The 45,498-nt window shown below is 68.1% G+C and carries 49 protein-coding genes, 1 tRNA gene and 1 riboswitch; of the genes, 25 read left to right on the forward strand and 25 right to left on the reverse strand.

What is annotated here, in order from left to right; genetic code table 11:
• Positions 1-124: 124 nt before the first annotated feature.
• On the reverse strand, positions 125-949 hold the full coding sequence (locus Q8N10_RS18505; protein WP_304775457.1) for a sensor histidine kinase: 825 nt from the start codon (positions 947-949) through the stop codon (positions 125-127).
• Positions 950-1,198: 249 nt separating this feature from the next.
• Entirely contained in the window at positions 1,199-1,702 is a 504-nt protein-coding gene (locus tag Q8N10_RS18510) for an OmpA family protein (RefSeq protein WP_370690175.1), read from the reverse strand.
• Between the two features lie 265 nt (positions 1,703-1,967).
• Here Q8N10_RS18510 and Q8N10_RS18515 point away from each other — a divergent pair, with 265 nt between their 5' ends.
• Positions 1,968-2,774, forward strand: coding sequence for a hypothetical protein (locus tag Q8N10_RS18515; protein ID WP_304775461.1), 807 nt, complete (start codon positions 1,968-1,970; stop codon positions 2,772-2,774).
• 385 nt (positions 2,775-3,159) lie between these two features.
• On the opposite strand, the gene Q8N10_RS18520 is transcribed toward Q8N10_RS18515, so the two are convergent.
• Entirely contained in the window at positions 3,160-4,734 is a 1,575-nt protein-coding gene (locus Q8N10_RS18520; protein WP_304775462.1) for an ATP-binding protein, read from the reverse strand.
• A 159-nt stretch (positions 4,735-4,893) separates the two neighbouring features.
• Between Q8N10_RS18520 and bioF the strand changes: the two genes are divergently transcribed.
• Both bioF and bioD read left to right on the forward strand, forming a co-directional pair.
• The gene (gene bioF, locus Q8N10_RS18525; RefSeq protein WP_304775465.1) at positions 4,894-6,045 is read left to right on the forward strand and encodes an 8-amino-7-oxononanoate synthase; all 1,152 of its coding nucleotides are present in this window, start codon (positions 4,894-4,896) and stop codon (positions 6,043-6,045) included.
• On the forward strand, positions 6,042-6,704 hold the full coding sequence (gene bioD / locus Q8N10_RS18530; protein WP_304775467.1) for a dethiobiotin synthase: 663 nt from the start codon (positions 6,042-6,044) through the stop codon (positions 6,702-6,704). The genes bioF and bioD overlap by 4 nt, the downstream gene beginning before the upstream one ends.
• On the opposite strand, the gene nhaA is transcribed toward bioD, so the two are convergent.
• A complete protein-coding gene (gene nhaA, locus Q8N10_RS18535) occupies positions 6,690-7,877 on the reverse strand; it encodes a Na+/H+ antiporter NhaA (protein WP_304775468.1) in 1,188 nt (395 codons plus the stop codon). The genes bioD and nhaA overlap by 15 nt on opposite strands.
• 82 nt (positions 7,878-7,959) lie before the next feature.
• On the opposite strand from nhaA, the gene Q8N10_RS18540 reads away from it, so the two are divergent.
• Entirely contained in the window at positions 7,960-9,372 is a 1,413-nt protein-coding gene (locus Q8N10_RS18540; RefSeq protein ID WP_304775470.1) for a protein adenylyltransferase SelO, read from the forward strand.
• On the opposite strand, the gene Q8N10_RS18545 is transcribed toward Q8N10_RS18540, so the two are convergent.
• Genes Q8N10_RS18545 through Q8N10_RS18555 form a run of 3 tightly spaced genes read right to left on the reverse strand, consistent with a single transcriptional unit; the run spans position 9,369 to position 11,726 of the window.
• On the reverse strand, positions 9,369-10,247 hold the full coding sequence (locus tag Q8N10_RS18545) for a DMT family transporter (RefSeq protein ID WP_304775472.1): 879 nt from the start codon (positions 10,245-10,247) through the stop codon (positions 9,369-9,371). The two genes, Q8N10_RS18540 and Q8N10_RS18545, sit on opposite strands and share 4 nt — an antisense overlap.
• Entirely contained in the window at positions 10,244-11,086 is an 843-nt protein-coding gene (gene gluQRS, locus Q8N10_RS18550; RefSeq protein ID WP_304775475.1) for a tRNA glutamyl-Q(34) synthetase GluQRS, read from the reverse strand. The genes Q8N10_RS18545 and gluQRS overlap by 4 nt, the downstream gene beginning before the upstream one ends.
• 10 nt (positions 11,087-11,096) lie before the next feature.
• The gene (locus tag Q8N10_RS18555) at positions 11,097-11,726 is read right to left on the reverse strand and encodes a TetR/AcrR family transcriptional regulator (protein WP_304775476.1); all 630 of its coding nucleotides are present in this window, start codon (positions 11,724-11,726) and stop codon (positions 11,097-11,099) included.
• Between the two features lie 784 nt (positions 11,727-12,510).
• Between Q8N10_RS18555 and Q8N10_RS18560 the strand changes: the two genes are divergently transcribed.
• Positions 12,511-13,071, forward strand: coding sequence for an HNH endonuclease (locus Q8N10_RS18560; protein ID WP_304701741.1), 561 nt, complete (start codon positions 12,511-12,513; stop codon positions 13,069-13,071).
• Here Q8N10_RS18560 and Q8N10_RS18565 read toward each other — a convergent pair.
• Positions 13,068-13,718: a 2-hydroxychromene-2-carboxylate isomerase gene (locus Q8N10_RS18565; RefSeq protein WP_304775478.1), complete on the reverse strand. Its 651-nt coding sequence runs from the start codon at positions 13,716-13,718 to the stop codon at positions 13,068-13,070. The two genes, Q8N10_RS18560 and Q8N10_RS18565, sit on opposite strands and share 4 nt — an antisense overlap.
• Positions 13,719-13,802: 84 nt before the next feature.
• Between Q8N10_RS18565 and Q8N10_RS18570 the strand changes: the two genes are divergently transcribed.
• A complete protein-coding gene (locus Q8N10_RS18570) occupies positions 13,803-14,183 on the forward strand; it encodes a hypothetical protein (protein WP_304701739.1) in 381 nt (126 codons plus the stop codon).
• Here the strand turns inward: Q8N10_RS18570 and Q8N10_RS18575 are convergent.
• Genes Q8N10_RS18575 through Q8N10_RS18590 form a run of 4 tightly spaced genes read right to left on the reverse strand, consistent with a single transcriptional unit; the run spans position 14,180 to position 16,506 of the window.
• Complete coding sequence (locus Q8N10_RS18575; RefSeq protein WP_304775480.1) at positions 14,180-14,827, reverse strand: N-acetyltransferase; 648 nt, start codon at positions 14,825-14,827, stop codon at positions 14,180-14,182. The genes Q8N10_RS18570 and Q8N10_RS18575 overlap by 4 nt on opposite strands.
• Complete coding sequence (locus Q8N10_RS18580; protein WP_304701737.1) at positions 14,824-15,387, reverse strand: demethoxyubiquinone hydroxylase family protein; 564 nt, start codon at positions 15,385-15,387, stop codon at positions 14,824-14,826. The genes Q8N10_RS18575 and Q8N10_RS18580 overlap by 4 nt, the downstream gene beginning before the upstream one ends.
• Positions 15,384-15,899: a disulfide bond formation protein B gene (locus Q8N10_RS18585; RefSeq protein ID WP_304775482.1), complete on the reverse strand. Its 516-nt coding sequence runs from the start codon at positions 15,897-15,899 to the stop codon at positions 15,384-15,386. Before Q8N10_RS18585 ends, Q8N10_RS18580 begins: the two co-directional genes overlap by 4 nt.
• Before the next feature lie 28 nt (positions 15,900-15,927).
• Entirely contained in the window at positions 15,928-16,506 is a 579-nt protein-coding gene (locus Q8N10_RS18590; RefSeq protein WP_304775485.1) for a YqaA family protein, read from the reverse strand.
• Positions 16,507-16,623: 117 nt separating this feature from the next.
• On the opposite strand from Q8N10_RS18590, the gene hppD reads away from it, so the two are divergent.
• The 6 genes from hppD to Q8N10_RS18620 all read left to right on the forward strand — a co-directional run bounded on the left by hppD (position 16,624) and on the right by Q8N10_RS18620 (position 21,762).
• The gene (gene hppD / locus Q8N10_RS18595; protein ID WP_304775488.1) at positions 16,624-17,718 is read left to right on the forward strand and encodes a 4-hydroxyphenylpyruvate dioxygenase; all 1,095 of its coding nucleotides are present in this window, start codon (positions 16,624-16,626) and stop codon (positions 17,716-17,718) included.
• The gene (locus tag Q8N10_RS18600; protein ID WP_304775490.1) at positions 17,719-18,699 is read left to right on the forward strand and encodes an isoaspartyl peptidase/L-asparaginase family protein; all 981 of its coding nucleotides are present in this window, start codon (positions 17,719-17,721) and stop codon (positions 18,697-18,699) included. It begins immediately after the preceding gene.
• Complete coding sequence (locus tag Q8N10_RS18605) at positions 18,699-19,829, forward strand: homogentisate 1,2-dioxygenase (protein ID WP_304775492.1); 1,131 nt, start codon at positions 18,699-18,701, stop codon at positions 19,827-19,829. The genes Q8N10_RS18600 and Q8N10_RS18605 overlap by 1 nt, the downstream gene beginning before the upstream one ends.
• A gap of 66 nt (positions 19,830-19,895) precedes the next feature.
• Complete coding sequence (locus Q8N10_RS18610; protein ID WP_304775494.1) at positions 19,896-20,204, forward strand: hypothetical protein; 309 nt, start codon at positions 19,896-19,898, stop codon at positions 20,202-20,204.
• Complete coding sequence (locus tag Q8N10_RS18615; RefSeq protein WP_304775496.1) at positions 20,201-21,208, forward strand: fumarylacetoacetate hydrolase family protein; 1,008 nt, start codon at positions 20,201-20,203, stop codon at positions 21,206-21,208. The genes Q8N10_RS18610 and Q8N10_RS18615 overlap by 4 nt, the downstream gene beginning before the upstream one ends.
• Positions 21,205-21,762, forward strand: coding sequence for a MarR family winged helix-turn-helix transcriptional regulator (locus Q8N10_RS18620; protein ID WP_304775498.1), 558 nt, complete (start codon positions 21,205-21,207; stop codon positions 21,760-21,762). Before Q8N10_RS18615 ends, Q8N10_RS18620 begins: the two co-directional genes overlap by 4 nt.
• Here Q8N10_RS18620 and Q8N10_RS18625 read toward each other — a convergent pair.
• The 3 genes from Q8N10_RS18625 to Q8N10_RS18635 form a co-directional block, all read right to left on the reverse strand.
• Positions 21,698-22,009, reverse strand: a complete 312-nt coding sequence (locus tag Q8N10_RS18625) for a hypothetical protein (protein ID WP_304775499.1) — start codon at positions 22,007-22,009, stop codon at positions 21,698-21,700. The genes Q8N10_RS18620 and Q8N10_RS18625 overlap by 65 nt on opposite strands.
• A gap of 84 nt (positions 22,010-22,093) precedes the next feature.
• Positions 22,094-23,968 (reverse strand): ferrous iron transporter B, encoded by a 1,875-nt coding sequence (locus Q8N10_RS18630; protein ID WP_304775502.1) that lies wholly within the window; start codon positions 23,966-23,968, stop codon positions 22,094-22,096.
• On the reverse strand, positions 23,965-24,291 hold the full coding sequence (locus Q8N10_RS18635) for a FeoA family protein (protein WP_304775504.1): 327 nt from the start codon (positions 24,289-24,291) through the stop codon (positions 23,965-23,967). The genes Q8N10_RS18630 and Q8N10_RS18635 overlap by 4 nt, the downstream gene beginning before the upstream one ends.
• A gap of 141 nt (positions 24,292-24,432) precedes the next feature.
• Between Q8N10_RS18635 and Q8N10_RS18640 the strand changes: the two genes are divergently transcribed.
• Positions 24,433-24,813, forward strand: coding sequence for a hypothetical protein (locus Q8N10_RS18640; RefSeq protein ID WP_304775507.1), 381 nt, complete (start codon positions 24,433-24,435; stop codon positions 24,811-24,813).
• Between the two features lie 56 nt (positions 24,814-24,869).
• A tRNA-Leu gene (locus tag Q8N10_RS18645) sits at positions 24,870-24,953 on the forward strand.
• A 33-nt stretch (positions 24,954-24,986) separates the two neighbouring features.
• Here the strand turns inward: Q8N10_RS18645 and Q8N10_RS18650 are convergent.
• Together Q8N10_RS18650 and Q8N10_RS18655 are read right to left on the reverse strand one after the other, a co-directional pair.
• Positions 24,987-26,012, reverse strand: a complete 1,026-nt coding sequence (locus Q8N10_RS18650; RefSeq protein WP_304775509.1) for a sterol desaturase family protein — start codon at positions 26,010-26,012, stop codon at positions 24,987-24,989.
• 107 nt (positions 26,013-26,119) lie between these two features.
• Entirely contained in the window at positions 26,120-26,497 is a 378-nt protein-coding gene (locus Q8N10_RS18655) for a DUF3597 domain-containing protein (RefSeq protein ID WP_304775511.1), read from the reverse strand.
• 338 nt (positions 26,498-26,835) lie between these two features.
• On the opposite strand from Q8N10_RS18655, the gene Q8N10_RS18660 reads away from it, so the two are divergent.
• Together Q8N10_RS18660 and Q8N10_RS18665 are read left to right on the forward strand one after the other, a co-directional pair.
• Entirely contained in the window at positions 26,836-28,839 is a 2,004-nt protein-coding gene (locus Q8N10_RS18660) for an alpha-glucosidase (protein WP_304775512.1), read from the forward strand.
• A gap of 9 nt (positions 28,840-28,848) precedes the next feature.
• Positions 28,849-29,745, forward strand: a complete 897-nt coding sequence (locus Q8N10_RS18665) for an alpha/beta hydrolase (RefSeq protein WP_304775515.1) — start codon at positions 28,849-28,851, stop codon at positions 29,743-29,745.
• A gap of 3 nt (positions 29,746-29,748) precedes the next feature.
• On the opposite strand, the gene Q8N10_RS18670 is transcribed toward Q8N10_RS18665, so the two are convergent.
• Positions 29,749-31,521 (reverse strand): amidohydrolase family protein, encoded by a 1,773-nt coding sequence (locus Q8N10_RS18670; RefSeq protein WP_304775517.1) that lies wholly within the window; start codon positions 31,519-31,521, stop codon positions 29,749-29,751.
• A gap of 336 nt (positions 31,522-31,857) precedes the next feature.
• On the opposite strand from Q8N10_RS18670, the gene Q8N10_RS18675 reads away from it, so the two are divergent.
• Positions 31,858-32,220, forward strand: coding sequence for a hypothetical protein (locus tag Q8N10_RS18675; RefSeq protein WP_304775518.1), 363 nt, complete (start codon positions 31,858-31,860; stop codon positions 32,218-32,220).
• 4 nt (positions 32,221-32,224) lie between these two features.
• Here the strand turns inward: Q8N10_RS18675 and Q8N10_RS18680 are convergent, their stop codons facing one another.
• Complete coding sequence (locus Q8N10_RS18680; protein WP_304775519.1) at positions 32,225-32,875, reverse strand: hemolysin III family protein; 651 nt, start codon at positions 32,873-32,875, stop codon at positions 32,225-32,227.
• Between the two features lie 153 nt (positions 32,876-33,028).
• Here Q8N10_RS18680 and Q8N10_RS18685 point away from each other — a divergent pair, with 153 nt between their 5' ends.
• The 6 genes from Q8N10_RS18685 (at position 33,029) to Q8N10_RS18710 (ending at position 38,985) form a co-directional block, all read left to right on the forward strand.
• Positions 33,029-33,976 (forward strand): hypothetical protein, encoded by a 948-nt coding sequence (locus tag Q8N10_RS18685; protein ID WP_304775522.1) that lies wholly within the window; start codon positions 33,029-33,031, stop codon positions 33,974-33,976.
• 49 nt (positions 33,977-34,025) lie between these two features.
• The gene (locus Q8N10_RS18690) at positions 34,026-34,928 is read left to right on the forward strand and encodes a DMT family transporter (protein WP_304775525.1); all 903 of its coding nucleotides are present in this window, start codon (positions 34,026-34,028) and stop codon (positions 34,926-34,928) included.
• Positions 34,929-35,066: 138 nt separating this feature from the next.
• Positions 35,067-35,621, forward strand: a complete 555-nt coding sequence (locus tag Q8N10_RS18695; RefSeq protein WP_304775527.1) for a hypothetical protein — start codon at positions 35,067-35,069, stop codon at positions 35,619-35,621.
• Between the two features lie 37 nt (positions 35,622-35,658).
• Complete coding sequence (locus tag Q8N10_RS18700) at positions 35,659-36,009, forward strand: hypothetical protein (protein WP_304775529.1); 351 nt, start codon at positions 35,659-35,661, stop codon at positions 36,007-36,009.
• 102 nt (positions 36,010-36,111) lie between these two features.
• Positions 36,112-38,061 carry a S9 family peptidase gene (locus Q8N10_RS18705; RefSeq protein WP_304775532.1) on the forward strand — a complete coding sequence of 650 codons (1,950 nt, stop codon included), beginning with the start codon at positions 36,112-36,114 and terminating at the stop codon, positions 38,059-38,061.
• Positions 38,062-38,136: 75 nt separating this feature from the next.
• On the forward strand, positions 38,137-38,985 hold the full coding sequence (locus Q8N10_RS18710) for a neutral zinc metallopeptidase (RefSeq protein ID WP_304775534.1): 849 nt from the start codon (positions 38,137-38,139) through the stop codon (positions 38,983-38,985).
• Here the strand turns inward: Q8N10_RS18710 and Q8N10_RS18715 are convergent.
• Genes Q8N10_RS18715 through Q8N10_RS18725 form a run of 3 tightly spaced genes read right to left on the reverse strand, consistent with a single transcriptional unit; the run spans position 38,974 to position 41,110 of the window.
• Positions 38,974-39,669, reverse strand: a complete 696-nt coding sequence (locus Q8N10_RS18715; protein WP_304775536.1) for an aspartate/glutamate racemase family protein — start codon at positions 39,667-39,669, stop codon at positions 38,974-38,976. The genes Q8N10_RS18710 and Q8N10_RS18715 overlap by 12 nt on opposite strands.
• Positions 39,666-40,670, reverse strand: coding sequence for a D-cysteine desulfhydrase (locus Q8N10_RS18720; protein ID WP_304775538.1), 1,005 nt, complete (start codon positions 40,668-40,670; stop codon positions 39,666-39,668). Before Q8N10_RS18720 ends, Q8N10_RS18715 begins: the two co-directional genes overlap by 4 nt.
• 50 nt (positions 40,671-40,720) lie before the next feature.
• Complete coding sequence (locus tag Q8N10_RS18725; protein WP_304775540.1) at positions 40,721-41,110, reverse strand: DUF6491 family protein; 390 nt, start codon at positions 41,108-41,110, stop codon at positions 40,721-40,723.
• Positions 41,111-41,184: 74 nt separating this feature from the next.
• Positions 41,185-41,292: riboswitch (TPP riboswitch) on the forward strand.
• Between the two features lie 59 nt (positions 41,293-41,351).
• On the opposite strand from Q8N10_RS18725, the gene thiC reads away from it, so the two are divergent.
• Together thiC and Q8N10_RS18735 are read left to right on the forward strand one after the other, a co-directional pair.
• A complete protein-coding gene (gene thiC / locus Q8N10_RS18730) occupies positions 41,352-43,175 on the forward strand; it encodes a phosphomethylpyrimidine synthase ThiC (protein ID WP_304775543.1) in 1,824 nt (607 codons plus the stop codon).
• Between the two features lie 30 nt (positions 43,176-43,205).
• A complete protein-coding gene (locus Q8N10_RS18735; RefSeq protein ID WP_304775547.1) occupies positions 43,206-43,931 on the forward strand; it encodes a pentapeptide repeat-containing protein in 726 nt (241 codons plus the stop codon).
• Here Q8N10_RS18735 and Q8N10_RS18740 read toward each other — a convergent pair.
• The 3 genes from Q8N10_RS18740 to Q8N10_RS18750 all read right to left on the reverse strand — a co-directional run.
• Positions 43,928-44,149, reverse strand: a complete 222-nt coding sequence (locus Q8N10_RS18740) for a hypothetical protein (RefSeq protein WP_304775549.1) — start codon at positions 44,147-44,149, stop codon at positions 43,928-43,930. The two genes, Q8N10_RS18735 and Q8N10_RS18740, sit on opposite strands and share 4 nt — an antisense overlap.
• Before the next feature lie 130 nt (positions 44,150-44,279).
• Positions 44,280-44,495 (reverse strand): hypothetical protein, encoded by a 216-nt coding sequence (locus tag Q8N10_RS18745; protein ID WP_304775551.1) that lies wholly within the window; start codon positions 44,493-44,495, stop codon positions 44,280-44,282.
• A 546-nt stretch (positions 44,496-45,041) separates the two neighbouring features.
• Positions 45,042-45,498 (reverse strand): hypothetical protein (locus tag Q8N10_RS18750; RefSeq protein ID WP_305663973.1); only part of this gene is annotated, 457 nt, incomplete at its 5' end.

Below are 45,498 nucleotides of genomic sequence, written 5' to 3' on the forward strand. Positions count from 1 at the left end.
CGGAGACGTAGTCCTCAAGATATTCCGGGAGCAGCGTGCCCTGACGCCGGTCATCCCCCTCGACAAACCGTTTCATCCCGGCCCCCGAAGCTGATGGACAGAAATCTAAGCTGCTTCGGTGTTTTCACACAGCCTCCACCCACTCCAGCACCAGTTCCGGGGCTCGGCTGCTCTCGCGCAGACGCCAGCGCAACGAGACCTGGCCGTCGGGAACCGACAAGGCGCCGTGCTTCGCCGCGTTGGTCGCGAGTTCGTGCAAGGCCAGGACCAGCGGCACACAGGACTCCGCGGGAACCGAGCACTCCGGTCCCTGCAGCGTGATGTGGCCGTGCCCCATGAAGGGTTCGAGCGCCGCGGCTGGCAACTCCGGGAAGTCACACCGGTGCCACTCGCCTGTACTGAGCACGGTCTGGGCCTTGGACAGGGCCGTCAGTCGAGCTTGGAAGCTGGCGCTGAAGGCCGGCAAATCCGGGCTGGACCGGACTGTCTGCGCGGCGAGCGCCTGAACGACGGCCAGATTGTTGTTCACGCGATGTTGCAGCTCTCGATTCAGCGCCTCCTGGATGTCTGTCGACCGGTTGAGGCGGTGGATGGCCTGCCGCAGCAAGGTCGCCGTGATCAGGATGATGCCGCCGCTGAACAGGAAGACCAGCACAGCGGCGGCGTCGGTGGCCTGTAGGGACACGGTGTGGGGCGGCGGGATGAAGACATAGTCCGCCACCAGGGCCGACAGCAGAAGCGTCAGAAGCCCCAACCGCCATCCCAGGAAGACGGTCGCCGCAAGGATGGCCGGGTAGTAGGTCGCAAACCAGAGTGCGTCCCCGAGCACTGGATGCAGGGCCCAGCGGACGGCTGTCGGCAGGGCGACGCTGACAACAACCCCCACGATACTGACGACCGCATTGGGCTCGTGGCCTAGCAGGCGCTGCAATCGTGTAAGCGCTGGCATCCGTTTCTCCGCCCTGGACAAGTCGGCGAACGCCGCGTTTCGGGCCCGAATACCTAACGTACGTGGCCCCGGTTGGGGATTTCAACCTTACGTGACGAGGTCTTTGTACGTCTCAACAAGGTCCACGGAGAAGACTGGGGCGCGGCGCGGGCTCTCGGGTGGCGAAGCCTCTTCCAGCCCGACGTCAGAGGCCATATCCGGCGCCCCCCCACACGGCGGCCCGCACCCCGGCCGCCGCGCCGTCGCCCGCTAGCTCAGGACCACGATGGCCACGCGGCGGTTCTGCGCCCGGCCTTCGGGGGTGGCGTTATCGGCCACCGGGGTGGCTTCGCCGTAGGAGATGGTGGCCATGCGGTTGAGGGCGACGCCCTGCTGGCTCATATAGCGCCGCACCGCCTCGGCCCGGGCCTCGCCCAGCTTCTCATTGTACTCGGTGTCGCCGGTGGCGTCGGTGAAGCCCTGGATCTCCAGGTAGACGTTCTTGTTCTCGCCCTTCAGCCGTTCGGCCAGCTCGCTGAGCCGCGCCTCGGCTTCCGGCGACAGGGCGTGGCGGTCGGTGGGGAACTTCACCGAGTCGTCGGAGAGCACCACCTGATAGTGGAACTTGCCCTCGGCCAGCTTGTGGGCGGCCTTGGCGCGGCTCAGGGCTTCGCCCGCCGTGCCTTCCACCGTGGTCACGCGGCCGTCCACCACGGCCACTTGGTCGCGGACAAAGCCCTTGGTCGCACAGCCGCTGGTCGCCGCGCCGGCCATCACCAGGACGCCGGCCAGGGCGGTCGTTTTCAGGATCGATTTCTTCAAGGTCAGGTTCCTTCCCGTCGGGCGCGCGTGGCCCAAGATCTTGCGCTGATGAAATGAGGCGGGCCCAGCGTGGCGATGTGACGACGACAATCCGCCCGGAATCTGGCTCAGCTGCACCTTAGGCGGTCCCGCGAGCCCGCCCGGCGGGGTGCGGCGTCCACGGCCAAGGCGCCACGTTCCTGACGCCCCCCCGTGGCCCAATGGCGCCGTGACGGAGATGAGCAATCCCTTGTTCCAGCGGCCCCGGCGGGCCGGCTGGCGGAACGCCACCGGGTGGGCCGTCGCCCTCAGCGCGGCCGCGCACCTGCTGGTGGCGCTGGCCATGCTCACCGCCCGCGCGCCCCCGGAGCCGCCGCCGGAAAACCCGCCCATTCAGGTGACTCTTTTCGATCCGCCGCCGCCTCCACCCCCACCGCCGCCACCGGAACCGCAACCGGCGCCTGCCGCCCAGGCCCCCGCCGACGCCGTCCCCGCCCTGCCGTCTCCCCCCGCCAGGCCCGCGCCGAAGATCAGGGTCCACGTGCCCCGCTCGGTCGTGGCGCCCATCCCGCCGGTCCATGTGACCCCGGCGCCGGTCAGCCAGCCCTTCGCCACCCTCAGCGACGGCCAACTGGTGGGCGCTGTCACCGCCGGCTCCGGCGGCGGCGGATCGGGCGAGGGCGTCGGCGGCGGCTCCGGCGGCTCCGGCGAGGCCCGTTGCGACATGGTCGAACGTCTGCAGGCCGCCCTGCGCCGCGACGCCGACATCGCGGCCGTCGTCGAGGGCGCGCGGCGCGGAACCGGCGGTCGCGCCCTGCACGTCTGGAACGGCGACTGGGTTCAGAATCCCGGCCAGGCCGGCAAGGGCCTCGCGGGCCTGCGCCAGGCCATCGCCATGGAGGTCGCCTTCGCCCCGGCCGCCTGCCGCGCCCAGCCCATGCGCGGCCTGGTGCTGATCACCCTCGGCGACGGCGCGGGGGCCAGCCGCCTCGCGCTCGGAACCGGCGCCTGGCGCTGGACCGACCTGCTGGCCGCGCGTCGATGACAACCCGAGCCCCACTTGAGCAATAATCTGTCATCCCGGACGGCCGTCAGGCCGAGCCGGGACCCATGGGCCACGCACACGGCCCCTGGGTCCCGGCGCTCCGCTTCGCTGCGGCCGGGATGACGATGAACCCCAACCGTCATCCAGGCGACCGCGAAGCGGCGGCGCGAAGCAGTCAAGGCCGGGACCCAGATTCAACTCAGCTCTTCGATCAGGATCACCGTTCGTGTGGTTCGTGTGGTTCGTGGTTCCAACTCTTGAAGCCCCGCCGCCAGAGAGGCCCATCAGATTGTCCACGAACCACACGAACCTCACGAACGGTGGATCAGACCTGCACACTCGAGATGAATCTGGCTCCCCTGAGTGCGCCGGGATGAGCGCCCCGCTACCCCTCCGCCTCCGCCTCCGCCGCCACACCCACCCGCTCGAGCACCGTCTCGATGCCGTCCATCAGCAGGTGGGCGGTGATGGGCTTGGCGATGTGGTGGTCGGCGCCGGCGGCCATGGCGTCGCGGCGGTGCTGGATCATGGCGTTGGCGCTCAGCATGATGATTGGGGTCCGTGGCCCCCCGCGCCGCCGTTCCTCGTCGCGCAGGGCCATGGTGGCGGTCAGGCCGTCCATCACCGGCATCTGCATGTCCATCAGCACCAGGTCGAAGAGGCTCGTCTGGAACGCGGCCAGGGCCTGGGCCCCGTCCTCGGTGACCGTGATCTCCGCCCCGAGCGGCGCGAGGATCAGCTGCACGACCTTCTGGTTGATGGGGTGGTCCTCGGCCAGCAGCACCCGCAGGGCGTCGACGCGGACCAGCGGCGTCTCGGCGGCGTCGCTGGTGGACCGCGCGTCATAGGCGGCCAGGTCAAGGACCCGGGGCAGGGGGAAGGTGGCGCGGAACCGGCTGCCACGCCCCGGTTCGGAGCTGGCGGAAATCTCACCCCCCATCATCTCGACGATGGCCTTGCAGATCGACAGGCCCAGCCCCGTGCCGCCGAACCGCCGGGTGATGGTGGTGTCGGCCTGGCTGAACCGCTGGAAGAGGTTCGCGGCCGCTTGGGCGTCGAAGCCCACCCCGGTGTCGCGAACTTCAACGGTGAGAAGGGCCGGGCCGTCGCCGGCCTCGGTCAGGCTGAGCCGCAGCCGCACCCCGCCCTGCTCGGTGAACTTCACGGCGTTGGAGAGCAGGTTGCCCACCACCTGCTTAAGGCGCGTGGCGTCCCCCAGGAACGCCCCCCGCGCGTCCTCATCGAAGTCGGCTGCGAAGGCCAGGCCCTTCTCATCGGCTTTCAGCCGGTTGATGTGCAGCACGCCCTCCAGCGCTTCGGCGAGATCGAAGGGCGCGGTCTCGATCTCCAGGCGCCCGGCCTCGATCTTCGACAGGTCGAGAATGTCGGAGACCAACCGCTCCAGCGTCAGGCCCGAGGTCTCGATCAGGCCCACCATCTCCCGCTGCGCGGGCGAGAGTTCGGTCTGGGCGAGCGCCGCCACCACCCCGATCACCCCGTTCAGGGGCGTGCGGATCTCGTGGCTCATATTGGCCAGGAAGTCTGTCTTGGCCTGGTTGGCGGCTTGCGCCGCGGCATGGGCGGCCTTCATCTCGGCTTCGGCGGCCACCCGGTCGGTGACGTCGCGGGCCACGGCGAACACCTGGTCCCCCGAGAGGCGCGCCCGCCATTCCAGCTGCCGATAGCGGCCGTCGCGGTGGCGATAGCGGTTCACGAAGCCGACGATCTCGCCGTCGGACTGGATGGCCTGCATCAGGTCGGCGGTGGCCGGGACGTCGTCGGGGTGGATCAGCGGCAGCAATGGCTGGCCCACCAGCTCCTCGGCGGTCCAGCCCAGCACCGTGGTCCAGGAGGGGCTGACCCGCACGAACCGGCCCGCCATGTCGCGGATGCACAGCATGTCGAGCGACACGTCGAAGAAGGTCGACAGGTCATCGGACGGCCCGGGGACGGATGACATGGACGCGGTACTCCAGGCTCTTACGGAACCAGCCCCCAATATGGGGTCGCAGGGGTCAACCATGGGTAAATTTTGGCGCTTGCGGTGTCACTATCGAGAGTGGTGTGACCTGGGGTTCCGTCTTCCCCAAATCCCCGGCCAGGTGCATATCGGCGCCCGATGACCGACAGCCTCACCGCCTTCGCCGCCGAGAAGCTCGATCAGCTGGAGACCCGCAGCCTGCGGCGGCGGCTGGTCCCCACCGACCGGATTGACGGCCTGTGGGTCGAGCGGGGCGGGCGGCGCCTGCTGTCCTTTTCCTGCAACGACTATCTGAACCTGTCGCACCACCCCGCGGTGAAGGCCGCGGCCATGGCGGCGGTCGAGCGCTACGGCGCCGGCGCCGGCGCCTCGCGGCTGGTGACCGGCGACCATCCGGTGTTCGGAGAGCTGGAGGCGCGGCTGGCGGCGCTGAAGGGCAAGCAGGCCGCCTGTGTCTTCGGATCCGGCTACCTGGCCAACGCCGGCATCATTCCGACGGTCATGGGGCCCGGCGACCTGATCCTGGCCGACGAGTTGGCCCATGCCTGCATCTGGTCGGGTGCCCAGCTGTCGGGCGCGTCCGTGCTGGCCTTCCGCCACAACGACATGGCCGACCTGGCGCAGAAGCTGGCGGCCCAGCGGGGCGCGGCCGCCCGCTGCCTGATCGCCACCGACGGGGTCTTCTCCATGGACGGCGACCTGGCGCCGCTGGACGCCATCAGCGATCTCGCCCGCGCGCATGACGCCTGGCTGCTGGTGGACGACGCCCACGGCCTGGGCGTGGTGGGGCCGGCGGGCGCGGGCGCGGGCTCGGTCTATCCCACCGCCCACATCGACCTTTCCATGGGCACCTTCTCCAAGGCGCTCGGCGGCTACGGCGCCTATGTCTGCGCCAGCGCCCCGGTGATCGACCTGATCAAGACCCGGGCCCGGACCTTCGTCTATACGACCGGCCTGCCGCCGGCGAACGCCGCCGCGGCCCTGGCCGCCCTCGACGTGATCGCCGCCGACCCGGACCTGGTGGCCAGGCCGCTCGCCAACGCGCGGCGCTTCACCCGCGCGCTCAACCTGCCGGAAGCTAGATCCGCCGTCGTCCCCATCATGATCGGCGAGGCCGACCGCGCGCTGGCCGTGGCGCAAGCCCTTGAATCGGCGGGCTTCCTGGCCGTCGCCATCCGCCCGCCCACCGTGCCCGCCGGGACCGCCCGCCTGCGCCTGGCCTTCACCGCCGGCCACACCGCGCGGGACATCGACGGTCTGATGTCGGCCATAGTCGGCCTGGTCCCATGAGGGCCGTTTTCATCGCCGGCGCCCACACCGACGTCGGAAAAACCTGGGCCGCCAGCGCCTTGCTGAAGGCCGCCCGCGCCCGGGGCCTGACGGTGGCGGCCTTGAAGCCCGTCGTAACGGGTTATCTTCCATCCGTGGCCACCGACACGTCCGATCCCGGTCGGCTCCTCGCGGCCCTGGGCCGGGACCTGACGGCCGAAGCCCTGGAGGCCATGTCCCCCCTGCGCTTCGAGGCCGCGCTTTCGCCCCCCATGGCCGCCCGGCTGGAGGGGGTGACCCTGACCCTGGCCGACCTCCTGGCCGTCTGCCGCCCGGTGCTGGCCGCCCAGACCGCCGACCTGCTGCTGGTGGAGGGCGCCGGCGGGGTGATGAGCCCCCTGGCCGAGGACGCCACCGGCCTGGACCTGCAGCTGGCGCTCGGCCTGCCGACGGTTCTGGTGGGCGGCTCCTACCTCGGCGGGGTCAGCCACACCCTGAGCGCCCTGGAGGTCCTGCGCGCGCGGGGCCTTGCGGTGCTTGGGGTTGTCGTCAGCCAGAGCGCCGATCCGGGCGCCCCCGACTTCCCCCAGACCGTCGCCGCCATCGCCCGGTTCGCTGGCGACGTCCCGGTCCTGGCCGCCCCCCGCGACGACGAGTCCTGGGCTTCAGCCCTGCTCTAGGTTCCGCCGCGCCTGGGACCAGGCCAGCACCCCCATGCCGAGCGCGGTGGACATCAAGGTCCCCACGATCACCCCGATCCGCACCTCGGTCTGGCCGGCCACGTCACCCGGGCTGAAGGCCAGGGCCCCGATGAACAGGCTCATGGTGAAGCCCACCCCGCACAGCACCGCCACCCCATAGAGCTCGATCCACTTGGCCCCGGTCGGCCGCCGGGCCAGCTTCAGCCCCATGGCCAGGGCCGCGGCCCCGAACACCCCCAGCTGCTTGCCCAGGAACAGCCCCAGCGCGACCCCCAGGGCGACCGGACTGAACAACTCCTTCAGGGACAGGCCGCTGAACGAGAACCCCGCTGCGGTGAAGGCGAACAGCGGCAGGATCAGGAAGGCCACATAGCCGTGCAGGCTCTCCATGAAGTAGTGCAGCACCCCGGCCTGGCCGGCCCGCCGTGGCTCGATGGGCACGGCCATGGCGGCGGCGACCCCGGCCACCGAGGTGTTGACCCCGCTCTTGAGGGTGAAGGCCCAGATCAGGGCGAAGCAACAGGCATAGAAGAAGTAGGGCGCGGTCTTCCAGCGCCCCAGAAGGAACATCAAAGCCAGGGTGGAGGCCGCCCCGCCCAGGGCCAGCAGGTTGACCTTGGCGGTGAACAGCAGGGCGATCAGCACCACGGCCGCCAGGTCGTCGGCGATGGCCAGGGTCAGCAGGAACACCCGCAGCGACGGCGGCAACTTGCGGCCCACGATGGCCAGGGCCGCCAGCGCGAAGGCGATGTCGGTGGCCGTCGCCGTGGGCCAGCCCTGCGGCGCCCCGCCGGGGCCCATGTTCAGCAGCAGATAGACGGCCGCCGGCGCCGCCATCCCGCCAATGGCCGCCAGAACCGGCAGCGCCAGCCGCCGCGGATTGGACAGCTCGCCGCGCAGGATCTCGAACTTGATCTCCATGCCCACGACGAAAAAGAAGATGGCCATCAGACCTTGCTTCACCCAGTCGGTGACCGAGTGGGTCTCATTGAAGGCGCCCACCTGGATGGTGAGTTCGCGGGAGATGAAGCTGAAATAGTGCTGCGACCACGGGGAGTTGGCCAACAGGATGGCCGCCAGCGCGGCCGCCGCCAGGATCATGCCCGAGGCGGCTTCGGTCTTCAGGAAATCGAGGGTGATGCGACGCGCCATGGCCGACCGGTAGCATGGGTCGGGAGGTGCGAATATAATCGCCGCGCTTGCTCCGGAGGGTTTTCACCTCCATCTGGCGACCATGCCCGTCTCCCCCGCCTACCGCCCAGATCCGCGCCTGCCCGGCCTCGGCCCCGAGTTCGCCGATCCCGTCGCGGCGGCCGATTTCCCCCAGACCCTGCTGCGGTTCCGCAATGACCGGGCCGCCGCCACGGTGGGCCTGGACGCCCTGACCGACGCCGAGTGGGTCGCGCACTTCGGACGCTTCCAACCCTTGCCGGGCAACATCGAGACTCCGCTGGCGCAGCGCTATCACGGCCACCAGTTCCGGGTTTACAACCCCGACCTAGGCGACGGCCGCGGCTTCACCTTCGCGCAGTTGCGGGAGGTCGGGAGCGACCGCCTGCTGGACCTCGGGACCAAGGGGTCTGGGACCACGCCCTGGTCGCGCGGGGGCGACGGGCGCCTGACCCTGAAGGGCGGCATGCGCGAGGTGCTGGCCACCGCCATGCTGGAGGCCCTGGGCGTCCCGACCTCGAAGTCCTTCTCCCTGATCGAGACCGGCGAGGCCCTGGAGCGGGGTGACGAGCCCAGCCCGACCCGTTCGGCGGTGCTCACCCGGCTGTCCCACAGCCACATCCGCTTCGGAACCTTCCAGCGGCAGGCCTTCCTGGAGCAGCCCCAGGAGATCGTCCGCCTCGTCGACTACGTGATCGAGACCTACTACCCGGAACTGGACAATGCGCCGGACCGCCCCTCGGCCCTGCTGACGGCGGTGGTGGAGCGGGCCGGGACTCTGGCGGCCTCCTGGATGGCCGCGGGCTTCGTCCACGGGGTGCTCAACACCGACAACATGAACATCACCGGAGAGAGCTTCGACTACGGGCCCTACCGGTTCCTGCCGCACAACGACCCCAACTTCGTCGCCGCCTATTTCGACCAACAGGGACTCTACAGCTTCGGCCGCCAGCCGGAGGCGGTGTTCTGGAACCTGCAGAACCTCGGCGGCTGCCTCTCCATGGTGGCCGAACAACAGGCCCTGGTGGACGCCCTGAACGGCTTCGCCGACGCCTATCGCGGCGGCCTGGCGGGCGCGATGCTCAAGCGCCTGGGTCTGAAGAGCCGGGGCCGCGAACTGGACGCCGGCCTGGTCAACGCGGCCTTCACGGCCCTGGCGGCCGGGGGCGAGCGGCTGCGCTGGGAGCCCTTCTTCTTCGACTGGTTCTGCGGCGATGTGGGCCGCGCCATGGCCAGCCCCCGGGGGGACATCTACGGCGGCCAGCCCTTCGCCGACTTCCGACGCCGGGTCGCCGAGACCGAGCCGGATCGCCCCGGCCGCCTGCTGGATCCCTATTTCGCCAAGGCCGAACCCGAGGAACTGCTCATCGACGAGATCGAGGCCATCTGGGACCGGATCGCCGCCGAGGATGACTGGACCGACTTCCACGCCAAGCTGGCCCGGATCGAGGCCGCCCGAGGAGCCTGGGACCTCTAGGCGGGTTTCGGACGGCTGGCCCATTGCGCCAGCACCACGCCGGCCAGGGCGACAGCGGCCCCCACGGCGGGCCAGGTTCCCAGCAGCTCGTTGAACAGCATCCAGCCCAGGGCGGCGGCCACCACCGGCTGGATCAACACCACGACGGAGGCGGTCGCCGCCGGCAGCCGCCCCAAGGCCCAGGCGATGGAGCCTTGCCCCGCCACGTGCATGAGGCCCAGACCCGCGCAGGCCGCCCAGCCGCCCAACCCGGTGGGAATGATCTGCTCGCCCAGGCCCAAGGCGGCCAGCAGCAGCAGGGGCGCGCCGACCAGGGTGGACCAGAACATGATCCGTGTCGCCGACATCGACTGTCGGGCGCTGGAGACCACCAGGAAATAGATCGAGTACCAGACGGCGGTCGCCGCCGAGAGGGCGTCGCCCAGCGGTGGATTGACCCCCGTCGAACCCGCCCCCTTGGTCAGGGCCATCGTCCAGGCGCCCGCCACCGCGAAAGCCACGGCGAGCAGGAACAGGCGCCGCGGCCGCTGCTTCAGGAAAATCCAGGCGAAGGCCGTCACCAGGACCGGGGTGAGGTTGGAGAGCACGGTCGCCTTGGCCACGGAGGTATAGGCGATGCCGTAGTGCCAGAAGCCGAGATCAAGCGCGAAGGCGACGCCGGCCAGCACGGCGGCCATGGGCGCCTTGCCGATGCCGCCACCAGCCTTCTGGGCCATCACCGCCAACAGGGGCAGGGCGAAGACCAGCCGCCAGAAGCCCGCGGCCGCCGGCCCCGTCTCCGACAGCCGCACCAGCACCGGGCCAACCCCGATCACACAGGCGCCCAGCAGCAGCATGGCCAGGGCCTTGCCGCGATCTTCGGGGGCGTCGGTCACAGGCCCATCTCCGCGCGCAGCTGCACCGGCGTGACGCCGGCCGTCCTCAGCTCGGCCAGGGTCTGGGCGTGGTCGCGCTTGGCGTAGCGCTTGCCGTCAGGACCGGTCAGCAGGCGGTGGTGGCGATAGACCGAGGTTGGCAGGTCCAGCAAGGCCTGCAGGAGCCGCTGGACGTGGGTCGCCTCGAACAGGTCCTGACCTCGGATCACATGGGTCACGCCTTGCAGGGCGTCGTCCAGGGTGACGGCCAAATGGTAGGCGACGCCGACGTCTCGCCGCGCCAGCACCACATCGCCGCCCAGTTCAGGCCGCGCGGGGATGAGGCCGGTTTCCCCATTCGGGCCGGAGCCCTCCTCGGTGAAGGTGAGGGGACCGGCCTGCGCCAGGGCCGCGTCCAGGGACAGCCGCCAGGCGAACGCTTCCCCGGCGCCCAGCCTGCGCGCCTCCTGGTCGGAGGGCAGGGGCGAGCCGCGCCAGGTGTCCATGGCCCCATGGGGCGCCGAGGCGATGGCCTCGGCGATCTCCTTGCGGGTGCGGAAACAGCGATAGAGCAGGCCTCGCTCGGCGAGTCGCTCGATGGCGGCCTGGTATTCGGTGAGGTGTTCCGACTGTCGGCGCACCGGCTGCTCCCATTCGAGCCCCAGCCAGGCCAGGTCCTCGTAGATCGCAGTTTCGAAGGCGGGCCGGCACCGAGTGGCGTCGATGTCCTCGATGCGCAGCAGGAAGCGGCCGCCCGCGGCGCGGGCCGCGTCATGGGCGGTGAGCGCCGAGAAGGCGTGTCCGCGGTGCAGAAGACCGGTGGGGGAGGGGGCGAAACGGGTGGTGAAGGGCGCGGTCACGCGCCTACGTCTACTTCCCGTGGTCGTCGGCGAAAATCCTCATGTGGTCGAAGACGCCGCGCAGGAAGGCTTCCTCGCTGCCGAGGGCGGACTTCAGGGTGTCGAACTGCTTGAAGGAGGCCATCTCGGCCAGGCCGTGGGCGGCGCACCAGGCCGCGGTGGTGGCGAGTTCCAGGGCGATCTCATCGGTGGGATCGGCGCCGGCCTCCACTAGGGTGTCACGCACTTGGCAGTAGGCGCTGTCGTCCTCCAGGTGAACGTGGGAGGGCAACTCCTCCTTGTTGCGCGAGCCGTCGTACATGATGCGATAAAGGCTGGGGTTTTCGCGCGCGAAGACCACATAGGCGACGCCCAGCGCGGTCAGCTTGTCCTTCACCGAATTGGCCGACTTCCGCGCCGCCGCCAGCGACTCGTTCAGCAGGTCCCAGCCCTCTGCGGCCACAGCCTCCAGCAACTCGCCCTTGTCCTTGAAGTGGTGATAGGGCGCGGCCGGGCTCACACCCGCCTCTCGCGCCACAGCGCGGAGCGACAGGGCCGAAGGGCCCTCGGATTCCAGCAGGCGGCGGGCCGCGTCGATCAGGGCGCGGCTGAGATCGCCGTGGTGATAGGGCCGGGACTCGGCGGCTGCAGTTTCTCTCATCGGGCTCACTGTAAAAGTATATCTGGACGCCGTAAAGATCATCTTGACGGCGTTCAGATCGCTGCTATCTTAGCATTGTTCAAATAACAAACGCCCCGCCTCCCCGCGGGTTCAAACTTACAAGGTGTGTGTCATGTCTCTCGCAAACTTCGAACGCTTCTTCGACCGCGTCGCCCCCGCCATCCTTCTGGTCCTGGGCCTCACCGTCGCCGCCGCCACCGCAGTGGCCGGCGCCTAGAAGTCAAAGTCGATCCCTGATCGCAAGGGCCCCTTCGGGGGCCCTTTTTTCTTGCGCCTTATTCGCCCGCAAAGGTCATGCATAAACGCATAGCGTACAGTGTAAAATGTATCTGTACATTGTTCAGATGGAGGGTATCTTAGCGTTGTTCACATGAACAACCCGACCGGGGGCCTCCGGCAGACCAGGGACCATCCTCATGTTCATCCACGCCGATCACGCCTTCGCCCGCTTTGTAGACACCACCGTCGTCGTCGCCTTCGCCGCCCTCAGCTTCCTGCTGGCCGGCGCCACCGCCATCGTCGGCGCCTGAGTGCTCTCCCGCGCCGCCCCGCTCGCTTGAACCCTGGGGTCGCGAGCGGGGTCCAGCCGGCCGCTTCGCCGTCATGGCGATGTCTCAGAATCTCTCCTATAATTCTCCTGCGTCGGGAATCTGGGGCCTGAGGGCCCCAACCGGTTCGCCGATAGAGCGGTTGAGAGTGAGGGCTTCGTCTTCAGTTTCCACGCGTACCCATCTGGCGCTGTAGCGCACCGGGATGACCGGCGATGAAGGTGCTCACCCACCCGCCGTCCGGTTGGCCCTGCCTCGTGCTGAACGCGGATTTCAGGCCGCTCAGCTACTATCCCCTGTCGCTCTGGCCCTGGCAGGATGTGATCAAGGCGGTCTTCCTCGATCGGGTCGACGTGGTCTCCACCTACGACCAGGAAATCCATTCCCCGTCCTTCGCGATGAAGCTGCCCAGCGTGGTGTCGCTGAAGCAGTACGTCACCCAGGACCGTCCGCCGGCCTTCACGCGGTTCAACCTGTTCCTGCGCGACGCCTTCACCTGCCAGTACTGCCACTCGGGCGCGGACCTGACCTTTGACCATGTCGTGCCCCGCTCCCGCGGCGGCCGCACGACCTGGGAAAACATCGTCACCGCCTGCGCCCGCTGCAATCTCACAAAGGGCGGCCGCACCCCGCAGGAGGCGCACATGTTCCCGCGTCACAAGGCGCGGCGTCCCAGCGCCCACGAACTGCAGGAACGCGGCCGTAAGTTCCCGCCGCACCACCTGCACCAGAGCTGGCTCGACTACCTCTACTGGGACATTGAACTGGAGGCCTAGCGGGCCTTCAGCCCCTGCTGCTCCAGCCGCCATTTGAACTGGTCGAAGCGGTCCTGGCCGAAGAAGGGTTCGCCGTTGAAGGCGATCATTGGCACCCCGTTGTGGCCCGCCGCGCGCTGGGCGACCTGAGACTCTTCAATCACCGCGTTGAGACGCTCGGACTCGGCGTCCACCGTGGCGGCGAAGGTGGCGGGATCCAGGCCGGCCCGCGCCGTGGCCTGGGCGATGTGGTCGCCAAGGTGCCAGTCGTCGACTGTCCCGCTCCAGATCGTCTTGCTGACCTCGTCAAGGCAGGCGAGGCCTCGACCCTGCTCAGCGGCCAGCGCCCCCATCTGGGTCAGGCGGTGGATGTGCGGCTGATCCTTGGGATAGGTCCGGGTCGCCATGTCCATGTAGACCGGGTCGGGCCGGGGCCAGCGGAAGGGCAGGCCCAGGAACTGGGCCTCCCGGTGGATGTCAGCGAAGAAGTAGCTGAACCAGAGCGGGTCGCGGGTGTCGAAGAACTCCGGGGTGCGCACCGCCAGCGGATAGACCGGGCGCACGTTGCAGGCGACATCGTAATCCCGCTCCAGCGCCGTCAGCCGGTGCATGATCATGTAGGAGTAGGGCGAGCGGAAGGACCAGTAGAGGTCGTAGGTCAGGGTCATGAGGTTCTGTCGCCCGCGTGGTTTCGCTCTGTCTTGAAATAGTGGCATGTATCGCGCCACAATCAAACCGCCTGGACAACACTCATGCTTCGTCTCCTGCCCCGTCTGCTGATCGGCGCGCTCGGCGCCTTTGCGATCTTCGGCGCCCTGCGGATCTGGATCGATCCAACCCTGCCGGCCGTGACCCTCGGCCTGTCCCCCGTCGGCGGCCTTGGTCTGGCGAGCCTGAGGGCCGATGTCGGCGGATTCTTCGGGGGCATGGGGGTCTTCGCCCTAGCCGCGGCGATCCGCGATGACCGCCGTTTGGTCACCGTGCCCCTGGTCTTGGTCGGCCTCGCCCTCGCCGGCCGTCTGATCACGGCGGGCCTGGAGGGGCTTGCGCCGGACATGCTGCTGCCCATCGTGGTGGAGGCGGCGCTGGCGACCCTGTTCGCCTTCGGACGCCGGACGCTGGGGGCTCGTTAGACGGCCGCCCGGGGCTCGCGCCACATGGCCCAGGCGGGCGGGGCGTCGGCCCGCGCGCGGAACTCCTGCATCACCTCGAAGCCGTGGCGGCGATAGAGCGGCACGTTGGCCTCGCTTGAGGATTCCAGATAGGCGGGCAGCCCCTGAGCGTCGACCTTTGCCAGGCCCGCCTTCAGCATCCGGGATCCGACCCCCAGGCCCTGCGCCTCGGGCCGAACCCCGAGGAACCACAGATAGGCGTGAGGCCGGTCCATGGGGTGCAACGCGTCCATCGCCTTTCGCATGGCGGCGAGGCGATCGATCCGCCCAAGGCCCGTCGCGCCCAGGATGGTGGGGAACATGCGCAGCTCCTGCATCAGGCTGTTGGGGCCCAGCGCCTGAGAGGAAATCCAGATGGAGACCGCGCCGCCGCCGGGGGGGCGGCTCACCTCGCCGGTGGGGAGGGCGACCTCCTTCACCAGCATCTTCATGAAGCGCAGGCGGGCGGCCTCGCGGCCCGCGTCGTCGCGAAGGAACCAGCAGAACTGCGGGTCCGTCCGGAAGGCCTCGTTCAGATCGTCGGCGACGGCGTCGAGGTCGGCCGAGCCCGCCAGGACGGGGGCCTCGGCGCCTCGGCGCAGGGCTTCGATCTGCGCGTCGGTCATAGCTTCTCGCTGATCTTGATGGCGGCCTTGCAACCAGCGCGTATCACCGCCGCCAGGATCGGATAGCCCAGTGCGTCGCGGGCGCCTTCCTGCACGGCGTGATCACGATGGGCCAGCTCCTCGTCGCGGAACTTCGAGAGTTCGGCGGCCAGGGCCGGTTCACGATCGCTGAGCTCGGCCACCTGGCCGGCATAGTGCTGCTCGATCACGTCCTCCACCGCCTCGGTGCAGGCATGAGCCGCCTTCTCACCCAGCAGCGCGGTGCCGGCGCCGAGCGCGAAGGCGGCCAGCCGCCAGACCGGGGTCATGGCGGTCGGGCGCACCCCGTGGTCGGTGAGCAGGGTGTCGAAGCGGGCCAGGTGAACGGCCTCGTGACCCTCCATCTCGGCCAGCTGGCCAGCGATCCGCTCATGGCCTTTGGAGCCGCCGAGCACGGCGCGTTGGCCGCGATAGATCTGCACCGCCGCCATTTCGCCGGCCTGATCGACCCGGAGGATTTCGGCGAGCCGCGCGGCGGTGGCGCCCTGGCCCGGGCGGGGCGGAATGGGTTTGTCGCTCATGACCGGGGCCTATCGCGGAGCGCCGCCCAGGCGCTGTAAAGGGTCAGCTTCAGTGAGATCAGGGCGTTCCAGCCGGCCATGGACAGGCCCAGGAACCGCCAGGCCGCCTCGTCACAGGTCGGGGGTTGGATCTTCGCGCCGCCCAGGAGGTCACTCATGGCCTGGGTGCTGACGCCGCCGCCGGTGGACGCGCAGGTCGTGGGGCCAGGCCACCACTTCCACTCCGCGCCGCTGTGATAGACCGCGATCGCCACTCCGACGGCGAAGACCAGGGCCAGGGCGGCGTAGAACAGCCAGCGCCAACGCAGGATCCGGGGCAGCTTGACCGCCAGGATGCAGGCCAGGGCGATCGTCCCGGCCACCCAGTAGACCTCTCGGGCCCGCAGGCAGAGCGTGCAGGGCGCGTAGCCGCCGAAGGTTTCGAAGGCATGGGCGATCGCCAGCATCAGGGCGGCGGAGCCCAGGGCGAAGAAGGCCCAGCGGTCGAGGACGGCGCGGATGAGCTGCATCATGGCGCGCGATATGAGCGCAAAACCCGGCTCAGCCCAAGACTTTCAGCGCAACAATGCCGCCGACCAGAACGGTCACGCCGATCACGGTGTACAGGGTCAGGCGCTTTTCGACCTCTTCGCGCACCGCCGGGCCGAAGTACTTCAGCAGGGTGGCGGTGAGGAAGAAGCGCGCTCCGCGGGTCACGACCGAAGCCCAGACGAAGGTGAAGAAGGAGAATTCAGCCAGGCCAGAGGCGATGGTCACCAGCTTGTAGGGAATGGGCGTCAGGCCCTTGATCAGGATCACCCACAGGCCCCACTGGTCAAACCAGGCCTTGAAGGCGGCGTCGCCCTCGGGGTGGCCCATCAGGGCCAGCAGCCAGTGGCCCAGGTCTCCCAGGTGGTAGCCGATGAAGTAGCCCAGGCACCCGCCCAGGACCGACGACAGGGTGCAGAGCCCGGCATAGACAAAGGCGCGCTCGGGCCGCGCCAGGACCATGGGCGCCAGCATCACGTCGGGAGGGATCGGAAAGAACGAACTCTCCGCGAACGAGACGCCGCACAGCATGACGGGCGCGTGGCGCGACCCGGCCAGGTTCATGACCCAGTCGTACGTTTTGCGAAGCATGGTGATCCGAGGAGGCTGTTCACTCGTTTGCTATCAGCGCCAGACGCCCTTGTCTCCTGGGCGCGGTTCAGGCAAGTGGTTTCATATGATACTATCTCTCCGGGAAGGAGTGCGCAGATGAACGCCCAGGCCACCAGTCGTGACCTCTTCGACAATCCGCTCGGCACCGACGGCTTCGAGTTTGTCGAATTCACCGCCCCCGAACCGGATCTGCTGAAGGGCCTGTTCGAGAAGATGGGCTTCACGGCGGTCTCCAGGCACCGCTCCAAGAGCGTCATCCGGATGCGCCAGGGGGACATCAACTTCCTGCTGAACATGGAGCCCAGCGGCCAGCCCGCGGACTTCCGCCAGATTCATGGACCCTCAGCGAACGCCATGGCCTTCCGGGTCAAGGACGCCGGCAAGGCGATGGCGCTCGCCCTTGAGCGCGGCGCCAAGCCGGTGCTGGGACCGGTCGGTCCCATGGAGCTGAACATCCCGGCCATCGAGGGGATCGGCGGATCGAACCTCTATCTGGTGGACCGGTACGGGGCCCAGGAGATCTACGACGTCGACTTCGTGCCGATCCCGGGCGCTGCGGAGGCGGAGGCGGCCAACAGTGTCGGCCTGACCTACCTCGACCACCTGACCCACAACGTGTTCCGCGGCAACATGGGCAAGTGGGCCGACTTTTACGAGCGCATCTTCAACTTCCGGGAGATCCGCTATTTCGACATCGAGGGCGCCCAGACCGGGCTGATCTCCAAGGCCATGACCAGCCCCTGCGGCAAGATCCGCATCCCGCTGAACGAGAGCCAGGACGACCACTCGCAGATCGAGGAGTTCCTCAAGGACTATCACGGCGAGGGCATCCAGCACGTGGCGCTCGGGACCGGCGACATCTACCACTCGGTGGAGACCATGCGGGACCGGGAGGTCCGTTTCCAATCGGTGCCGGAGACCTACTACGAGCAACTCCCCGACCGCGTGAAGGGCCATGACGAGAACCTGCAGCGTCTGCGCGCCGATCAGATCCTGATGGACGGCGCCCCCACCGAGGGTCAGGGTCTGCTGCTGCAGATCTTCACCGAGAACATGATCGGGCCGATCTTCTTCGAGCTGATCCAGCGCAAGGGCAACGAGGGGTTCGGCGAGGGCAACTTCAAGGCGCTGTTTGAGTCCATTGAACTCGACCAGGTGCGCCGCGGCGTCCTGCCGGCCAAGGAGGGCTGATTGCCGCCGAAGTGGGCCATTGTCGTGCACGGCGGGGCAGGCGTGATCGAGCGCGCCCACCTCAAGCCTGAGCAGGAGGCGGCCTATCGCGCCGCCCTGACCAAGGTGACCGAGGCCGGCGCCCAGGTCTTGAAGGCGGGCGGCCTTGCCCTGGACGCCTGCGAGACCGCCGTCCGCCTGCTGGAGGACGATCCTCTGTTCAACGCTGGCCGGGGCGCGGTCTTCACCGCGGAGGGCCGCAACGAACTGGACGCCGCCATCATGGAGGGGCGCACGCTGAGGGCCGGCGCCGTGGCCGGCGTTACCAGAGCCCGGCACCCGATCACGCTGGCCCGCGCGGTCATGGAGCGCTCGCCCCATGTCATGCTGATCGGCAAGGGCGCCGACGACTTCGCCGCCGACCAGGGCGAGGAGTTGGTGGAGCCGTTCCATTTCCATACCGCGCGCCGCTGGCGCAGCCTGACCAATTTCCTGAAGGCCGAGAAGCTGCCGATCCCGGAGGAGCCGGTCGGCGCGGACCGGCCTGATCCCGCCCAGGGATTGGCGCACGACGAGGGCAAGCATGGCACCGTGGGCGTTGTCGCCCTCGACATCCACGGCGACGTGGCCGCCGCCACCTCCACCGGCGGCACCACCGGCAAGCGCTGGGGGCGGGTGGGGGACAGCCCCCTGATCGGGGCGGGGACCTATGCGTCGAACGCCGGTTGCGCGGTGTCGGCCACCGGGACCGGCGAGTACTTCATCCGCCTGACCGTGGCGCGCGACATCTCGGCCCTTGTGGAGCTGAAGGGGCTGAGCCTGCAGGCCGCCGCCGATGAGGTGGTGCAGAACAGGCTGACCGCTCTGGGCGGCGACGGCGGCGTCATCGCTGTCGCGCCGGATGGTCAGATCGCCTGGAGCTTCAACACCTCGGGCATGTACCGCGCCCAGGCGTCGGAGGGGCGTCCGATGGCGGTGGGCATCTACAAGGACGAATTCTGATGGCTCGAAACTGGATCCCGGTGCGCGGCGCCCAAGGTGTCCATTCCCGCCAGGCCCACGCCGATATGCCAGACGGCACCTATGAGCGGGAGATCTCCAAGGAGGGCTTCTTCGGCCCCGCCGCCTTCCTGCACCATCCGCGCCCCCCCACCGGCTGGACCAATTTCGAAGGGCCGCTGCGCCCCCGCGCCTTCGACCTCTCCCGCCTGAACGAGGCGCCGGGTTCGCCCTGGAGCGCGCCCGTCGTGCTGCACAACGCCGCCGTGGAGATGCGCTTCTGGAAGCTGGCCTCGCCCATGCCGGCGCTCGCCCGCAACGCCGATGGCGATCAGTTGCTGTTCGTGCACGAGGGCGCCGGCGACCTGTTCTGCGACTACGGCCGTATCGGCTACGCGGCCGGCGACTACCTCTATCTGCCGCGCGGGACCATGTGGCGGCTTGCGCCCAGCACGCCCACGGCGGTGCTGATGATCCAGGCGACCAACACCCATTTCTCGTTGCCGGACAAGGGTATGCTGGGCGGGCACGCCCTGTTTGATCCCGCCATGCTGGACACGCCCGCCATGGACGAGGCCTTCCGCGCTCATCAGGCGGAACCCGGTGAATACCGCGTGGAGATCAAGAAACGCGGCCAGGTCTCGGTGGTGACCTACCCTTACAATCCCATCGACGCAGTGGGCTGGCATGGGGATCTGGCGCCGGTGCGCCTCAACGTGAAGGACCTGCGGCCGGTGGTCAGCCACCGCTACCACCTGCCTCCCAGCGTCCACACCACCTTCGTCTCTGACCGCTTCGTGGTCTGCACCTTCGCGCCGCGGCCGTTCGAGACCGATCCGGGGGCCTTGAAGGTCCCGTTCTTCCACAACAACGACGATTTCGAGGAGGTGCTCTTCTACCACGCGGGCGACTTCTTCAGCCGCGACGGCATCGACGCCGGGATGATGACCTTTCATCCGTCGGGCTTCACCCATGGCCCGCACCCCAAGGCGCTGAAGAACATGCTCAGCCAGCCCAAGCCCGCCACCGATGAATATGCCGTGATGATCGACACCCGCGACCCGTTGGAGGTTGGCGAGGCCGCCGCGACGGTTGAGAATGCCGCCTATGTCGACAGTTGGAAGACCGCCTAGGTGAAAGTCCCCCTCGACCGCAACAAGCGCAGCCTCGCCGCCGTCCCCATGGACGTGCGTATCTGAATGCCCAGCGTCGACCGCCAGCAGGATTTGGCGGACGCCGCCGAGGAAGAACTGGCAAGGGCCTGCGATCTGGGCTGGCGGGAGCTCTCCCAGGTCACCCCCTGGGGCGACACCTACGAAGGCTTTACCCCGGCCGGCCGTTCCGCCGAGTTTGAGCGCAACTACCTTTGGGTCGCTGAGCCCAAGGGCGACATCTGCGTCGAGGTCGTCGTCTATCAGCCGCAAGCCTATGAGCGCGGGGTGCGCCTGACCCGCGTCATCCCGCGCCGCGATTCAACGAAAACAGAAATGATGGGAGACCAGGAATGAAGCTCGCTTCACTGAAGTGGGGACGCGACGGGCGTCTCGTGGTGGTGTCCAGCGATCTCGCCTGGTGCGTGGAGGCGACCAATATCGCCCCCACCCTACAGGCGGCCCTCGACGACTGGGAGCGGTGCGAGCCGCTGCTGAGGGGGCTGGGCGAGAGCCTGGACCATGGCTCGATACCCCGGGTGCGCTTCCACGAGCACGACGCCGAGAGCCCCTTGCCGCGCGCCTACCAGTGGGCGGACGGCTCGGCCTATGTGAACCACGTGGAACTGGTGCGCAAAGCGCGCGGCGCCGAGATGCCCGCCAGCTTCTGGACCGAGCCCCTGATGTATCAGGGCGGCTCCGATGGCTTCCTTGCGCCGCGCGACCCCATCCCCTTGGCCGACGAGGCCTGGGGCTGCGACATGGAAGGCGAGATCGCGGTCATCACGGGCGACGTGCCTCAGGGCGCGAGCCGGGAGGAGGCGCTTGCCGCCGTCCGGCTGGTGATGCTGGCCAACGACGTCTCGCTACGAAACCTGATCCCGGACGAGCTGGCCAAGAACTTCGGTTTCTTCCAGTCCAAGCCGGCGTCGTCCTTCTCCCCCGTGGCGGTGACCCCCGACAGCCTGGGCGACGCCTGGGTCGATGGCCGCCTGACGGGCGCCCTGGAGGTGGAGCTGAACGGCAAGCCCCTGGGTGAGGCCGACGCCGGCGTCGACATGACCTTCGATTTCGGGACCCTGATCGCCCACGCCGCCAAGACCCGGGCGCTGGGCGCCGGGACGATCATCGGCTCCGGCACCGTCTCGAATCGTGGTCCCGACGGCGGTCCAGGGAAATCGGTGTCCGAGGGCGGCGTCGGCTATTCCTGCCTCGCGGAGCTGCGGACCGTCGAAACCCTGGCGGGCGGCGCGCCAAAGACCCCGTTCCTGAAGGCCGGAGACTGCGTTCGGATTGAAATGCGCGACGCCCGCCGTCACTCCATCTTCGGCGCCATCGAACAGGAGGTCGCTGCCGGATGACCGTTCAGTCCCAGCCCACGGAAGCCGCGGCCGTCCCGGGGCTGAAGCTGGACGCCTATCTGCCCTACCGGTTGTCGGTGGCCTCCAACGCGGTCTCGGGCCTGATCGCCCGGGCCTACGAGGATCGCTTTGGCCTGACCATCCCGCAGTGGCGGCTGATCTGCGTGCTGGCGGAGGATGGCGGCCTGACCCAGGGCGCCATCGTCTCACGCACGGGCATGGACAAGGTGACGGTGAGCCGCGCGGCCCAGGGCTTGTTCAAGCGCCGCCTGCTGGAACGGTCGGATCACCATGCCGACGGGCGCTCGCATGTCCTGGCCCTGACCCAGGAGGGCTCGCGTCTCCATGCGGAGATCGCCCCCCTGGCCCTGGCCTATGAGGCGGCCCTCATATCCGGGCTCGCGCCTGACGAAGTGTCGCTGCTCAAGCGGCTCTTGAACCGCCTGCAGATGGCGGCCAACGCCTTGGCCGGCGACACGGGGGAGGCGCTTAGTGCGCCGTCTCCGGCATCCGGACGCCCCAACGGTGGGAGCCCTCGCCGAACCGCAGGGTGAAGCCGAAGCTCTCGCGCTTCTCGGTGTCGTTCCAGGCCGCCTCGAAGCTGGTGATGACCGTGGTCTCCAGCTCCTCGGGGATGTTGCGGACATCGACCCCTGAGTCGCGGGCCATCTGCATGATGACCTCCCGCCGGTGCGCCTCGCCGCCGAACTGCATCAGGGTCTGCCGGATGCGCTCGGCCACGGCCTCCGCGCTGGTCTTGGGGCGCGGCTTCCGCCGCCGTTCGGTTTGGATCTTTTCCATGATCACGCCTCCCACCTGAGGAAGGTGCGCTCGGGTCGTTTATCGCGTCGTTAAGGCTCACGCTTAACTTGTGTTTGCGACGTTCTACCCGCCGCCCAGCGCCACGGTGAGCTGGTAGACGATCAGGGCGGCGATATAGGCCAGGGTGATCATGTAGACGAACATGACCGTCGGCCAGAGCCAGCTGTTGGTCTCGCGCTTCACCACCCCCAGCGTCGCCACGCACTGCGGAGCGAACACATACCAGGCGAGGAACGACAGGCCCGAGGCGAGGGACCATTGCTCCGCCAGCCGGGCCGAGAGCCCGCCGGTGTTGGTCTCGGCGTCGCCCACCGCATAGACGGTGCCCAGGGCCGCGACAGCGACTTCCCGGGCCGCCATGCCGGGGACCAGGGCCACCGACATCTGCCAGTTGAACCCGATGGGGGCCAGGAGGGGCTGGATGAAGTGGCCGATCGTACCGGCGAAGCTGTAGTCGATGGCCGGGCCCGTCGCGCCCGCCGGCGGATAGGGGAAGGTCGACAGGAACCAGACGAGCACCATCAGGGGCAGGATGATGCGGCCCGCTCGGCTCATGAAGATCTGACCTCGCTGCAGCAGACTGCGCGCGACATTGGTGGGGTCGGGCTTCTTGTAGGTGGGCAGCTCCATCATGAAGGGCTCGCTCATGCCCCGCCACAGGAAACGCCGGATGACGAAGGAGACGCCCAGGGCCGACAGGATGCCTGCCGCATACAGGCCGAACATCACCAGGCCCTGGAGGCTGAAGACCCCGCCCACCACCTTGGCCGGGATCACCGCGCCGATGATCAGGGTGTAGACCGGAATGCGCGCTGAGCAGGTCATCAGCGGCGCCACCAGGATCGTGGTCAGCCGGTCGCGCTTGGAGTCGATCACCCGCGTCGACATGACCCCGGGGATCGCGCAGGCGAAGGAAGACAGAAGGGGGATGAAGGCCCGGCCGTGCAGCCCCGCCCCGCCCATGATCTTGTCCATCAGGAAGGCGGCCCGGGCCATGTAGCCGGAGTCCTCCAGCATGATGATGAACAGGAACAGGATCAGGATCTGCGGCAGGAAGACCAGGACGCTGCCAACGCCGGCGATGATGCCGTCGACGATCAGGCTGCGGACCAGACCCTCGGGGATCGCCAGGGCCACGAGCCCGCCGAGTCCCGTCATACCGGCGTCGATCAGGTCCATCAGGGGCGTGGCCCAGGTGAACACCGCCTGGAACATCAGCAGCAGTATGGCCAGCAGGATAGCCAGGCCCCAGACGGGATGCAGCAGCACGCCGTCAACCTTGCCGGTCAGGGTGTCGGGACGCTCAGGTGGCCGGACGTGAGCCTTCATCAGGCGCTGGGCCTCGCGGTGGGCGTCGCGGATCTCGCCGGCGTCGGGCGCGCGCCATTCTCGGGCGACGGTCGCCGCGGCCTCCAGGGTGGTGGCGTCGATCTGGGCCACCAGTTCCTCGATGCCGCGCTTGCGGGTGGCCACCGTGGTGACGATCGGCGCGCCGATGTCGCGGGCCAACCCCTCGAGGTCGATCCGCAGGCCCTGACGCTGGGCGATGTCGAACATGTTGAGGGCGAGAACCAGCGGCCGGCCCACCTGCTTCAGCTCCAGGATCAGGCGCAGCACCAGGCGCAGGTTGGTGGCGTCGGCCACGCAGACAATGGCGTCGGGAGGGGTCTCGCCGGCCAGCTGGCCGAGGACCGCATCACGGGTGACCGCCTCGTCCGGGCTGCGGGCCCGCAGGGAATAGGTGCCGGGCAGGTCCAGCACGTGGATCGTGCGGCCCGAGGCGGCGGTGACCGTCCCTTCCTTCCGCTCCACGGTGACGCCGGCATAGTTGGCCACCTTCTGGCGGCTGCCGGTCAGGGCGTTGAAGAGGGCGGTCTTGCCGGAATTGGGATTGCCGACCAGGGCGACCCGGGCTGGCGACAGGGCGACGTCGCTCATGGACGGTCCAGCAGGATGATGACGTCACCGGCGTCCCGGCGGCGCAGGGCGACGCGCATATCGTCCAGGCGCACGGCGATGGGGTCGTGGCCGATCGCGCCCTCGTGGATCACCTCGACGCGGGCCCCTTCCACGAAACCGAACTCCAGCAGGCGGCGCTGCAGCTCCTCGATATCGACGCCATGATCCTTGCCGTCGTCATCGGCGCGTACATCGATGATCACGCCCCGATCGCCGACGGAGGCGTCGCTCAGCCGAAGGGTGATCCCCACCTCGGGGATGGACTCGGCGATCTCCACACGGTCGATCGACAGATTGTTCATGCTGACGCCCTCACTCGTTGCGAGTGATTATCATTCGGACGACGGCGCGTCGAGAGCGCGACGCTGCTTGCGGCGAAGCGTCTCGCCGGAACCTGGCGACCGGTCAGGAATTGGCTGCTCCAGCAGCGGGAGGAAACCGACTTGGACCTGGTCATCGTCAAGCGCGCCCTGGGCGTCGTCAGTCTCGGCCTGGGCCTGGTGGCCGTCGCCGCGCCACGGCAGTTCGCCAAATTCGTGGGTCTGGCCTCCGACGAGGAGAAGGTCGCCGCCTTCGGCGCCCGCGAGATCGCCGCCGGCGCCGGACTGCTGTCGCCCGTTCGACCGGGTCCCTGGCTGTGGCTCCGGGTCGGCGGCGACGCCATGGACCTGCTTACGCTCGGCAAGGCCACCGGTCGCGAGAACCCCCGCCGCCACGCCGCCATGGCCGCGGCCGCCGTGGTGGGCGCCATCGTGGTGCTGGACATCGTGCTGGCCGCCCACGCCGCCCTGCATCGCGACGAGGACGAGGCCGCGGCCAAGTAGGTCAATCGCCGCTTGCGGCGGCGAGTCCCGCCGCTACATTGCCGGCCGCTCCTGGGGCCCCAGTGGCGAAATGGTAGACGCGGCAGACTCAAAATCTGTTGCCGAGAGGCGTGTTGGTTCGAGTCCGACCTGGGGCACCAAACTAGAAGTCAGGGACAGGCCTACGGCCGTCCTCAGTCGGCGCGTTTCACCACGAAGCCCGACCAGAAATGCCAGTAGTCGCGCAGCAGGTCAGGGACGATCCAGAAGCCGTGCCGGTAGGGCTGCGCCACGCCGATCACCAGGGCGGGATCGGCGGTCCCGCGCCAGGTGCCGAACAGCCGGTCCCAGATAGGGGCCATGGCGAAGTGGCCCGTGGGCTCGGTCATGTCCAGCTTGTGGTGCAGGCGGTGGTGCAGGGGCGACTGGAGCACCCAGCGGCCGACCCAGCCCCAGTCGGAGGTGAGCTGGGAATGGATCAGGAATCCGACCGTGGTCACCAGGACACTGACGAAGATCATCACACTGGGGGTGGCGCCCAGGATGGCGAGCGGCAGGTTGATCACGAAGAAAGCGCTGAACGCGGCCGGATGCTGGCGCGCCGAGGTCACCACACAGAAGTCTTTGGCCGAGTGGTGGAAGCGGTGCAGGGGCCAGAAGAACCGGCTGTGGTCCAGCCTGTGCGTCCAGTAGTCGAAGAAGGTGTAGATGTAGAAATAGACCACCAGCTGGGCCGCGAAGGGCAGGCTGGTCAGGTCCGCCGCAAAGCCCGTCTGAGCCTGGATCCAGTCGCGGATCGCCATGCCGGAGATCATCGAGAGGCCCAGCATCATGGCCTTGCCCACCACCTCCAGCACAAAGGCCTGACCCAGGACCAGGACGGCTAGGTCGGTGCGCATGGACAGGGTGGGACCGAAGATCAGCGCGCGCGCGGAGCTCTTCTCCCACCCGACCACCAGGCATTCGATCCACAGCGCCGTCGGCAGGATGGCGGCCACCATGCCGACGCCGGCGAGGCGGTCATGCACCCCCGATACGGTCTTGGATTTGCCGAAGGCCTGTAGGGTGATCTGATCGGGCAGCAGGCTGGCCACCGCCCACCAGGCCGCGCCGAGCAGGGCCGCGTAGACAACCAGCCCAAGCACGATAGCCGCGCGACCCACTGCGGCCCGGGGGCGGGTGTCGCCCTCGAGCGTCATCGAGGTGTCGGCAAGCGCCATCGGCTATGTCTCCAGTTGGGCGGGCGACCCAATTAGAGCAAGTCGTCGTTGAATGGCCGTTAACAGGGCGGCGAAAGGCGTCCGCCGCCCTTCGCCGCCTTGTGCTGTCAGTCCTTGAGACTGGCCGGGACCTTGCCGCCGTTCTCGGCGAGCTTCTTCCAGACGGCCTTCTGCAGGGCGATGTTCTGCTCGGCGCTGCCGTGGGCGCCCGCGTTGACGCCGAGTTCCCCGGCCAGCTCGGTGCGGGCGTCCAGGCTGGAATCCAGGTCGAGCATCTTCAGCAGGTCGACGATGGAGGTGCGCCAGTTGCCGCCGCCACCCTTCTGTGCGGCGAGCTCAGTGAGCACAGCCTCGACATCCACGGGCGCAGGGGCCGGAGCCGCGGCCGGCGCGGCGGCGGGGGCGGCCGGCTTGGGTGCGGGAGCCGGAGCGGCCACCTTCTTGTGATTGAAAATCTTGTCGAAGATCTTGCCGAAAATACTCATGAGCGCCTCGCTGGAATGTGAGGACAGAAAGCTCCGGAGTCCGGCTGGGTTCCGCCGCGAGCGGAATGAGAAGCGCCTGGGCCGCCCGCATTTCGCACGCCCAGGGCTGGATCGTCTTAGCTGCCGAAGTTGGAGCGGATCGTGACGCCGTAATGACGCCTGACGGTTTCCCGATCAGGGGCGGCATCCCCGCACCATGAGTTGGGAAGCCCCACAGTTATATGGGTATATGACATATTCCTTGATGGGGCTGTCTCGCGAACGCAGCCCGCGCAGATCGGCCGACCGCATGAGAACTGTACGCGCGGACCCCAGGGATTCTGGGCAGAGGAGTTTGTATGCAGCTGATCGAGCGGCCCACCGGCTTTGACATTGTCGAGGCCGGGCGGGTGATCCTGCGTCACACCGCCGAGGCGCCCTGCGTCTTCGTCGGTCGCGGCGAGTCCGAGGTCGAGATGCTGCGGGGCAATTTCAAGATCGCTGATTATGTGATCGAGCGCGTGCCGCTGCGCGCCGCCACCGTCATCCGGGAGGGCGAGGCGGTCTCCGTCACCTTGGCCCCATCGGCCGCCGAGACGCCCCTCCTGGTCGTGACGATCGCCGCAGGCGCCATCGCCATGCAAGCGACCGATCCGACCCTAAACCGTATGTGGATCCGTACGGTGGCCGAGGTCGGCGAGCATGTCTGGGGCGGTGGCGAGCAGATGTCCTATTTCGACATGCGCGGCCGACGCTTCCCCCTCTGGACCTCCGAGCCCGGTGTAGGGCGCGACAAGAGCAAGATGATCACCCTGCAGGCCGACCTGGCCGGCGCGGGCGGGGACTATTTCAACACCAACTATCCGCAGCCGACCTATGTCTCGTCGCGACTCTACGCCCTGCACGTGGACACCACGGCCTACAGCGTCTTCGATTTTCGTCATGACGGCTTCCACGAGATCGAGGTCTGGGAGATTCCGGCCAAGATCGAGGTCTGGGCGCGCGACACCTTCGTCGAGATCGTCGGGGTTCTATCGGAGCGTTTCGGCCGCCAGCCGCAGCTTCCGACCTGGGTGCTGGAGGGCGCCGTCGTCGGCCTGAAGCAGGGTGCCGAAAGCTTCGACCGTCTGCAGAACTTCCTCGACGCCGACGTGAAGGTCGCAGGCCTGTGGTGCGAGGACTGGGTGGGCCTGCGCATCACCTCCTTCGGCAAGCGGCTGTTCTGGGACTGGAAGTGGAATCCCAAGCGCTATCCCGACCTGGACACCCAGATCGGCGAGCTGCGAGCCAAGGGCATCCGTTTCCTGGGCTACGTGAACCCCTATCTAGCGGTGGACGGCAGCTTCTATGAGGTGGCCGAGGCCAAGGGCTATCTGGCCCTGACCCTCGACGGCGCCGGCCCGTACATCGTCGACTTCGGCGAGTTCGACTGCGGCGTGGTGGACTTCACGATCCCGGAGGCCTGCGAGTGGTTCGAGGAGGAGATCATCGGACGCCAGATGCTGGACTTCGGCCTGTCGGGCTGGATGGCCGATTTCGGCGAATACCTGCCCACCGACGTGAGGCTCGCCAACGGCGTCGACGGCATGCTGATGCACAACGCCTGGCCGCCCCTGTGGGCGGAGGTCAATGCGCGCGCCGTGGCCAAGCGCGGCATGACCGGCGAGGCGCTGTTCTTCCTGCGGGCCGGCTATACCGGGGTCCAGGCCCATTGCCCCCTGCTGTGGGCCGGTGACCAGTCGGTGGATTTCAGCCGCCATGACGGCCTCGGCACTGTGATCTGCGGAGCCCTGTCCTCGGGCCTGCTGGGCAACGCCTACCATCACAGCGACATCGGCGGGTACACCAGCCTGTTCGGCAATGTCCGCACCGCCGAGCTGCTGATGCGCTGGTCGGAGATGGCCGCCTTCACGCCGGTGATGCGCTCCCATGAGGGCAACCGGCCCGACGAAAACCTGCAGCTGGACGGCGATCCCCAGGTGCTTGCCCACTTCGCTCGGATGACGCGAATCTATCGCCACCTCGCCCCCTATGTGGCGGGGCTATCGGCGGAGGCGGCGGCCACCGGCCTGCCGCTGCAGCGGCCGATGTTCCTGCACTTCCAGGAGGATCGCGCGACCTATGTCGACCAGACCCAGTACCTCTACGGCGCTGACCTGCTGGTGGCGCCGGTGATCCGTGAAGGAAAACTCGAGCGAGAGGTCTACCTGCCGGCCGGCGTTGACTGGGTGAATGCGTGGACCGGCGACACGCACAGCGGCGGCGGCGCGATCACGGTTGTCGCAGAGCTGGGCTATCCGCCGGTCTTCTACCGTGAGGGCTCGCGGGATACGGTGTTGTTCGCCGGCCTTGGCCAGATCTAGGATTACTCCATGACCGACACTGATCTTCGCGGCCTGCTGGCCGCCGGGCTGTTGACCCCCGCCCTGATGGGCGCGACCTCGGCCAAGGCCGCCGCCAAGCCGAGCGAGGGCCAGATGATAGAGCTGTGGCCCAACGGCGCGCCGGGCGGGTCCAAGGTGACGGTGACCGAGACGGCGACCGACGTGGTCGACAAGGGGCACACCGGCCGCGACATCTCCGGGATCACGAGGCCGCGCTTCAGCCTGCATCGGCCAAAGATGAAGACGGACACCGCCATGCTGGTGATCGCCGGCGGCGCCTTCAACCGCGTGGTGTTCGACAAGGAGGGCGAGGAGGTCTGCCGCTGGCTGGCCGACAAGGGTGTCGCCGCCGGCGCCCTGTTGTACCGCCTGCCCGGCGACGGCTGGGACGCCGGCCAGGACGCGCCGGTTCAGGACGCTCAGCGCGCCCTGCGCCTGCTGATCGGGGAAACCGGCGCCAAGCGCGTGGGGATCATGGGCTTCTCGGCCGGCGGAACCATCGCCGGCGCCCTGGTGGCGCGCGCCGCGGAGACCCTCTACCCGCCGGTGGACGCCGCCGACAAGTTGAGCGCCATGCCCAGCTTCATGTGCCTGGGATACCCCTATCTGAACGTGCCGAAGGGGCCGCGCGAGAACATGTTCCCAGGCTTCACCAAGGCCACGCCGCCGACCTTCTTCTTCCACGCCGCTGATGACGCCCGCGTCCCGGTGGCCAACTCGATCCAGCCCTTCCAGGAACTGCGCGCCTTCGGCGTGCCCGCGGCTCTGCACGTCTATGAGAGCGGCGCCCATGGTTTCGGCCTGCGGGCGGCCGAGGGCTCGTCCGCCTCGCACTGGCCCGAGCACTTCCTGACCTGGGCCAGGGCCGGCGGGCACATCGGCTAGGCGCTACTCTGCCGCCTGGGCCATCGGTGCGGCTTGCGGCCCACGGATCAGCCTGCCGGGCATCTCGCCGGTGGCCTCGCCGTTCTCGAAGGTGACCACGCCCTCGACGATGGTGGCGACATAGCCCTGGGCGCGCTGGATCAGGCGGCGGCCCTGGGCGGGCAGGTCGAAAGCCATCTCCGGGGCCAGGATGGCCAGCTTCTCGAAGTCGATCAGGTTGAGGTCGGCCTTCATGCCGGGCGCGAGCGTCCCGCGGTCGTGCAGCCCGTAGAGCCGCGCGGTGTCGCGCGTCTGCATGGAGACCACCTTCTCCAGGCTCAGGCGCGCGCCGCGCGAGCGGTCGCGGACCCAGTGGGTCAGCATGTAGGTGGGGAAGCTGGCGTCGCAGATCACCCCGCAATGGGCCCCGCCGTCCGACAGGCTGAGCACCGTGTTGGAGTGGGTCATCATCTCGTGGATATGGTCGAAGTTGAACTCCGCGTAGTTGAGCAGCGGCAGGTAGATGTAGCCTTGGCCGTCCTTCTCCATGAGCATGTCGTAGACGATGGCGTCGGGCGCCTGGCCGGTGGTCTTGGCCAGGGCCGCGATGGAGTCCTCGGCGCGGGGTTCGTAGTCCAGGCCGCCCGCGTGCTCCAGCCGGAACATGCGATCGAATCCTTGCGTCAGGATCATGCCGATGGCGCCCATGGGCCGTGACGGCTCGGCCAGGATCCTGGCCCGGACCTCGGCGTCACGCAGCTGCACGATGCGCTCGGCGAAGGGCAGGGCGGCCAGCTTGCGATAGGTGTCTCGGCCGATGAAGGGATGCACCGTGCTCTGCCAGCCAAGCACCATGCCGGTCGGACGGCAGGCGATCTGGGCGGTGATCTGGGCGCCCTGCGCCCGCGCCTCCTCGGTCAGCTGCAGCAGCCGACGCCAGCCGTCGGCCTTCACTGGGGACTGCAGCAGCCCAAAGGTGACCGGCACGCCCGTCTCGACCGACAGCGACCGCATCCAGTTGAACTCGTCCTCGGCGGGCGCCATGTCGGACGCCATCTCGAAGACCCCGTGGCCGGCTTGGCCCATGGCCCGGCCGATACCCAGCAGTTCGTCCTCGGCCGCGAAGGTGCCCGGCACCGGCTCGCCGTCCTTGGCCAGGTGCAGCATGGTGCGCGAGGTGGAGAAGCCCAGGGCGCCGGCCGCCACGCCCTCGCCGACGATGCGCGACATCTCGGCGATGTCTTCAGCCGTCGCGGGTTCGTTGCGCGCGCCGCGCTCGCCCATGACATAGGCCCGCACCGCGCCGTGCGGCACCTGGGTGGCCACGTCGATCACCCGGGGCTGGCCCTCCAGGCTGTCGAGATATTGCGGGAAGGTCTCCCAGGTCCACTGGATGCCTTCCGACAGCGCCGCGCCGGGAATGTCCTCGACGCCTTCCATCAGTTCGATCAGCCAGGCATGGCGGTCGGGACGCACCGGCGCGAAGCCGACGCCGCAATTACCCATCACCGCGGTGGTCACCCCGTGCCAGCTCGACGGCGCCAGATAGGGGTCCCAGGTCACCTGACCATCGTAGTGGGTATGGATATCCACCCAGCCGGGGGTGACGATCAGGCCGCCAGCGTCGATCTCTCGGCGTCCGGCCTGTGGGATCCTGCCCACCGCGGTGATCTTGCCGTTGTCGATCGCGATGTCGGCCAGGAAGGCCGGGGTCTCGGCGCCGTCCACCACGCGCCCGTTTCGGATCACCAGATCGTGCATCGTCCGCCCTCGGTCGAGGTTCCACGCAGACGTCATTCCGGCCGCGCCTGCGGACCCAACTTGGGGCAGCATGAACCCAAGTTGCGCGGCCGAAAAGTGTGACCCAACGTCAGGCCGCCTGGGGTCCTTGAGCAGCGTGGGCGCCGACGTCGGCGATGGCGGCCCAGACCTTGTCGGCCAGGTCGTCAATGAAAACTTCCTTGTGGATGGTGGCCATCGGGGACTCTTCAATCAGGTTGAAGCAGGACCCGACGATGGGGGAGGGTAGGCCATCTGGCCGATTCCGGACACGGTCACTTCGCCTTGGAACCGACACGTGTTTGCGAAATTGTCAGCAAGCCGCGTCATTTCCGCCGGCGGATTTGGCGCGACATGACCCCTTTCACCCTGCTCCTGACCTTTGGCCTCGCGGCGGCGCCCATGGCGGTTCTTGCAGCCGAACCCTTGCCGCTGGCCCGCGCCTTCGGCAACACGGTGGTCTCCACCTATCCCGATGGCCGCACCGCCCTGGTGTGGCTGAAGAAGGACGGAACCTATACGGGGAAGACCCGCCGCCGCACGCCCTCCAGCGGGACGTGGAGCCTGAAGGGCGAAAAGGTCTGCCTCAAGCAGTCCAAGCCCGTGGCCGTGCCGTTCAACTTCTGCACCGAACTGCCCGCCAGCGAGAGTTGGAAGGCCAGGGCGGTCACCGGCGAGCCGGTCACCATGAAGGTCGTGAAGGGTGTGGCGCCTTAGGCCCTCAGTGCTGGGCCAGAACGACGCCGGTCAGCACGGCGACATACTGCAGAGCCGCGCCGCCCACTACGTGGCCGTGCCAGATGGCGCGGCGGAACCGCAGCTTGTCCAGCAAGTAGAAGACCGCGCCGGTGGAATAGATCGCGCCGCCCAGGGCGAGCATCAGCAGCGAGATCCACGAGAGGCCGTCGATCATCGGCTTGATGGCCACCAGCACTAGCCAACCCAGGGCGAGATATAGTCCCACCCAGAAACGCCGCCCCAGGCCGGGGAGGAACAGCTTGCCGAGAATGCCCATGGCCGCCAGCGACCAGACCGCCGTGGTCATGGCGACAGACCAGGCGCCGGTGAGGTTCTGGGTCGTGAACGGCGTGTAGGAGCCCGCGATCATCAGGAAGATGCCCGCGTGGTCCAAACGGCGCAGCAGCGGCCGCCAGCTCGGCTTGGCGAAATTGTAAGCCAGTGACAGCGCCAGCATCGCCACCATCGCCACGCTGTAAACGGCCACCGCGGCCACCTGGCCGAGGGTTCCGATCTTGACCGACAATCCCAGCAGGATACCGCCGCCGACCAGGGCCAGGGTCAAGCCGGTGATATGCACCACCAGGTCGGCGCATTTGGCGGCGGGCGTGGGATAGTGGCGCGGCGGAAACATGGCCTCAGCATATCCGCCGCCTGTGTCGCGTCCATGACCAATCTTGGGCCGTATCATCTGCGACAACTTCGACCGTGTGGGCCGCGGCCCGTCTTGGCTTCGAGAATCTCAATAACTTGGGTTCGCGAACCCGCCATGCCCATCAGGATGTAGATGTCAGACCTGGACGCCCCGACACTTCCCCCTGATGTCCGCCGTCAGGTCGTTCGCCTCGCCGGAGACTTCTTCCTGAACACCTCCCAGGTCATCACCACGGCCATCGATACCGACCTGGTGACCGGGATGATCTTCCTGGCCATCGTCCGCGCCAATGTGCGGCATATGCTGGACGATCCGGAACTGGCTCTAGCCTATTTCGAGCCCGGCGACCGGCCGCCCGAGGTCTTCCGCAAGCCTGTAAGCGTCTACGCCATCGCCCGTGAACTGCGTTTGCCCTACGAAACCGCGCGGCGCCATATCCGCAAGCTGCTGGCGAAGGGTCTATGCGAGCGCCAGGGCGATGGCGGGGTGGTGTTCCCGCCTGAGGTCAACGACCGGCCCGAGGTTCGCCAAGCCGTGGCCACCAACTTCCACACAACCATCCGTTACGCTCGGGCGCTGGCCGACGCAGGGATCGTAGCCACCTGTGGCCGGGCGCCCGAGACCCCAGGCGGGGGCCCCTACATGCCCCGTGAGGTGGTGCGGCTTTCGAGCGACTACTTCCTCAACACCATCGCACTGCTCACGACCAACCTGGGCCTCGATCTGGTGGAGGGCCTGATGTTCCTTGCGATCGTCCGGGCCAACACCTTGCACGTGACCCTAGACCCCACCCTGGCGGCCACCTTCAGCGGCCTGGACGAGATTCCGCCTGACGCCCTGCGGCGCAGCGTCAGCGTCTACGCTCTCGCGCGCGACCTCCGGCTGCCCTACGAGACCGCCCGCCGCCATGGCGGCAAGCTGCTCGAGATGGGCTTCTGTGAACGGGCGAGCGATCGGGGCCTGGTGGTGCCGAGCCACGTTCACGCGCGCGACGACTTCAAGGCGAGCGTCGAGAACTACGGGCGGATCACCCAGGCCTTCGTAAATTCCCTGGCCCAGGCGGGACTGGTTCTGACCTAGGCACCGTCCGGGGATGGCGCCCGCCCTCCGAACGCCCTAAGGCCGTGGCATGACCCGCAAGCCCGCGCCCGCCCACATGACCGTGCAGAACAACGGCATGGGCATCGCCCTGCGGGTGGCGGCGATGGTCTGCATGGCGGGGCTGGCCGCCTTGGTGAAGTGGTGCTCCAGCCGGGGCGTCCCGGTGCTGGAAATCATCTTCTTCCGCAACGCCTTCGCCTTTGTACCGGTGTTGATCTACATCGCCCGGACCACCGGTTTCTCGGTGCTGAAAACCAAACGGCCCCTGGGCCACCTGATGCGTTCGACGGTCGGCCTGACCGGCATGGTCTGCGGCTTCACCGCGGTCAGCCTGCTGCCGCTGACAGAATCCACGGCGCTGTCCTTCTCCGCCCCCTTGTTCATGACCGCCCTGTCGGCGCTGATCCTCAAGGAGACGGTCGGTCTGCATCGTTGGGGTGCGGTCGTGGTGGGCCTAGTCGGGGTCCTGATCATGATCAACCCCGACCCCTCCCATATGGCGGTGAAGGGCACCGTCTTCGCCTTGGTGGCCGCCGTCGGCTCGGCCGGCGCCATGATCGCCATCCGCGAGATCGGCCGCACCGAGCCCGGGGCCACCATCGTCTTCTATTTCACCCTCGCCGGCATGGTGCTTGGCTTGGCCAGCCTTCCCTTCGGCTGGGTCATCCCCGACATGACGACCCTGGCCCTGCTGATCCTCGCCGGCCTGATCGGCGGGGTGGGGCAGCTCTTCCTGACCGAGGCCATCCGCCGAGCGCCGGTCGCCGTGGTGGCGCCCTTCGACTACACCCAGCTGATCTGGGCCAGCATCATCGGCTTCCTCGTGTGGGAGGAAACACCGCGCCTGGCCACCCTGGCGGGCGCCCTCGTCGTGGCCGGAAGCAGTATCTACATCCTCCTTCGCGAGACCCGCCGCTTCCGCGCATCCTGAAGGGCCTCATCGCGCGAAGGGCTTTAGAAACCCTGCGTTGACAGCCCGGCGGTACGGGAAGATTCTGATGGCCAAGTCAGGTTCCTTTCAGGGCCTTCGGCGCTCGGAACCCGGCTCCAGGTCAGATGGAGGCCAGGCATGATCAGGACAGTATCGGCGGCAGGCGCCTTGGCGGTGGCTCTTTTCGCAGGCTCGGCCCAGGCCGCGGTGACAGTGATCGGCGGCGGGATGGCTGAGGCCTGTTCCGATGCGGCGATCAGTGGCGAAAGCGACATCAGGTTCCAGCAGCTGTGCACCGACGCGCTGGATTCCGAATTCCTGAACGCCCGCGACCGCGCCGGCACCCTGGTCAATCGCGGCGTCCTGAAGCTGCGGCGGGGCACCTATCCCGAGGCGACCCGAGACTTCGACCAGGCGGTGAAGCTCCAGCCTGGCATGGGCGAGGCCTATGTGAACCGCGGCGCCGCATCGATCGGCCAGCGCCGCTACGCCGACAGCCTGCCCGATATCAACAAGGGGCTGGAACTGGGCCTGCTCGAACCCGCCAAGGCCTACTACAACCGGGCGCTGGCTTACGAAGGCCTGGAGGACGCTAAGTCCGCCTATTTCGACTACCAAAAGGCGTTGGAGATGCAGCCGGAGTGGGCCGCGCCCCGCGAGCAACTGGCCCGGTTCAGCGTGTCGCGGCGCTAGGGACCCAAGCAGAGGTCTCGCGCGTTCTGCATCCGAGATGCGCGCCCTGTTTACAGCCCTGATCCTCGCCGTAATCGGCGCGGGCCCTGCCTTGGCGCAGGACGCGAACCTCAGCGCCTATTATGAGGCGATGTGGCACGAGCAGCAGGCCGCCAACCGGATGGCCCAGCAGCGCTCTGTCGCCCTGGAGAACCAGGTCGGCGCTCTTGAAGCCCAGATGCAGACGGAGACCCGGCTGCGTGATCTTGAGGGTCGGCTAGTGGCCTCGCGCCTCCCCGCCACGGACGCCACACAGGCCGCGCCGCCTGCCGTCTTGCCGGCCAACATCGACGCCTGGATGGCCGAGTCCAACGCGCGGGTCCGGGCCGCGGCCACGAACAGGCGCTAGCAAGCTTCGCAGTTGTGGCTTGCACGCGCGGCGTGCGCCAGGAATAACGTCAGGGCTACCCATGGTGGTGGCTTTACTGCGCTCAGCGCCCGGGGGGGCTTCATGTTTCGAATCTTGGTGGTCGCGCTGTGCGCGGCGCTCTTTGCCTGGCCCGCCGCTGCCGCCCCGCCACCGATTGAGACCTACGGGCGCCTTCCGACCCTGGAACAGGTGCTGGTCTCTCCGGACGGAACCAAGCTGGCCTATGTCCGCCCCGAGGGTGAGAGCCGCAAGATCATGGTGCAGAACCTGGCGGATGGGAAAATGCTCGCCGGGGTGGCCGTGGGCAACGAGAAGCTGCGCGACATCTTCTGGGTCGGAAATGGACGGATCGCCTTCTCGACATCCACAACGGCCCGCGTCCGAAGCAACAGCTCGTCCGTCGAGTTCACCGGCCGCAATGAGATTTGGCAGACTCGAGTCTACGACATCGAGAGGCGCACCTTCCAGCTCGTGCTCGACAAGACGCCTGGCGTCGGCAACTTCACCAATGGCGGCGTCAACGTGGGGATCGTTGATGGCGTTCCCAGCATCTACGCCGTCGCGATGAGGATCAGCGGTGTCGACAGCCTGCAAAGCCTCTATCGCGTCGACGTCGCCGGCGGCCCCACGCGGCTGCTGGATTCCGGCCCAAGCATAGGGGACATCAGCACGAACTGGGTGCTGGATGGGACCGGCGCGACGATCGCCAAGACCGAATATGACCGCAAGGACGGCGACTGGAGATTACTCGTTCGGGTCGGCCCGAAATGGTATCCGGTGCTTTCCGAGAACGCGCCGCTGGATGAGCCGTCCGTCATTGGCCTCGGCCCGGCGCCCGACACCTTGCTGATCGCGCGGATCGATGAGGGCCGCTATGTCTTCAAGCCTCTCTCCCTGAAGACCGGTAAGGAGGGGGAGCCGCTGGCGCTGAAGAACGGCGTCCTGGAGTTCCTGTTCGACGGCGTCACGCGCCGCATCATTGGTGTCGTGGAGAATGACGACGCCAACACCATGACCTTCTTCGCGCCGGAAGATCAGGCGAGCTGGAACAAGATCAAGCGTGCCTTCGGCAGTGAGCGGGTGACGCTGGAGAGCTGGTCCGACAACCGAAAGCAGGTGGTGGTCAAGGTCCAGGGCCCGAAGACTGGCGCGGCCTACATGTTCGTCGATCTCGCCGCCGGTCGCGCCTCGATGGTGGATGACATGCAGGCCGGCCTGGGTCCTGACGAGCTCTCCGTCACGACCATGATCACTTACAAGGCCGCGGACGGCCTGGAAATTCCCGCCGTCCTGACAATGCCCAAGGGCCGCGATCCCAAGAACCTGCCGCTGGTGGTGATGCCTCACGGCGGACCTCAGTCCTTCGACACCGTCGACTTCGATTGGTGGCGGCAGGCTCTGGCATCCCGCGGCTATGTCGTGCTGCAGCCGAATTTCCGCGGATCCGAGGGCTACGGCCCCAGCTTCACGGCCGCTGGCTACGGAGAGTGGGGCCGCAAGATGCAGACCGACCTTTCCGATGGCGTGAAGCACCTGTCGACCCAGGGCGCCATAGATACCAAGCGGGTGTGCATCGTCGGGCACAGCTACGGCGGTTACGCCGCCCTGGCGGGCGTCGCCCTGGAGCCTGGGGTCTACCGCTGCGCCGTGGCAGTTGCGGGGATTTCAGATCTCCGTCGCTTCCTGATGTGGAAGCGGGGCAACCTCGGAGGTGGCCGAAACGACACCCTGCGTTTTTGGCGACGCTTCATGGGCGTGGAGGGCGAGGATGAGAGCGGGCTCGACGCTTATTCCCCGGCGCGCCAGGCTGCCAAGGTCAAGGCGCCGGTGCTGCTGATCCATGGCAAGGACGATCTGGTGGTGCCCTTTGAGCAAAGCCAGTTCATGGCCGACGCCCTGACTGCGGTTGGCAGGCCAGTGGAGCTGGTGACCCTCAGCGCCGAGGACCACTGGCTGTCTCGGGGGGCGACCCGCATCCAGATGCTGCAGGCGACGGTGACCTTCCTCGAAAAGGCCAATCCGCCGAACTAGCTGACAGCGGCGCCGTTCCGCCGCATCCTCGGCCAGTCTGGCGCGTTGAGGCGGCCAGGGTTGGAGGAGATGGCCATGCGTTGGGACGGTGGACGCCGCGGCGGCAATGTTGAGGATCGGCGCGGGCTCGGGCCTGTTGCGGGGGGCGTCGGGATCGGCGGCCTGCTGCTGGCGGCCGTGGGCTACTTCGTGTTCGGCATCGACCCCTCGACGACCCTCAGCGTGGTCAACGGCGCGGGCGGCGGGGCTGAGCAGCAGGAGGGCGTGCGCGGCACGCCGGCCGATCGCGACGCCCAGTTCGTCGACGTTATCGAGACTTCCACCAGCGATGTCTGGACCCAGATCTTCAAGGCCTCCAATCGCAGCTACGATCCCCCCGCGGGCATCGTGATCTATGACCGCGCCACCGGGACGGGCTGCGGCATGGGACAGTCGGCCATGGGGCCGTTCTATTGTCCGCCGGACCGCAAGGTCTATCTCGACCTCTCCTTCTGGCAGGAACTCTCAGGTCGCTTCGGCGCCCAGGGCGACGCGGCGCGGGCCTATGTCATCGCCCACGAGGTCGCCCACCACGTCCAGAACATCACCGGCCAGATGGACAAGGCCAAGCAGTTCGGCGCCAAGGGCGTGGACTCAGGCTCGGTGCGCCTGGAGCTGCAGGCCGACTGCTATGCCGGCGTTTGGGCGGCCCGGGCGTCGGAAGCTTCCGACGGTCAGGTGGCGCTCGATCCCAAGGATATCGAGGACGGTCTGAACGCCGCCGCTGCGGTCGGGGACGACACCCTTCAAAAGCAGTCGCAGGGCCGGGTCATGCCTGACGCCTTCACCCACGGCACCAGCGAGCAGCGCATGCGCTGGTTCCGCGCCGGGGTGCAGAACGGCGATCCCGCCAACTGCGATACGTTCGGCGCTTCACGTCTCTAGAATCGGGACCGGCTCATAGCCGAGGCAGACGTCCACGCAGCGCCTGGCGAGCAGTTCGCCGGCGTCGAGAAGCGGCTTGCCGACGTCCTTGGGACCCAGCACCAGCGGCACTTCAGTGCAGCCGGCGATGATCGCCTCGGCTCCGTCCGCAACCAGGATCTGGGCCAGGTCGGCCATGCCCTGGCGGACCTCAGGCCCGACGTCGCCCGCCTTGATCTTGGCCAACAGGGTCATGAAGCCCTCCTGGGCCTCAGGCGGCAGGGTGACCAGACCCATGCCCTGGGCGGCCAGATACTCGCGGTAGAGCCGGATCGCCTGCTTGGTGCCCAGCACACCGGCGCGCCGGGCGCCGGTGTCCCGCGCGGCGTGCGAGGCCGTCTGGATCATGTCGATCAGCGGCAGACCCGAGGCCCGGGTGATCAGGTCGGCATGGGCGTGAGCGGTGTTGCAGGCGATGGCCAGCACCTCGGCGCCCGCGCCATGCAGGGCGCCGGCCATCTCGGCCAGGACAGGCCCAGGCTTGGCGAAGGGATCGTTGCGGTCTGGAACCTGTGGGTTGATGTCGACGATCACCCGGATGTGGTCCTTCTCCTGCTTCACGGGGGTGAAGGCCTGGAGCTTGGTGAGGAAGTCGAGGGTGGCGGCGGGGCCCATGCCCCCGAGGACGCCGAGGACGAGGCTCATGCCAGGGTTCCTTCCAGTTCGGTGGCGTAGCCGAACAGTCCCTGGGCGCCGCCGGTGTGCAGGAACACCACCGTCTCGTCCCGGAAGGCGCCGGCCTTGGTGAGTGCGATCAGGCCCTTCATCGCCTTGCCGGTATAGACCGGATCCAGCAGCAGGGCCTCGGTGCGGGCCACGAGCTTCAGGCCGTCGATCACCGCCTGGTCGATGAGGCCGTAGCCCGCGCCCACATAGTCGCAGTCGGCGACGGTCATCTCCCGGGTGACGCGCTCGCCGTGGCCCAGCATTGCCGCGGTCTCAACGGCCAGCTTGTGGACATTGGCTTCCTGGATTTCCTTCGGGGCGCGCACGCCAATGCCCAGCACCGGAATGTCGGCGCCGATCAGGGCCAGGCCCGCCACCAGGCCGGCATGGGTGCCCGCGCTGCCGGTGGCCGTGACGATGCGGTCGATGACGATCCCCTGCTCATCGGCCTGGCGCACCAGTTCGATGGCGCAGTCCACATAGCCCAGGGCGCCGATGGCGTTGGAGCCGCCGCCGGGGATGATGTAGGGCACGCCGCCTCGGCCGCGGACCTCGTCGGCGACCTTGGCCAGCTCGGCGTTCATGTCGGTCCCGGCGGGCACGGTGCGCAGCTTGCCCCCCAGCAGCCGGTCCAGCAGCACATTGCCGGAGGTGTTGTAGTCCACCGCCCTGGAGCCGGTCCGTTCCTCCAGGATGATCTCACAGGCCAGGCCGAAGCGGGCGGCGGCGGCGGCCGTCTGGCGCACGTGGTTGGACTGTACAGCCCCCTGCGTCACCAGCGTGTCGCAGCCCTGGTCCAGGGCGTCGCCCAGCAGGAATTCCAGTTTTCGGGTCTTATTGCCGCCCCCTGCCAGACCGGTGCAATCGTCGCGCTTCACCCACAGTTCGGGACCGCCCAGGGCGGCGCTGAGGCCGGACATGGGCTCCATGGGCGTGGGCAGGTGCGCGAAGCGCGCGCGCGGGAAACGGGCGAGATGCATGGGGAACTCCTAGGCTCCCTGACTAGCATGCCGCCCGGGCTTTTCGCGAGCTACGGCTTGAGCTTGGGCGGCAGGCTGGCGATCTGCGGCGGGGTCAACCTGGTGATCGACTTCACGATGCAGGGCGAGAGACCGATGGTCCCGGCGACCTTCAGGCTGAGGTCGATCGGGCGGCAGACCAGATCGTTGCCGCCCGCGGTCTCGATCACCAGGGGATCGCCCATGCTGGCTCCGGCCAGGCAGGATCCGTTCATCTCGATGCGGAAGACGTCCTTGTTGCGGACGCCGACATAGAGGGTCTTGGGATCGCCCACCGTGTGGCCGTCCATCTGGCTGACGCGGAAGCACTGGCGGCCGGGGGCGGGATCGGCGGCCAGGGCCTGGGAGGCGCCGGCGGAAAGCGCCACGGCGGCGAGGACGAGAGGGAGCAGGCGGATCATGGGGCGCTTCCTTGGCTTGGGGGGCCGAGATCAACGCAGGACGATGGCATTTGTCGGGCGATCGCGGTAGCGTGGGGCCTTCTCCGGGGAGTCGCCGCAGCGGCTGAGAGGCGGGTCTGTCCCCGCGACCCGCCGAACCTGATCCGGGTCATGCCGGCGAAGGGAGGGAACGCGGGACTGCCCCGCACGACCACTCTGCGCGACACGTCCGGGTCTCCTTAATCAAGGCAGGAGCCCGCGCATGAATTTCCAGACCCCCGTCCCCAGCAATGGTGCCATCCCGACCGGGGAGCGTCCTGGCTCGCGCAAGGTCTATCAGCCTGGCCTGCTGTGGCCCGACATCCGGGTGCCGTTCCGCGAGGTGGCGGTGCATCCCAGCGCCAACGAACCGCCGGTGACGATCTACGATCCGTCGGGCCCCTACACCGACCCCACCGCGACCATCGACATCGAGCAGGGCCTGGCGCGGACCCGTGAGCCCTGGGTGGTCTCACGCGGTGACGTGGAAGTGGTGACCAACCCGCGCGCCGTGAAACCCGAGGACAATGGCGGGGCCGCAGGCGTGCATCTGGCGCCGGAATTCAAGGCTCCGCGCCGCATCTACCGCGCCAAGGGCGCCGGATGCGTCACCCAGATGGACTACGCGCGGCGTGGCATCATCACGCCGGAGATGGAGTACGTCTCCATCCGCGAGAACCTGCGCCGTCAGGCGGGCGACGGCTTCATCCGCGACGGCGAGGACTTCGGGGCCGAGATCCCGGATTTCTGCACCCCGGAATTCGTGCGCTCCGAGGTGGCCCGAGGACGGGCGATCATCCCGGCCAACATCAACCACACCGAGCTGGAGCCGATGGCCATCGGCCGCAACTTCCTGGTCAAGATCAACGCCAATATCGGCAACTCCGCGGTGCTCTCCACCGTGGCCGACGAGGTGGACAAGATGGTGTGGGCGATCCGCTGGGGGGCCGACACGGTGATGGACCTGTCCACCGGCCGCAACATCCACAACATCCGCGACTGGATCATCAGGAACAGCCCTGTGCCGATCGGGACGGTGCCGATCTACCAGGCCCTGGAGAAGGTGGACGGGGTCGCCGAGGACCTGACCTGGGAGGTGTTCCGCGACACCCTGATCGAGCAGGCCGAGCAGGGGGTGGACTACTTCACCATCCACGCCGGGGTGCGGCTGTCCTATGTGCCGCTGACCGCCAAGCGGGTGACCGGGATCGTCAGCCGAGGCGGCTCGATCATGGCCAAGTGGTGCCTGGCCCACCACAAGGAGAACTTCCTCTACGAGCACTTCGAGGACATCTGCCAGATCATGCGGGCCTATGACGTGTCGTTCAGCCTGGGGGACGGCCTGCGGCCGGGGTCCATCGCCGACGCCAATGACGCGGCCCAGTTCGCCGAGCTGGAGACCCTGGGGGAACTGACCCAGGTGGCCTGGAAGCACGGGGTCCAGACCATGATCGAGGGCCCCGGCCACGTGCCGATGCACAAGATCAAGGCCAACATGGACAAGCAGCTGAAGGTCTGCGGCGAGGCCCCGTTCTACACCCTGGGCCCGCTGACCACGGACATCGCGCCGGGCTATGACCACATCACCAGCGGCATCGGGGCGGCCATGATCGGTTGGTTCGGCACCGCCATGCTCTGCTACGTGACCCCCAAGGAGCACCTGGGCCTGCCCGACCGGGAGGACGTCAAGCAAGGGGTGATCACCTACAAGATCGCCGCCCACGCCGCCGACCTGGCCAAGGGCCACCCGACGGCCCGGGCCTGGGACGACGCGCTGAGCCGGGCGCGGTTCGAGTTCCGCTGGGAGGACCAGTTCAACCTCGGCCTCGATCCGGAGACGGCGCGGCAGTACCACGACGAGAGCCTGCCCAAGGAGGCCTTCAAGACCGCCCACTTCTGCTCCATGTGCGGTCCCAAGTTCTGCTCCATGAAGATCAGCCAGGAGATCCGCGAGACGGCGGCCAAACAGAACGATGTGGCCCAGGGCATGGCGGAGATGAGCGCCAAATTCCGCGCCGGCGGCGGGGAGATTCAGGTCAAGCTCTGACGCACATGTCGGTCGCCACGGATGGAAGAAATGGCCTTTTCAGAGGGGGCGACCGACCAAGACCTGTCGATGGCCGACTGGTCTGACGCCGATTGCACCGACGCGGTGTTCGTGGGCTGCACCATCGAGGGGGCGCAGTTCTCGGAGACGGTGCTGGAAGGCAGCAAATTCAAGGGCTGCCGCATCCTTGGCGCGCGGTTCGCCCATGCCAACCTGCGCGACGCGCACTTTGAGGACTGCCAGTTCGCGCAAGGACAACATGGGCCGACATTTGCCCATTGCGGTCTCGATGAGGTGCGCTTCACGCGCTGCGACCTGTCCTTCGCGCGGTTCGAGCGATCGAGCCTGTACGGGGCGCAGTTCGAGACCTGTAACCTGCGGGGGGCGGCCTTCGTGGGGGCCGACTTCAGCCGGGCGTTCGGCCGCAAGGTGATCCGCACCCAGGTGTCGTTCTCCGGCTGCAGCCTGGAGCTGGCCGACCTCGCCCAGGCGCGGCTGGCCGGCGCGGACCTGACCAATGTCTCGCTGCGGGAGACCGACCTGCGGGAGGCCGACCTCACCGGCGCCGACATGCGCAGGTGCGACCTGTTCCAGGCCCTGACCGGTGGGGCCAGGTTCGCGGAGGCCGACCTGCGGGGCGCGGAGGTCAGCGGCCTGAACATCTCAGGTCTAGCAAGCTATGAGGGGATGAAGGTCGACGTCGGCCAGCAATACCGCCTGCTGACGGCGCTAGGCCTCGACGTTCACGCCGATTAGTCGTCGCGGCGGGCGCGGACCTTGGCCTGTTCGGGCTTGGGCCAGGACCTGACCATGATCACCAGCATCGAGGACCCGAGGATCGCGGCCAGGCCGCTGACGCCCTGGGCGGTGTCCATGCCGATGGCCGCCTGACGGCCCACCAGGGCGCTGGCCAGGATGACGAAGGCCATGGCGGCGCGTTCGGCGGGGATATGGGCGATGATCGACTTGAGCATGGGGTCTCCTATGCCCTCCAGTTGACGTGCGAGTTCAGGGTCGTACGTCACGGTAAACATGGAATGTGGTCAGGCTGCGGCGAGTGGTCACGCTTGAGGCGGACTGGCGCGCGGGTTGCCGGGTTTCGCGTCAGTCGTCCTGACGGGCGGGAACCTTGGCCGGCGCCGGCGCGATCCGCACCCAGACCGCCACCGTCACCGAGCCCAGCACCGCGGTGACCGCGCCGGCCCACTGGATCACCTCCATGCCCTGGGCGGCATGGCGGCCGGCCATCAGGCTGACCACGAAGACCAGGGCCGCGGAGGCCCACTCGGCTCCGGCGCGCGAAAACAGCGTATTCAGCATGGGGTCCTCAAGCGGGGCCGGATGTCGGTAGCCGTGCATAAGGCCATACCTGCAAGGGATTCGCGATGCGGCATGGCCGCGCAGACCCATCCGAAAGCTTTACCTGGAGATCGCGCATACGCGGAGTACACTCATAGCGCCGACGGAGGAGGTGGGTCGCCACTTGGATCTGCTCGGCGTGGTTTCGCTCCAGCGTTAAACAGGCCGATCCCTCCAAAGATGAGGAGGAAGAGCCCGGCGTGCGCCGCCGCTGTCCGCAACGCCAAGGCGTCAAACTCTCGGACATAGAAGTCCGGAGCCTGCCGGCCGCCCGGCACGCGATAGACATGCCCTGTGACCGGGGCGGGCCCCGTTGGACTGACAAACCCAAGACCGCTCCAGATGACGGCGCCCGCCATGGTCACGAGAAACAAATAGAAGACCAGCCACCGCAGCGGCCCTGAGGGCGGCCACCGGATTCCCCGCTCCCATATCGTTTCGGGCTGCTTAGGCTTTTGGGGGTTTGGAAGCCCGTCAGGTGTCATCAATCTGGTTCGCCAGCAAGGCCTACGGCCCGCAGGTCCAGAGGCCGGTGAGGACCAGCTTGGCGCCGTCGGCGCGGTCGTAGGTGAGGGTGGCGGGGTAGCCGGGGGACTCGCCGCCGCCGACCGGGGCCGCGCCCGTCAGGGCGATGGTGACGGTCTTGCCCTGGCCGACGAAGGCCACGCCCTTCAGCATGGCGTCAAAGCCGCCCGGCGCGGTCACCCGCTCGACGGAGTCCATCACCTTGACCACCCCCTGGGCGGGTTCCTTCGAGGCGACCACGCCCATCGCCACCAGCAGGGGCGAGGCGGTCGGGGTGGAGAAGCTGCATCCGAGCTCGCCCTGCAGGGCTGCTGACTGCAGGTCGGCGCTGGAGAGGGGGTTGAGGGTGATGGCGGAGCCATCGCCGCCGACTGTGGCGGCGGGGTCGGGGCTGGCCGGCGCGGCGGGCACGCCCGGCGCAATCGGCGCGGCAGGGGCG

The sequence above is a fragment of the Phenylobacterium sp. genome (assembly GCF_030693625.1).
Taxonomy (GTDB): domain Bacteria; phylum Pseudomonadota; class Alphaproteobacteria; order Caulobacterales; family Caulobacteraceae; genus Phenylobacterium; species Phenylobacterium ferrooxidans.

Excerpts from the sequence above, each read along its gene's own strand:
- Q8N10_RS18555 (WP_304775476.1), bottom strand. The coding sequence starts at position 11,726 with ATGAGAGAAACTGCAGCCGCCGAGTCCCGGCCCTATCACCACGGCGAT.
- Q8N10_RS18615 (WP_304775496.1), top strand. The coding sequence starts at position 20,201 with ATGAAGCTCGCTTCACTGAAGTGGGGACGCGACGGGCGTCTCGTGGTG.
- Q8N10_RS18540 (WP_304775470.1), top strand. The coding sequence starts at position 7,960 with ATGCCCGTCTCCCCCGCCTACCGCCCAGATCCGCGCCTGCCCGGCCTC.
- Q8N10_RS18575 (WP_304775480.1), bottom strand. The coding sequence starts at position 14,827 with ATGACCGACGCGCAGATCGAAGCCCTGCGCCGAGGCGCCGAGGCCCCC.
- Q8N10_RS18660 (WP_304775512.1), top strand. The coding sequence starts at position 26,836 with ATGCAGCTGATCGAGCGGCCCACCGGCTTTGACATTGTCGAGGCCGGG.
- Q8N10_RS18685 (WP_304775522.1), top strand. The coding sequence starts at position 33,029 with ATGTCAGACCTGGACGCCCCGACACTTCCCCCTGATGTCCGCCGTCAG.
- Q8N10_RS18505 (WP_304775457.1), bottom strand. The coding sequence starts at position 949 with ATGCCAGCGCTTACACGATTGCAGCGCCTGCTAGGCCACGAGCCCAAT.
- Q8N10_RS18520 (WP_304775462.1), bottom strand. The coding sequence starts at position 4,734 with ATGTCATCCGTCCCCGGGCCGTCCGATGACCTGTCGACCTTCTTCGAC.
- Q8N10_RS18700 (WP_304775529.1), top strand. The coding sequence starts at position 35,659 with ATGCGCGCCCTGTTTACAGCCCTGATCCTCGCCGTAATCGGCGCGGGC.
- Q8N10_RS18695 (WP_304775527.1), top strand. The coding sequence starts at position 35,067 with ATGATCAGGACAGTATCGGCGGCAGGCGCCTTGGCGGTGGCTCTTTTC.
- Q8N10_RS18680 (WP_304775519.1), bottom strand. The coding sequence starts at position 32,875 with ATGTTTCCGCCGCGCCACTATCCCACGCCCGCCGCCAAATGCGCCGAC.
- Q8N10_RS18710 (WP_304775534.1), top strand. The coding sequence starts at position 38,137 with ATGCGTTGGGACGGTGGACGCCGCGGCGGCAATGTTGAGGATCGGCGC.
- Q8N10_RS18560 (WP_304701741.1), top strand. The coding sequence starts at position 12,511 with ATGAAGGTGCTCACCCACCCGCCGTCCGGTTGGCCCTGCCTCGTGCTG.
- Q8N10_RS18740 (WP_304775549.1), bottom strand. The coding sequence starts at position 44,149 with ATGCTCAAGTCGATCATCGCCCATATCCCCGCCGAACGCGCCGCCATG.
- Q8N10_RS18515 (WP_304775461.1), top strand. The coding sequence starts at position 1,968 with ATGAGCAATCCCTTGTTCCAGCGGCCCCGGCGGGCCGGCTGGCGGAAC.
- Q8N10_RS18670 (WP_304775517.1), bottom strand. The coding sequence starts at position 31,521 with ATGACGTCTGCGTGGAACCTCGACCGAGGGCGGACGATGCACGATCTG.
- bioD (WP_304775467.1), top strand. The coding sequence starts at position 6,042 with ATGAGGGCCGTTTTCATCGCCGGCGCCCACACCGACGTCGGAAAAACC.
- Q8N10_RS18565 (WP_304775478.1), bottom strand. The coding sequence starts at position 13,718 with ATGACCCTGACCTACGACCTCTACTGGTCCTTCCGCTCGCCCTACTCC.
- Q8N10_RS18585 (WP_304775482.1), bottom strand. The coding sequence starts at position 15,899 with ATGATGCAGCTCATCCGCGCCGTCCTCGACCGCTGGGCCTTCTTCGCC.
- Q8N10_RS18580 (WP_304701737.1), bottom strand. The coding sequence starts at position 15,387 with ATGAGCGACAAACCCATTCCGCCCCGCCCGGGCCAGGGCGCCACCGCC.
- Q8N10_RS18665 (WP_304775515.1), top strand. The coding sequence starts at position 28,849 with ATGACCGACACTGATCTTCGCGGCCTGCTGGCCGCCGGGCTGTTGACC.
- Q8N10_RS18570 (WP_304701739.1), top strand. The coding sequence starts at position 13,803 with ATGCTTCGTCTCCTGCCCCGTCTGCTGATCGGCGCGCTCGGCGCCTTT.
- Q8N10_RS18635 (WP_304775504.1), bottom strand. The coding sequence starts at position 24,291 with ATGAACAATCTGTCGATCGACCGTGTGGAGATCGCCGAGTCCATCCCC.
- Q8N10_RS18590 (WP_304775485.1), bottom strand. The coding sequence starts at position 16,506 with ATGCTTCGCAAAACGTACGACTGGGTCATGAACCTGGCCGGGTCGCGC.
- Q8N10_RS18720 (WP_304775538.1), bottom strand. The coding sequence starts at position 40,670 with ATGCATCTCGCCCGTTTCCCGCGCGCGCGCTTCGCGCACCTGCCCACG.
- Q8N10_RS18630 (WP_304775502.1), bottom strand. The coding sequence starts at position 23,968 with ATGAGCGACGTCGCCCTGTCGCCAGCCCGGGTCGCCCTGGTCGGCAAT.
- Q8N10_RS18705 (WP_304775532.1), top strand. The coding sequence starts at position 36,112 with ATGTTTCGAATCTTGGTGGTCGCGCTGTGCGCGGCGCTCTTTGCCTGG.
- hppD (WP_304775488.1), top strand. The coding sequence starts at position 16,624 with ATGAACGCCCAGGCCACCAGTCGTGACCTCTTCGACAATCCGCTCGGC.
- Q8N10_RS18620 (WP_304775498.1), top strand. The coding sequence starts at position 21,205 with ATGACCGTTCAGTCCCAGCCCACGGAAGCCGCGGCCGTCCCGGGGCTG.
- Q8N10_RS18675 (WP_304775518.1), top strand. The coding sequence starts at position 31,858 with ATGACCCCTTTCACCCTGCTCCTGACCTTTGGCCTCGCGGCGGCGCCC.
- Q8N10_RS18610 (WP_304775494.1), top strand. The coding sequence starts at position 19,896 with ATGCCCAGCGTCGACCGCCAGCAGGATTTGGCGGACGCCGCCGAGGAA.
- Q8N10_RS18650 (WP_304775509.1), bottom strand. The coding sequence starts at position 26,012 with ATGGCGCTTGCCGACACCTCGATGACGCTCGAGGGCGACACCCGCCCC.
- thiC (WP_304775543.1), top strand. The coding sequence starts at position 41,352 with ATGAATTTCCAGACCCCCGTCCCCAGCAATGGTGCCATCCCGACCGGG.
- Q8N10_RS18510 (WP_370690175.1), bottom strand. The coding sequence starts at position 1,702 with ATGGCCGGCGCGGCGACCAGCGGCTGTGCGACCAAGGGCTTTGTCCGC.
- Q8N10_RS18605 (WP_304775492.1), top strand. The coding sequence starts at position 18,699 with ATGGCTCGAAACTGGATCCCGGTGCGCGGCGCCCAAGGTGTCCATTCC.
- nhaA (WP_304775468.1), bottom strand. The coding sequence starts at position 7,877 with ATGGCGCGTCGCATCACCCTCGATTTCCTGAAGACCGAAGCCGCCTCG.
- Q8N10_RS18625 (WP_304775499.1), bottom strand. The coding sequence starts at position 22,009 with ATGGAAAAGATCCAAACCGAACGGCGGCGGAAGCCGCGCCCCAAGACC.
- bioF (WP_304775465.1), top strand. The coding sequence starts at position 4,894 with ATGACCGACAGCCTCACCGCCTTCGCCGCCGAGAAGCTCGATCAGCTG.
- Q8N10_RS18725 (WP_304775540.1), bottom strand. The coding sequence starts at position 41,110 with ATGATCCGCCTGCTCCCTCTCGTCCTCGCCGCCGTGGCGCTTTCCGCC.
- Q8N10_RS18735 (WP_304775547.1), top strand. The coding sequence starts at position 43,206 with ATGGCCTTTTCAGAGGGGGCGACCGACCAAGACCTGTCGATGGCCGAC.
- Q8N10_RS18655 (WP_304775511.1), bottom strand. The coding sequence starts at position 26,497 with ATGAGTATTTTCGGCAAGATCTTCGACAAGATTTTCAATCACAAGAAG.
- Q8N10_RS18690 (WP_304775525.1), top strand. The coding sequence starts at position 34,026 with ATGACCCGCAAGCCCGCGCCCGCCCACATGACCGTGCAGAACAACGGC.
- Q8N10_RS18715 (WP_304775536.1), bottom strand. The coding sequence starts at position 39,669 with ATGAGCCTCGTCCTCGGCGTCCTCGGGGGCATGGGCCCCGCCGCCACC.
- Q8N10_RS18745 (WP_304775551.1), bottom strand. The coding sequence starts at position 44,495 with ATGCTGAATACGCTGTTTTCGCGCGCCGGAGCCGAGTGGGCCTCCGCG.